Source organism: Streptomyces sp. MA5143a (assembly GCF_900290235.1).
Lineage (GTDB): Bacteria > Actinomycetota > Actinomycetes > Streptomycetales > Streptomycetaceae > Streptomyces.
The window spans coordinates 1-55,802 of sequence record NZ_OLMK01000096.1 but is presented as its reverse complement, the minus strand read 5'-3'; the positions used below and the strand labels follow the sequence as shown (position 1 = coordinate 55,802).

The 55,802-nt window shown below is 71.9% G+C and carries 53 protein-coding genes and 2 pseudogenes (1 of these 55 running past the window's edge); 40 read left to right on the top strand and 15 right to left on the bottom strand.

What is annotated here, in order from left to right; translation table 11 throughout:
• The 3 genes from SMA5143A_RS34275 to SMA5143A_RS34265 form a co-directional block, all read left to right on the top strand.
• Positions 1-223: the end of an NAD(P)-dependent oxidoreductase gene (locus tag SMA5143A_RS34275; RefSeq protein ID WP_107466788.1), read on the top strand. Its footprint begins 659 nt before the window's first position; only the last 223 of its 882 coding nucleotides appear in the window; the start codon falls outside the window, past its left edge; the stop codon is at positions 221-223.
• A 178-nt stretch (positions 224-401) separates the two neighbouring features.
• Positions 402-1,049: a Uma2 family endonuclease gene (locus tag SMA5143A_RS34270; RefSeq protein ID WP_258193888.1), complete on the top strand. Its 648-nt coding sequence runs from the start codon at positions 402-404 to the stop codon at positions 1,047-1,049.
• Between the two features lie 106 nt (positions 1,050-1,155).
• The gene (locus SMA5143A_RS34265) at positions 1,156-1,662 is read left to right on the top strand and encodes a hypothetical protein (protein ID WP_107466723.1); all 507 of its coding nucleotides are present in this window, start codon (positions 1,156-1,158) and stop codon (positions 1,660-1,662) included.
• A gap of 157 nt (positions 1,663-1,819) precedes the next feature.
• Here the strand turns inward: SMA5143A_RS34265 and SMA5143A_RS43200 are convergent, their stop codons facing one another.
• Positions 1,820-1,972, bottom strand: a complete 153-nt coding sequence (locus SMA5143A_RS43200; protein WP_181362138.1) for a hypothetical protein — start codon at positions 1,970-1,972, stop codon at positions 1,820-1,822.
• Positions 1,973-2,333: 361 nt separating this feature from the next.
• Between SMA5143A_RS43200 and SMA5143A_RS34260 the strand changes: the two genes are divergently transcribed.
• The 3 genes from SMA5143A_RS34260 to SMA5143A_RS34250 all read left to right on the top strand — a co-directional run bounded on the left by SMA5143A_RS34260 (position 2,334) and on the right by SMA5143A_RS34250 (position 4,952).
• Positions 2,334-3,485 carry a sugar ABC transporter substrate-binding protein gene (locus tag SMA5143A_RS34260; protein WP_107466722.1) on the top strand — a complete coding sequence of 384 codons (1,152 nt, stop codon included), beginning with the start codon at positions 2,334-2,336 and terminating at the stop codon, positions 3,483-3,485.
• Between the two features lie 268 nt (positions 3,486-3,753).
• Positions 3,754-4,395, top strand: coding sequence for a hypothetical protein (locus SMA5143A_RS42715; RefSeq protein ID WP_146193994.1), 642 nt, complete (start codon positions 3,754-3,756; stop codon positions 4,393-4,395).
• 71 nt (positions 4,396-4,466) lie between these two features.
• Positions 4,467-4,952 carry a hypothetical protein gene (locus SMA5143A_RS34250; protein ID WP_107466720.1) on the top strand — a complete coding sequence of 162 codons (486 nt, stop codon included), beginning with the start codon at positions 4,467-4,469 and terminating at the stop codon, positions 4,950-4,952.
• 73 nt (positions 4,953-5,025) lie between these two features.
• Here the strand turns inward: SMA5143A_RS34250 and SMA5143A_RS34245 are convergent, their stop codons facing one another.
• From SMA5143A_RS34245 to SMA5143A_RS34235, 3 genes are read right to left on the bottom strand one after another with little or no spacing between them, the layout of a single operon-like run.
• Entirely contained in the window at positions 5,026-5,892 is an 867-nt protein-coding gene (locus SMA5143A_RS34245) for a transglutaminase family protein (protein ID WP_107466787.1), read from the bottom strand.
• Positions 5,893-5,897: 5 nt separating this feature from the next.
• Entirely contained in the window at positions 5,898-6,833 is a 936-nt protein-coding gene (locus SMA5143A_RS34240; RefSeq protein WP_055538970.1) for an alpha-E domain-containing protein, read from the bottom strand.
• A complete protein-coding gene (locus tag SMA5143A_RS34235; RefSeq protein WP_107466719.1) occupies positions 6,830-8,371 on the bottom strand; it encodes a circularly permuted type 2 ATP-grasp protein in 1,542 nt (513 codons plus the stop codon). The genes SMA5143A_RS34240 and SMA5143A_RS34235 overlap by 4 nt, the downstream gene beginning before the upstream one ends.
• Before the next feature lie 414 nt (positions 8,372-8,785).
• Here SMA5143A_RS34235 and SMA5143A_RS34230 point away from each other — a divergent pair, with 414 nt between their 5' ends.
• A complete protein-coding gene (locus SMA5143A_RS34230; protein WP_107466718.1) occupies positions 8,786-9,868 on the top strand; it encodes a helix-turn-helix transcriptional regulator in 1,083 nt (360 codons plus the stop codon).
• Here SMA5143A_RS34230 and SMA5143A_RS34225 read toward each other — a convergent pair.
• The gene (locus tag SMA5143A_RS34225; protein WP_107466717.1) at positions 9,822-10,841 is read right to left on the bottom strand and encodes a helix-turn-helix transcriptional regulator; all 1,020 of its coding nucleotides are present in this window, start codon (positions 10,839-10,841) and stop codon (positions 9,822-9,824) included. The genes SMA5143A_RS34230 and SMA5143A_RS34225 overlap by 47 nt on opposite strands.
• Positions 10,842-11,150: 309 nt before the next feature.
• Here SMA5143A_RS34225 and SMA5143A_RS34215 point away from each other — a divergent pair, with 309 nt between their 5' ends.
• On the top strand, positions 11,151-11,486 hold the full coding sequence (locus SMA5143A_RS34215; RefSeq protein WP_107466716.1) for a hypothetical protein: 336 nt from the start codon (positions 11,151-11,153) through the stop codon (positions 11,484-11,486).
• 172 nt (positions 11,487-11,658) lie between these two features.
• Here SMA5143A_RS34215 and SMA5143A_RS34210 read toward each other — a convergent pair whose 3' ends face one another.
• Positions 11,659-12,072, bottom strand: a complete 414-nt coding sequence (locus SMA5143A_RS34210; RefSeq protein WP_107466715.1) for a pyridoxamine 5'-phosphate oxidase family protein — start codon at positions 12,070-12,072, stop codon at positions 11,659-11,661.
• Positions 12,073-12,189: 117 nt separating this feature from the next.
• Here SMA5143A_RS34210 and clpB point away from each other — a divergent pair, with 117 nt between their 5' ends.
• The 8 genes and pseudogenes from clpB to SMA5143A_RS34165 all read left to right on the top strand — a co-directional run bounded on the left by clpB (position 12,190) and on the right by SMA5143A_RS34165 (position 22,831).
• Positions 12,190-14,811 (top strand): ATP-dependent chaperone ClpB, encoded by a 2,622-nt coding sequence (gene clpB / locus SMA5143A_RS34205; protein WP_107466714.1) that lies wholly within the window; start codon positions 12,190-12,192, stop codon positions 14,809-14,811.
• Positions 14,812-14,928: 117 nt separating this feature from the next.
• Positions 14,929-15,459, top strand: a complete 531-nt coding sequence (locus SMA5143A_RS34200) for a YbjN domain-containing protein (protein ID WP_055515370.1) — start codon at positions 14,929-14,931, stop codon at positions 15,457-15,459.
• A gap of 578 nt (positions 15,460-16,037) precedes the next feature.
• Positions 16,038-16,460 (top strand): annotated as a pseudogene (locus SMA5143A_RS34190) (DUF5753 domain-containing protein); the annotation flags it as partial.
• Between the two features lie 34 nt (positions 16,461-16,494).
• Positions 16,495-16,704 carry a DUF397 domain-containing protein gene (locus SMA5143A_RS44250; protein ID WP_107466713.1) on the top strand — a complete coding sequence of 70 codons (210 nt, stop codon included), beginning with the start codon at positions 16,495-16,497 and terminating at the stop codon, positions 16,702-16,704.
• A gap of 297 nt (positions 16,705-17,001) precedes the next feature.
• The gene (locus SMA5143A_RS34180; RefSeq protein WP_181362137.1) at positions 17,002-17,946 is read left to right on the top strand and encodes a hypothetical protein; all 945 of its coding nucleotides are present in this window, start codon (positions 17,002-17,004) and stop codon (positions 17,944-17,946) included.
• Positions 17,947-18,013: 67 nt separating this feature from the next.
• Positions 18,014-18,670 carry a DUF433 domain-containing protein gene (locus SMA5143A_RS34175; RefSeq protein ID WP_107466712.1) on the top strand — a complete coding sequence of 219 codons (657 nt, stop codon included), beginning with the start codon at positions 18,014-18,016 and terminating at the stop codon, positions 18,668-18,670.
• Between the two features lie 31 nt (positions 18,671-18,701).
• The gene (locus SMA5143A_RS44245) at positions 18,702-19,079 is read left to right on the top strand and encodes a hypothetical protein (RefSeq protein WP_258193902.1); all 378 of its coding nucleotides are present in this window, start codon (positions 18,702-18,704) and stop codon (positions 19,077-19,079) included.
• A gap of 56 nt (positions 19,080-19,135) precedes the next feature.
• A complete protein-coding gene (locus SMA5143A_RS34165; RefSeq protein ID WP_107466711.1) occupies positions 19,136-22,831 on the top strand; it encodes a BTAD domain-containing putative transcriptional regulator in 3,696 nt (1,231 codons plus the stop codon).
• A 243-nt stretch (positions 22,832-23,074) separates the two neighbouring features.
• Here the strand turns inward: SMA5143A_RS34165 and SMA5143A_RS34160 are convergent, their stop codons facing one another.
• Both SMA5143A_RS34160 and SMA5143A_RS34155 read right to left on the bottom strand, forming a co-directional pair.
• Positions 23,075-23,650, bottom strand: a complete 576-nt coding sequence (locus SMA5143A_RS34160; RefSeq protein WP_146193993.1) for a hypothetical protein — start codon at positions 23,648-23,650, stop codon at positions 23,075-23,077.
• A gap of 218 nt (positions 23,651-23,868) precedes the next feature.
• Positions 23,869-24,174: pseudogene (locus tag SMA5143A_RS34155) on the bottom strand (aminotransferase class I/II-fold pyridoxal phosphate-dependent enzyme); the annotation flags it as partial.
• 100 nt (positions 24,175-24,274) lie between these two features.
• On the opposite strand from SMA5143A_RS34155, the gene SMA5143A_RS34150 reads away from it, so the two are divergent.
• Together SMA5143A_RS34150 and SMA5143A_RS34145 are read left to right on the top strand one after the other, a co-directional pair.
• Entirely contained in the window at positions 24,275-24,544 is a 270-nt protein-coding gene (locus SMA5143A_RS34150) for a type II toxin-antitoxin system Phd/YefM family antitoxin (protein ID WP_107466709.1), read from the top strand.
• On the top strand, positions 24,537-24,800 hold the full coding sequence (locus tag SMA5143A_RS34145; RefSeq protein ID WP_005483716.1) for a type II toxin-antitoxin system RelE family toxin: 264 nt from the start codon (positions 24,537-24,539) through the stop codon (positions 24,798-24,800). Before SMA5143A_RS34150 ends, SMA5143A_RS34145 begins: the two co-directional genes overlap by 8 nt.
• Positions 24,801-24,816: 16 nt before the next feature.
• Here the strand turns inward: SMA5143A_RS34145 and SMA5143A_RS34140 are convergent, their stop codons facing one another.
• Positions 24,817-26,040: a pyridoxal phosphate-dependent aminotransferase gene (locus SMA5143A_RS34140; RefSeq protein WP_107466708.1), complete on the bottom strand. Its 1,224-nt coding sequence runs from the start codon at positions 26,038-26,040 to the stop codon at positions 24,817-24,819.
• Positions 26,041-26,506: 466 nt separating this feature from the next.
• Between SMA5143A_RS34140 and SMA5143A_RS34130 the strand changes: the two genes are divergently transcribed.
• A complete protein-coding gene (locus tag SMA5143A_RS34130) occupies positions 26,507-26,731 on the top strand; it encodes a hypothetical protein (protein ID WP_055524027.1) in 225 nt (74 codons plus the stop codon).
• Between the two features lie 258 nt (positions 26,732-26,989).
• Here the strand turns inward: SMA5143A_RS34130 and SMA5143A_RS43195 are convergent, their stop codons facing one another.
• A complete protein-coding gene (locus SMA5143A_RS43195; protein ID WP_181362136.1) occupies positions 26,990-27,271 on the bottom strand; it encodes a hypothetical protein in 282 nt (93 codons plus the stop codon).
• A gap of 517 nt (positions 27,272-27,788) precedes the next feature.
• Between SMA5143A_RS43195 and SMA5143A_RS34120 the strand changes: the two genes are divergently transcribed.
• From SMA5143A_RS34120 to SMA5143A_RS34110, 3 genes are all read left to right on the top strand, one after another.
• Positions 27,789-28,310: a DUF2617 family protein gene (locus tag SMA5143A_RS34120; protein WP_055524030.1), complete on the top strand. Its 522-nt coding sequence runs from the start codon at positions 27,789-27,791 to the stop codon at positions 28,308-28,310.
• Between the two features lie 345 nt (positions 28,311-28,655).
• Positions 28,656-30,434: a polyamine aminopropyltransferase gene (locus SMA5143A_RS34115; RefSeq protein WP_258193886.1), complete on the top strand. Its 1,779-nt coding sequence runs from the start codon at positions 28,656-28,658 to the stop codon at positions 30,432-30,434.
• A gap of 116 nt (positions 30,435-30,550) precedes the next feature.
• A complete protein-coding gene (locus tag SMA5143A_RS34110) occupies positions 30,551-31,471 on the top strand; it encodes an SRPBCC family protein (protein ID WP_181362135.1) in 921 nt (306 codons plus the stop codon).
• Between the two features lie 10 nt (positions 31,472-31,481).
• Here SMA5143A_RS34110 and SMA5143A_RS34105 read toward each other — a convergent pair whose 3' ends face one another.
• On the bottom strand, positions 31,482-31,700 hold the full coding sequence (locus tag SMA5143A_RS34105) for a hypothetical protein (protein WP_107466705.1): 219 nt from the start codon (positions 31,698-31,700) through the stop codon (positions 31,482-31,484).
• Positions 31,701-32,038: 338 nt separating this feature from the next.
• Between SMA5143A_RS34105 and SMA5143A_RS34100 the strand changes: the two genes are divergently transcribed.
• The 16 genes from SMA5143A_RS34100 (at position 32,039) to SMA5143A_RS34025 (ending at position 50,038) form a co-directional block, all read left to right on the top strand.
• The gene (locus SMA5143A_RS34100; protein WP_107466704.1) at positions 32,039-32,833 is read left to right on the top strand and encodes an aldose epimerase family protein; all 795 of its coding nucleotides are present in this window, start codon (positions 32,039-32,041) and stop codon (positions 32,831-32,833) included.
• Positions 32,834-32,867: 34 nt separating this feature from the next.
• Positions 32,868-33,422 (top strand): orotate phosphoribosyltransferase, encoded by a 555-nt coding sequence (gene pyrE / locus SMA5143A_RS34095; RefSeq protein WP_055523665.1) that lies wholly within the window; start codon positions 32,868-32,870, stop codon positions 33,420-33,422.
• 174 nt (positions 33,423-33,596) lie between these two features.
• Positions 33,597-34,619, top strand: coding sequence for a class II fructose-bisphosphate aldolase (gene fbaA, locus SMA5143A_RS34090; protein ID WP_107466703.1), 1,023 nt, complete (start codon positions 33,597-33,599; stop codon positions 34,617-34,619).
• Between the two features lie 291 nt (positions 34,620-34,910).
• Positions 34,911-36,386 carry an MFS transporter gene (locus SMA5143A_RS34085; RefSeq protein ID WP_107466702.1) on the top strand — a complete coding sequence of 492 codons (1,476 nt, stop codon included), beginning with the start codon at positions 34,911-34,913 and terminating at the stop codon, positions 36,384-36,386.
• A gap of 222 nt (positions 36,387-36,608) precedes the next feature.
• The gene (locus tag SMA5143A_RS34080) at positions 36,609-37,022 is read left to right on the top strand and encodes a DUF3151 domain-containing protein (RefSeq protein WP_107466701.1); all 414 of its coding nucleotides are present in this window, start codon (positions 36,609-36,611) and stop codon (positions 37,020-37,022) included.
• Positions 37,023-37,192: 170 nt separating this feature from the next.
• Entirely contained in the window at positions 37,193-38,038 is an 846-nt protein-coding gene (locus SMA5143A_RS34075) for a tryptophan 2,3-dioxygenase family protein (RefSeq protein WP_107466700.1), read from the top strand.
• Positions 38,031-39,404: a kynureninase gene (locus tag SMA5143A_RS34070; RefSeq protein ID WP_107466699.1), complete on the top strand. Its 1,374-nt coding sequence runs from the start codon at positions 38,031-38,033 to the stop codon at positions 39,402-39,404. Before SMA5143A_RS34075 ends, SMA5143A_RS34070 begins: the two co-directional genes overlap by 8 nt.
• Positions 39,405-39,781: 377 nt before the next feature.
• Positions 39,782-40,687, top strand: a complete 906-nt coding sequence (locus SMA5143A_RS34065; protein WP_107466698.1) for an alpha/beta hydrolase — start codon at positions 39,782-39,784, stop codon at positions 40,685-40,687.
• Between the two features lie 579 nt (positions 40,688-41,266).
• Positions 41,267-42,064, top strand: coding sequence for an alpha/beta hydrolase (locus tag SMA5143A_RS34060; RefSeq protein WP_375136578.1), 798 nt, complete (start codon positions 41,267-41,269; stop codon positions 42,062-42,064).
• A gap of 190 nt (positions 42,065-42,254) precedes the next feature.
• Positions 42,255-43,484 (top strand): acyltransferase family protein, encoded by a 1,230-nt coding sequence (locus SMA5143A_RS34055; RefSeq protein ID WP_258193900.1) that lies wholly within the window; start codon positions 42,255-42,257, stop codon positions 43,482-43,484.
• 10 nt (positions 43,485-43,494) lie between these two features.
• On the top strand, positions 43,495-44,934 hold the full coding sequence (locus SMA5143A_RS34050; protein WP_258193885.1) for a sensor histidine kinase: 1,440 nt from the start codon (positions 43,495-43,497) through the stop codon (positions 44,932-44,934).
• A complete protein-coding gene (locus tag SMA5143A_RS34045; protein ID WP_055520906.1) occupies positions 44,931-45,605 on the top strand; it encodes a response regulator in 675 nt (224 codons plus the stop codon). Before SMA5143A_RS34050 ends, SMA5143A_RS34045 begins: the two co-directional genes overlap by 4 nt.
• A gap of 121 nt (positions 45,606-45,726) precedes the next feature.
• Complete coding sequence (locus SMA5143A_RS34040; protein WP_107466694.1) at positions 45,727-47,088, top strand: sensor histidine kinase; 1,362 nt, start codon at positions 45,727-45,729, stop codon at positions 47,086-47,088.
• Positions 47,085-47,750: a response regulator gene (locus SMA5143A_RS34035; protein WP_107466693.1), complete on the top strand. Its 666-nt coding sequence runs from the start codon at positions 47,085-47,087 to the stop codon at positions 47,748-47,750. Before SMA5143A_RS34040 ends, SMA5143A_RS34035 begins: the two co-directional genes overlap by 4 nt.
• 158 nt (positions 47,751-47,908) lie before the next feature.
• Positions 47,909-48,640 carry a dienelactone hydrolase family protein gene (locus SMA5143A_RS34030; protein ID WP_107466692.1) on the top strand — a complete coding sequence of 244 codons (732 nt, stop codon included), beginning with the start codon at positions 47,909-47,911 and terminating at the stop codon, positions 48,638-48,640.
• Positions 48,641-48,817: 177 nt separating this feature from the next.
• Positions 48,818-50,038 (top strand): cytochrome P450, encoded by a 1,221-nt coding sequence (locus SMA5143A_RS34025; protein ID WP_107466691.1) that lies wholly within the window; start codon positions 48,818-48,820, stop codon positions 50,036-50,038.
• 410 nt (positions 50,039-50,448) lie between these two features.
• On the opposite strand, the gene SMA5143A_RS34020 is transcribed toward SMA5143A_RS34025, so the two are convergent.
• Both SMA5143A_RS34020 and SMA5143A_RS34015 read right to left on the bottom strand, forming a co-directional pair.
• On the bottom strand, positions 50,449-52,122 hold the full coding sequence (locus tag SMA5143A_RS34020; RefSeq protein WP_107466690.1) for an ABC transporter permease: 1,674 nt from the start codon (positions 52,120-52,122) through the stop codon (positions 50,449-50,451).
• Positions 52,119-53,057, bottom strand: coding sequence for an ABC transporter ATP-binding protein (locus SMA5143A_RS34015; protein ID WP_107466689.1), 939 nt, complete (start codon positions 53,055-53,057; stop codon positions 52,119-52,121). Before SMA5143A_RS34015 ends, SMA5143A_RS34020 begins: the two co-directional genes overlap by 4 nt.
• Positions 53,058-53,180: 123 nt before the next feature.
• Here SMA5143A_RS34015 and SMA5143A_RS34005 point away from each other — a divergent pair, with 123 nt between their 5' ends.
• Entirely contained in the window at positions 53,181-53,789 is a 609-nt protein-coding gene (locus SMA5143A_RS34005) for a GbsR/MarR family transcriptional regulator (RefSeq protein WP_107466688.1), read from the top strand.
• A 121-nt stretch (positions 53,790-53,910) separates the two neighbouring features.
• Here SMA5143A_RS34005 and SMA5143A_RS34000 read toward each other — a convergent pair whose 3' ends face one another.
• Positions 53,911-54,417, bottom strand: a complete 507-nt coding sequence (locus tag SMA5143A_RS34000) for a DNA-binding protein (RefSeq protein WP_107466687.1) — start codon at positions 54,415-54,417, stop codon at positions 53,911-53,913.
• Positions 54,418-54,563: 146 nt separating this feature from the next.
• Between SMA5143A_RS34000 and SMA5143A_RS33995 the strand changes: the two genes are divergently transcribed.
• Positions 54,564-54,965 carry a hypothetical protein gene (locus SMA5143A_RS33995; RefSeq protein ID WP_181362153.1) on the top strand — a complete coding sequence of 134 codons (402 nt, stop codon included), beginning with the start codon at positions 54,564-54,566 and terminating at the stop codon, positions 54,963-54,965.
• Positions 54,966-55,121: 156 nt separating this feature from the next.
• Here SMA5143A_RS33995 and SMA5143A_RS33990 read toward each other — a convergent pair whose 3' ends face one another.
• Positions 55,122-55,625 (bottom strand): TIGR04222 domain-containing membrane protein, encoded by a 504-nt coding sequence (locus tag SMA5143A_RS33990; protein WP_181362134.1) that lies wholly within the window; start codon positions 55,623-55,625, stop codon positions 55,122-55,124.
• Positions 55,626-55,802: the final 177 nt, after the last annotated feature.

Sequence of the window (55,802 nt, the reverse complement as noted above, 5' to 3'; positions counted from 1 at the left end):
GCACCAGACCGCCGACCAGCTGCGCAGCGGCGACTACACCAGGAACGTCGTCTCCGACCTGGCCATGCAGGTGGCCGGCACGCCGACGTTCCTGGAGACGGCGCGACAGCAGGGCGTCAGCCCCGAACTGCTCAGCCCCTACTTCGAGCTGATGCACCGCCGCCTGACCGAGGCCGGCGGCAAGGAGGACCTGACGGGAGTGATCGACCTGCTGCTGCGCTGACCGGCGTGGAACACCGCGGGTGGTCGGGGCCGGTCACCGAATCCGCGCCTCGTGGCTGCGTCACCAGTTCGAGTGAACTGAAGGTGTATCCGCAGATGAGGCCAGGTGGCCGCCTAGCGTGTCGACGTTGCTTGTGCCTCAAGCACGTCAAGCCCACACTTGAGGAGGAGGTGCCGTCTTGACCGCTCTTGCACAGGAGAGGCCCGAGATCATGTCTGAGGCCGGGGCTGAATCCGTGAACGAACCCCACCTCGACGAGGTCTTGTGGCAGGCGTGGAAGGGCATGGATCTCCCCGAGGGCTACCGCGCTGAGATCATCGAGGGAGCCATCGAGGTGTCGCCCACCGCCCGCCGCTCGCACGGTCTGATCGCCAACCGTGTGCGCAGGGCTCTGGACAGATTCCTGGACGGCGGCGAGTACGCCTGCCACCAGGATGTGAATGTGATCCACGAGCGCAAGGTCTGGGTGCCGGACGCCTTTGTCGCTCCGGAGGACACCGAGTCGTGTCGCGACGAAGAAGACATGGGGGTCAGGGCCGACTGCGTCCAACTCATCGTCGAGGTGGTCTCGCCCGGCACGCGGAACCGGGACCGCGACCGGGTCAGGAAGCGCCGTGAGTACGCGCGTGCCGGCATCCCCGTGTACGTCGTCATCGACGACCACGACGGCGAGGGGGCGGTCACCCTCTTCACCGGGCCTCGCCCCGACAAGGCGGACTGGGAGGACATCCACCGGGTGCCCTACGGCACCGAGGTCGTCATTCCCGAGGGCCCGGCCAAGGGGTTCGCCGTGACGGAGGCCGTCACCGGTCGGCTCCGGACCTGACGCTCCACCCGGCAAGTTGCCCACTGGTCGCCTCCGACTGAACCATCAGGCTCCAGGTGGTGTCTCACCAGGCGATACGTGTAGGGCGTTGCTGGGGAGGCAACTCATGGCCATGGTCGGGCTGTTCTGGATCGCCGAGGACGGCGGGGTGTATGTGGGGGCGGAGCCCGAGGGGGCCGGGCGGGGGCTGCGGCTGACGCGGGACGGCGTCGTGGGGCTCGGCGTGGACCAGGGTGGCGAGTGGCGGTGGGCGGACCTGCGGTCGGTCGCCCTGCGGTACGTGCGGATCCGGTCCGCCGGGCGACTGGTGGTCACCGCCGCCGTCGACCTCGCGCTCAGCGCCGTGGCCGGCGGCGGTGGCAGCCCGGGGGCCTTCGAGGTGCACCTGGAGACGGCCGACGGGACCACCGTCGAACTGGAGGCGTACATGGCGTCCGCCGTCGGCGGCTACGTCGAGTCCGAGTACGACCTCTCCATCGCCCTCCTCAACCGCCTCGTCGACGGCACGGCGGACCTCGCCCCCCTGGAGGACTGGGGCCGCGCATACGCCGCCGAGGGCACCCCGCGACGCGAGGAGCGCGAAGCGCTGCTCCGAAAGTGGACCGACGGCTGAGCCCCCGAGCCCCCGACCCCGGGGGCTCGGCCCATGCCCAGGTCCCGGGGGCCTCGGCCCAGCACCTGGCCCGGCCTTGACTAAGGCCCCCTGGCCCCGGCACCTGGCCCCGGTGACCCCCACCGTGACGCATAGTGACCGTTGAGTCAGGTCGTCGTCAGAGGTGCGGTGGGCCGGCGATCTTCGGGTGCCGGGTCGGCGTCGCGGTCGGGGTGAGTGACGTCCGCCACCCGTCGATGCCCGCGCCGGTGTCCGAGGGGCGGTGTGGCGGGTGGTCGTACGTGGTGATCGTCCCGTTCTTCTCCGACATGTCCGTGTCCGCCCGGCGGCCCGCGTCCGGGCCGGCGTCGTGAGTCCGGTCACCCTCTCTGACCTGCCCACTCCTCGGACCTCTGCCCCGGCGGTCACCCTCGCGGACCCCCGTGACACGTCAACGGGCACCGGGCCGCGCGCCGTTCGGCCCGTGCCGTTTCCCGCGCCGCCCCGCGCCCCGCGGGCCGTGAAGGGCGCACGACGCAGCACGAGCCCCTTGCTTTACCCTCTTCACACCGAGACCACACAACGCTGTTGTCATCTCGTTAAGTGATTACTCCTTGACGCTGCGGTGATCAGCGCGTTGGCTTTCAGCCACCTGGGTCTCAGTGCCGACCCACGCCCGGAAGGCCCTTGATGTGAACGCCCGTAAGACCAGCACGACCGGCACCAGCCGTATACGTCGTACCGCCCTGCACCGCACCGCCACCGCCCTCGCGGCGTCCGCCGCGGCCGTCTCCCTCGCCGCCTGCGGGGTCGTGGACGTCGGCAGCAGCGCGGAGGCGAGCCCCACGAAGGGCGACGACATCACGGTGGGCGTTCTCTTCCCTGACAAGGAGACCAAGCGCTACGAGCAGTTCGACCTCCCGATCATGAAGAAGAAGATCGGCGAACTGACCGACAACAAGGCGACGGTCCAGTACGCCAACGCGGACAAGGACCCGGAGACCCAGATCGAGCAGCTCGAGCGGATGGTGACCGACAAGGTCGACATCATCGTGGTCGACGCCGTGGACTCCAAGAGCATCGCGAGCGCCGTCGAGACCGCCGACAAGGCCGGCATCCCGGTCATCGCCTACGACCGGCTCGCCCAGGGCCCGATCGACGGCTACGTCTCCTTCGACAACGAGCTGGTCGGCCAGGTGCAGGGCCGCTCCCTGGTGGAGAAGCTCGGCGACAGCGCCGCCAACAAGATCGTCATGATGAACGGGTCGACCACCGACCCCAACGCCGCCATGTTCAAGGAGGGCGCCCTCTCCGAACTCGGCGACAAGGTGACGATCTCCGAGACGTACGACACCAAGGACTGGGACCCGGTCGTCGCGAAGGCGAACATGGAGGAGGCCGTCGCCAAGCTCGGCGCCGGCAACATCGACGCCGTCTACGCCGCCAACGACGGCATCGCGGGTGCCGTCATCGGCGTCCTGAAGGCCTCCGGCGTCTCCAAGGTGCCGCCGGTCACCGGGCAGGACGCCGACCTGGACGCGGTGCAGCGGATCGTCGCGGGCGACCAGTACATGACCGTGTACAAGTCGTTCCCGCTGGAGGCGAACGCCGCCGCCGAGATGGCCGTCGCCAAGGTCCAGGGCCGCTCCATCGAGTTCGACGCCCTCGCCAAGGACAGCGTCGACTCCCCGACCACCAAGAAGATCCCCGCCCAGCTGGTTCCGCCGGTCGCGCTGACCAAGAAGAACATCGCGGACACGGTCATCGCCGACGGCATCTACACCGTCAAGCAGATCTGCACGGCGGAGTACAGGGCCGACTGCGACGCGCTCAAGCTGAACTAACACCGAGCGACGACAACGACGTCAGCGGCGACAACGACGTCACGACGTCAGCCACGACAACGACGTCAGCGGCGGCGGGCGGCCGGACGCGGCCCCCGCCGCCGTCCTGCGTAGATCCTGTGCAGTCCCCGCGCCAAGATCACGCCATGGTCTAGGGTTTCGGCCTGTCATGTCGTGATCACGGGGGACGACTGTCGGGATGCTGCACCACAACGGGGACCCGGCGGAGCGCTGCGCGCGCACCGCCGCCGGGGGACCAACACACTCAATGGGCCCCAAGGCCCGCTCCAGGCGACGCACAGCGGCAGCCCGGTCGGCGCCCCTCCCCACCGCGTCTCTCCCCACCGCGTCTCTCTCCACCGCGCCCTCCTCCCCCGCGTCCCTCGCCCCACCCCTCGCGCTGGCGCTCTCCCCCGCCCTCCTGACCGCCTGCACGGCGGTCGACGGCGGTGAACCGGACGGCGGCGGCAAGAAGCCCGCGCCCAGCGACCGCCCCACCGCCACCACCGCCACCCCCGCCCCCGCCTACGACGGCCCCCGTCTCCCGGGCTTCGCCGCGAAGCCCGCGTGGAGCCTGGCCACCGGCCGCACCGCTCCCGGTGTGCTGGACCTGACGTTCACCGGTACGACGGTGTGGCGGCTGCCCGACGGCAAGCGGCTGTGGACGCAGGAGGAGGGGGCGGACGAGACCCCGCTGGACCCGGTGCGGTTCACCCGGGACGGCTCGGTCCTCTACGGGTACGCCACCGCCGCGGACGGCACGGAGCACGGTCTGGCCGTCGACCCCCGCACCCGCGAGGTCCTCGCCGAGGACCTCCCCGTCGACCACGTCCCCGCGGTCGACGAGGCCACGGGCTACGGCCACCTCTCCACCACCGACGGCTTCCACGCCTTCGCACCGGCCGGCTGACACGGCCGCCCGGCCCCCTGACACCCCCCAGTTCAGCCCCACCTACCTGAGGAATTCCCTTGCGTACCCGAATGTCTGCCTCCGCCTGCGCCCTTCTGCTCGCCCTCACCGTCACCGCCTGCGGCGACGACGGGGTCGAGCTGCCGATGGCCGGTGACACGGAGGCGGTCGCCACCTACGTCGACAAGAACGTCGGCTGCCAGGACACCGACTACTACACGTCGTCCGATCTGGCGGAGATCCGCGCCGAGTTCAGCGACGCCATCGACGGCGGCGGCGACTGCGACGTCGACGACGACACCGACATCGACTTCCTGCACGTCACCGACATGACCGAGTTCCAGAAGGACCTGGCCGCGTCCGACGAGTCCGACGACAACGGCCTCATGATCGGGATGAACTTCGTCCTCGACGTCGACCGAGACGAACACGCCCGGGCCCTGCTCGACGCCGGTCTCCTCTACATCGACTGCGAGCCGGGCCTGGAGATCCCCGACACGTACACCCGCGTCGAGGCGGAGGCGGGCTGCGTGCTGACGAACTACGAGCGCGAGTGACGAGCGGGAGGGACGAGAGCGGGTGACGAGCGGGAGGGACGAGAGCGGGTGCCCGTCCCGCCGCCCGTCCCGCTCACGCCACCCGCGTGAACTCGATCGTCACCTCCGGCGGGCCCCCGGGCACCCCCCGGTAGATGCCCTTGTGCGGGGTGACGTCGTCGTAGTCCCGGCCGCGCCCGACGACGACATGGGACTCGTCGGCGCGGACCCGGTTCGTGGGGTCGTAGCCGGCCCAGTCGCCCGCCCAGTACTCGATCCAGGCGTGGCTCTGCCCCGCGACGGGCCGGTACAGCTCCGCCTCGCGCTCGGGGTGGAGATAGCCGGAGACATAGCGGGCGGGCATCCCGAGGCCGCGCAGCATGCCCAGGGTGAGATGGGCGATGTCCTGGCAGACACCGGCCCGCTGGTCCCACGCCTCCGCCGCGCTGGTGTGCACACCGGTGGCGCCCGGCACGTACGCCACATGGTCGGCGACCATCGCCGACACGGCGACCGCCGTCTCGTGCACGTCCAGCCCGGCGGCCGCCTCCCGCGCCCGCTCGACCAGCTCCGCCGGGAGCGTGGTGCGGCGGGTCGCGGTCAGGTACTCCAGCAGCCGGGAGTCGGCGGTCACCCGGTGGACCTCCGCCCAGGCCGGCGCGTCCGCGAGCGGCTCCGGCGGCGCCGTCTCCACCAGGCTGGACGCGGTGATCGTCAGGTCGCCGTGCGGGTCCATCAGGTCGAAACCGGTGACCTGGGTGCCCCAGTAGTCCCAGTACGACCAGGTCGGCGTCGACGGGTTGACCAGCACCCGCGCGTCCAGGGTGGTCTGGCCCGGCAGGGTCAGCGGGGTCATCCGCACCTCGTTGTGCGACGACGACGCGGGCTGGGCGTACGGGACACGGGTGGTGTGCCGGATGCGCAGGCGCCGGGTGGCGTACGTCGCGGGGGGTGGGGTCATCGCGCTCACGCGCCTTCCTGGGCCCACTCGACGGGCCCCTGGTACGGGAAGAACTTCTCGGCCACCGCCTCCGCCGAGGCCATGCAGGCCCGCTGGAGGTCCCGCAGCAGCGTCGGCAGCCCGGCCTCCAGGGACGCGGAGTCCAGGTACTCCAGATGGGTGCGCAGCGCGCCGATCGGCCGGCGGGCCGGGTCCTGGCGCGGGCGGCCGAGCGCGGCGAGGCACTCCTCGGCCGTGGTCAGCGCGTGCAGCGCCGAGCGCGGGAAGTCCCGGTCGAGGAGCAGGAACTCGGCGACCTTGGGGCTGTCGCCGAAGCCGCCGTGCAGGCGCGCGTACGCCTCGTCGGCGCCGCTCGCGCTCAGCAGGGTCGGCCAGTCGGGCGCGTGCGCCGCGTCCAGGACCCGTACCGACAGCAGCCGCACGGTCATGTCGACCCGCTCCAGGCTGCGGCCGAGGACCACGAACCGCCAGCTGTCGTCCCGGCTCATCGTGGAGTCCGCGAGCCCGAAGAACAGGGCCGCGCGCCTGCGGACCAGCTCCAGATAGGCGTACGGGCCGCCGGTGCGGCGGGCGGCCGTGCGCTGGTCGGCGAGGGCGTGCCAGGTGGAGTTGAGGCACTCCCACATCTCGGAGGAGACGGCCTCGCGGGCACTGCGGGCGTTCAGCCGGGCGGCGCCGAGCGCCCCTTCGATGCTGCCGGTGGAGTGCGCGTCGAAGGCCAGCCGGTCCAGGACCTGCCGCATGTCGCAGTGCTGGTCCGGAGCGTCGACGCCGAGGATCGCGTACAGCGAGCGGCAGGCGGCGTCCTCGTCGCGCCAGGGGTCCTCCAGGAGGCGGTGGAGGTAGGCGTCGAGGATGCGGCCGGTGGCGTCGGCGCGTTCCACGTAGCGGCCCGTCCAGGTCAGGGCCTCGGCTATCCGGGAGAGGATCACGTCGTTCACTGCTGCTGCGCCCCTTCCTGCACGACCGTGCGGGTGCCGTCGGGTCCGAGCTGACGCGGTGCCTTCTCCAGCGGGCCGCTCTCCTCCTCGTGCCGCTGCTCGGCGGGGCCCTCGGCGAGGACCCAGGTGTCCTTGGAGCCGCCGCCCTGGCTGGAGTTGACGATGAGGTTGCCCTCCTGGAGGGCGACCCGGGTCAGTCCGCCGGGCAGCACCCAGACCTCGCTGCCGTCGTTCACGGCGAAGGGGCGCAGGTCGATGTGGCGGGGCGCCATGCGTTCCCCGGCGAGGGTGGGGGACGTGGACAGGGCGACGGGCCGCTGCGCGATCCAGCCGCGCGGATCGGCGAGGACGGCGGCGCGGGTGCGCTCCAGCGTGTCCCGGTCCGCCTTGGGGCCGATGACGATGCCCTGTCCGCCGGCCCCGTCGACCGGTTTGACGACGAGCTGGTCGATCTGGTCGAGCACCGCCTCCAACTGCCCCGGCTCGTCCGGGCGGAACGACTCCACGTTGGGCAGGACCGGTTCCTCACCGAGGTAGTACCGGATCAGGTCGGGCACATACGTGTAGAGCAGCTTGTCGTCGGCGATGCCGTTGCCTACGGCGTTGGCGAGCGTCACGTTGCCCGCCATCGCGGCGCCCATGACGCCGGGGCAGCCGATCACCGAGTCGGGCCGGAAGTGGAGCGGATCGAGGAAGTCGTCGTCGAGCCGCCGGTATACGACATGGACGGGCATCTCCCCGCGCGTGGTCCGCATCCACACCCGGTTCCCCCGGCACACCAGGTCGTGTCCCTCGACCAGCTGGACGCCCATCAGCCGGGCCAGCAGCGCGTGTTCGAAGTAGGCGGCGTTGTTGGGGCCGGGCGTGAGCACGACGACGCGAGGGTCCCCGATGCCGCCGGGCGCGGCGGCCCGTAGCGCGGCGAGCAGTTTCTGCGCGTAGCCGTCGACGGGCAGGACGTGCTGTTCGGCGAAGAGGGAGGGGAAGACGCGGGTCATCGCCCGCCGGTTCTCGATGACGTACGACACCCCGGACGGCACCCGGACGTTGTCCTCCAGCACCCGGAAGGCGCCCGCCTCGTCGCGGACGAGGTCGATGCCGGCGACATGGATGCGGACCCCGCCGGGCGGCTCCACGCCGTGCGCGGACCGATGGAAGTGCGGGGAGTTGAGGAGCAGCCGCCAGGGCACGACCCCGTCCTCGAAGGCGCGGCACGGCCCGTAGGCGTCGGCGAGGTACGCCTCCAACGCCCGGACGCGCTGGGCGACTCCGCGCTGGATGAGATCCCACTCCAGGGCGTCCAGGATCCTCGGCACGAGATCGAGCGGCCAGGGTCTCTCCTCGCCCGCGAAGGCGTAGGTGACGCCCCGGTCCGTGAACGCGCGGGCCATCTGGTCCGCCCTGAACCTCAGTTCGGCCGGTTCGATGGGCTGGAGCGCGGCCAGCACCGGCTCGTAGGCGGCCCTGACCTCACCCGGCCGCTCGAACATCTCGTCCCACGCGTCGGCCAACGCGTACGCGTCAAATATGTCCGCCATGGCCCGACGGTAAGTGCGCTCCGTAACAAGCTGATCACCGTCTTGTTTCCGCCATCTTGCGGGAACGATCGCGACCAGCGGAAACGGAGGGTTTGAAGTACGTCCGCGCGGGGGAGTCGCTCCGCGCGAACCACCCGCGGCCGACCCGCGCGCCCGGCCGCGCGGCACCGGCACGGGCGGCCGCCGGGCGGACCGCACCCCCGGCCGCGCCCCGTCCCGGTCTTCACGGACCCTCCATGCGACCTCCAGGCATCGTTTCTTCAGCTTGTTGCAGGGCGTAATACCTGAGGGGTGGACAAGAGGGGACAGAGAGGGGCGCTTCGGGGCAGGGGGACGGTGTCGTCGTGTTGCGGAGGCGGTGCGGGCCGCGCATAGTTGCGCTGCGAACAGGCTGGAACCGGGGGTGAGTTGGTCATGGCCGGGTATGCGACGGACGGGCATCCCCACGGTGCCGACCGGCTCTGCGAGGCCGGGGACCGGGTGTACGCGCGAGCGGTACGGCGGGGTCGTCTCCCGCGCGAGGACGCGGAGACCGTGCCCTGTCTGGTCGAACTGGCCCTGCTGCACCCCGACCCCGACGACATGGGCTGGCTGGTGCCCACCTCTCCGCAGGAGGTCATGACCCGGCTGCTGCGCGGCGTCCACGCCGAGGTCAGCGCCAGCCAGGCCCGGGTGGGCGCGGCCGTCGAGGCCGTCGAGTGGTACGCGGGCCTCAGCGCCGTACGGCCCGGTCAGCCGGCGGAGGGCACGGCGATCCGCGTGCTTGACGGGCTGTCCCGGATCCGGGCGGCGATCGACGAGGCCACCGACCGCTGCACCACCGAGGTGATGACCGTGCAGCCCGGCGGCATCCGGCGGGAGGACGAGCTGCGCGAGGGACTGCACCGGGCGCTCGCCATGTGCCGGCGGGGCGTACGGATGCGGGACCTGTACACGCATGTGGCCCGGCACGGGCAGGGCCTGCACAACTACATGGAGATGATGGGCGAGGCGGCGGAGGCCCGCACCCTCGACGAGGTCGTGGAACGCCTCATGGTCTTCGACCGCACCGTGGCCTTCATCCCCGCCAACACCGACCGCACCATGGCCCTGGAGATCCGGCACCCCGCGCTGGTGGAGTACCTGGTCACCGTCTTCGAACGGCTCTGGCGCCTCGGCATCCCGCTGACCGCGCCGCTGCCGTCCTCCGGCGTCGCGGGCATCACCCACCGGGAGCGGTCCATCGCCGCGCTCCTCGCGGAGGGCCACCAGGACGCGGTCGTCGCCGAACGCCTCGGCATAAGCGTCCGGACCTGCCGCGCCCACATCGCCCGGCTCTCCGAGACCCTGGGTGCCGCGAGCCGCACCCAACTCGGCGTCCGCATCGCCCAGGTGGGGCTGGACGGCCCGCAACGGCCGGCCACGGAGACCGGGGACGACCTGCTGTCCCTGCCCGCCCCGTCCGCCCGGCCTAGGGCAGCGGCTGTTCCTGCTCCAGAATCCCCGACTGCGCGATGAGATACCCGAGCTGAGCCCGGCTGCCGCTGCCGAGCGCCGTGGCCAGCTTGGCGATGTGTGCCCGGCAGGTCCGCACGTTCATCCCGAGCCGCCGCGCGATGGCCTCGTCGACGTGGCCCTCGACGAGGAGTTTCGCGATGGAGTGCTGGATCTCGCTGATCCCGTCGGGGGCGGTCTCGTAGGGGGCGCCTGCGGTGAGGGGGACGGCCCGGCCCCACATGAACTCGAAGACCTTGACGAGGTAGCGCACGAGTCCCGGGTGCCTGAGCTCCAGGGCGACCTGCTGGTCGTCGCGGGTGGGGATGAAGGCGACGGTGTCGTCGCAGATGATGAGCCGCTCCACCAGTTCGTCGATGGTGCGGTACTCCACCTTGCCGTTGGACAGCTGGGCCACGTAGGCCAGTTTCTCGGGGTTGTAGCGGGCGGTGTGCTGGTACAGCGTGCGGATGCGCACACCGCGTTCGATCAACGGCCTGTCCCGCTCCAGGCCCTGGAGAAGGTTGCGCTCGGAGATGCGGTTGCTCGGCTGGACCGTGAGCACCTCGGTCCGGCACTCGGCGGTCGCCAGGTTCAGCGCCGCCTGGATGCGTTCGCCGCCCTCCAGCACGGTGATGGCGTGCGTGGGCGTCGTCGCCTGGGCGGTGAGGGTCATGAACGGTTCGAAGACGTCGGCGAGTTCGATCGACCGCCTCCGCTGCTCGGCGATCTCCCGTTCGATCGGGTTGAGCCGCTGGGCCAGGGCGACCGAAGGGGGAACCGGGCGGAGCCAGTTCGCGTCATCGGGGTCGGGGTGTAGGAGGGCGAACTCCATGAGGCAGGGGGCGGGTTCCACGTCCTCACGGGCGAGGCGTCCGGTCCGCAGCGCGTGCGCATAGAGACGAGCTCCGTCTTCGCACAGATCAGCCACCGTATGGGGATGTACCGCCTTGGCCCGATTTTTACTCAAATCTCCACCCCCCAGGGTCCTGAACATGCAGGAACATGATGCATCGATTATGTGGCCATGACGTGCCCGAATGAGCCATCGTCGTATGCGACGGGGGAAGAGGGGACCTTCAAGTGAGGACGAAGCCGACTATGCGTAAGAGAATGCTTCGCTCGGTGCTTGTCGCCGCCTTCTCCACCGTTATCGCCTTCGGAGCCCTGGGTGGCCTCTCCGAGACGAAGCGTGACACTCGCGCGGACACCAGTTGGCCGGCGGTGGCGGAGTCGACGACGCTGGCGCGAGCCTTGGACACCAGTTGGCCGGTGCCCCCGGCCGGTGGCGGTGCGAGGGCCTGACATGACGACTCCACCCGACGACCGATCCTTCCGCCGAGAAATGGCTACCGCCTACCGATCCGGTTGGCACTTCATCGACCTGGCCACCGCCATCCCCCACAGCGGTGACTCGTTGATGGTGACCGTGTTCGGTGAGCCGGTGGTGGTGACCCGGGACGAGGACGAGGACATCCGGGCGTACCGATGTCTGCGGCGACCGCGCGGCGCGCCGCAGCCCGTACGGTGCGCCGTCCGATACGGGATGATCTTCGTCAATCTCGACCAGCGCGACCATCAGCTCACCGAACCGGAGACCCCGGCCACCACGGCCGTATCAGCCACCCCCCGCAGTGCCTGAAGCGATTCCCCCGTCGTTTCAAATCGCTCAGGCGCTTCCCCCCAGCAGCGGCGTCACCGTGACCTGAACACGGTGACGCCGCTGCAGGTTTCCGGGGATATTTCGGGATCCCCACCGCTATCGCCCGTGGGCCGTCGTGGCTGAAAATGATCAGCCGTGGCCGGGTCGGTGGTCAGCCCCGCCCGAGCGCCGCCGTCAGCTCGATCTCGATGACCACCCGGTCCGGGTTCGGGCCCGGCATCCTGCCGTACCGCTCCGCGTACCGCCGCACCGCGTCCGCGATCCGCTCCGGCTCCGTGGACACCCGTGCGCGCCCCTCCAGCGTGGCCCAGCGCCCGCCGTCCACCTGGCACACCGCGACCGCGGCCCCGTCCGGGCCCGCCGCCCGGACGTGCCGCACCTTCCTGCTCGACTTGTTGGTGATCACCCGAGCCAGACCCGCCTCCGGGTCGTATGTCACCCCGACGGGCACCACATGCGGGGTGCCGTCCGGGCGGAGGGTCGTCAGGGTGCACAGGTGCCGCTCCCGCCAGAAGGCGAGGTACGTCTCGTCGGGGGCACCCGGGTCCAGGGAGTAGGAGGCCATGAAACGCAACCTATCGGTTCACCTCCCGCCCACCGCCTTGAGTGGAATAGACTCAACTTTGTGTACGTTGCTCAAGTCAGCGTGGATGAGGGCTGACACAAGGAGGAGAACGCGAACGTGGACGCCGAGCTGACCAACAGGAGCCGGGACGCGATCAACGCGGCCAGCAGCCGGGCCGTGTCCGAGGGGCACCCGGACTTCACCCCCGCCCATTTGCTGCTGGCTCTGCTCCAGGGCCAGGACAACGAGAACATCACCGACCTGCTCGCCGCCGTCGACGCCGACCAGGCGGCCGTCCGCGCCGGCGCGGAGAAGGTCCTCGCGGGCCTGCCCAGCGTGACCGGCTCCACCGTGTCGCCGCCCCAGCCCAACCGCGAGCTGCTCGCCGTGGTCGCCGACGCCCAGTCCCGGGCCAGGGACCTGGGCGACGAGTACGTCTCCACCGAGCACCTCCTGATCGGGATCGCCGCGAAGGGCGGCCAGGCCGGGGACGTACTCTCCAGGCAGGGTGCGAACGCCGAGAAGCTTCTGGAGGCGTTCCGGAAGGCCAGGGGAGGACGCCGGGTGACCACAGCCGATCCGGAGGGGCAGTACAAGGCCCTGGAGAAGTTCGGTACGGACTTCACCGCCGCCGCGCGGGAGGGCAAGCTCGACCCCGTCATCGGCCGGGACCAGGAGATCCGCCGGGTCGTCCAGGTCCTGTCCCGCCGCACCAAGAACAACCCGGTCCTCATCGGTGAACCCGGCGTCGGCAAGACCGCCGTCGTCGAGGGCCTCGCCCAGCGGATCGTCAAGGGCGACGTGCCCGAGTCCCTCAAGGACAAGCGGCTCGTCGCGCTCGATCTCGGCGCCATGGTCGCCGGCGCGAAGTACCGCGGTGAGTTCGAGGAGCGCCTGAAGACCGTCCTCGCCGAGATCAAGGACTCCGACGGGCAGATCATCACCTTCATCGACGAGCTGCACACCGTCGTCGGCGCGGGCGCCGGCGGCGACTCCGCGATGGACGCCGGCAACATGCTGAAGCCGATGCTGGCCCGCGGCGAGCTGCGCATGGTCGGCGCCACCACCCTCGACGAGTACCGCGAGCGCATCGAGAAGGACCCGGCGCTGGAGCGCCGCTTCCAGCAGGTCCTCGTCTCCGAGCCCACCGTCGAGGACACCATCGCGATCCTGCGCGGACTCAAGGGCCGCTACGAGGCCCACCACAAGGTCCAGATCGCCGACGCGGCCCTGGTCGCCGCCGCCACCCTCTCCGACCGGTACATCACCTCCCGCTTCCTGCCCGACAAGGCCATCGACCTCGTCGACGAGTCCGCCTCCCGGCTGCGCATGGAGATCGACTCCTCGCCCGTCGAGATCGACGAGCTCCAGCGCGCCGTCGACCGGCTGAAGATGGAGGAGCTGGCTCTCGACAAGGAGACCGACGCCGCCTCCCGCGAGCGCCTCGAACGGCTCCGCCGCGACCTCGCCGACAAGGAGGAGGAGCTGCGCGGCCTGAACGCCCGCTGGGAGAAGGAGAAGCAGTCCCTCAACCGCGTCGGCGAACTGAAGGAGAAGCTCGACGACCTGCGCGGCCAGGCGGAGCGGGCCCAGCGCGACGGGGACTTCGACACCGCCTCCAAGCTGCTCTACGGCGAGATCCCCACCCTGGAGAAGGCCCTGGAGGCCGCCTCCGAGGCGGAGGAGGCGTTGACATCTTCCGCCTCCGGCGGGGGTGCCAAGGACACCATGGTCAAGGACGAGGTCGGCGCCGACGACATCGCCGACGTCGTCGCCTCCTGGACCGGCATCCCCGCCGGGCGCCTGCTGGAGGGCGAGACCCAGAAGCTGCTCCGTATGGAGGACGAGCTGGGCCGCCGCCTCATCGGCCAGACCGAGGCCGTGCGCGCCGTGTCCGACGCGGTACGGCGCTCCCGCGCGGGCATCGCCGACCCGGACCGCCCGACCGGCTCGTTCCTCTTCCTCGGCCCGACCGGTGTCGGCAAGACCGAGCTGGCGAAGGCCCTCGCCGACTTCCTCTTCGACGACGAGCGGGCCATGGTCCGCATCGACATGTCGGAGTACAGCGAGAAGCACAGCGTGGCCCGCCTGGTCGGCGCCCCGCCCGGCTACATCGGCTACGAGGAGGGCGGCCAGCTCACCGAGGCCGTCCGCCGCCGCCCGTACAGCGTGGTGCTGCTGGACGAGGTGGAGAAGGCCCACCCGGAGGTCTTCGACATCCTGCTCCAGGTGCTCGACGACGGCCGCCTCACCGACGGACAGGGCCGGACGGTCGACTTCCGCAACACCATCCTGATCCTCACCTCCAACCTGGGCAGCCAGTTCCTGGTCGACCCGGTCACCACCGAGACGGAGAAGAAGGAGCAGGTCCTGGAGGTGGTCCGGGCCTCCTTCAAGCCGGAGTTCCTCAACCGCCTCGACGACCTCGTGGTCTTCTCCGCCCTCGACAAGGCCGAGCTGGAGCGGATCGCGGGCCTCCAGATCGACCGACTCGCCAAACGGCTCGCCGAGCGCCGCCTCACCCTGGAGGTCACCCCGGCGGCCCTCGCGTGGCTCGCCGACGAGGGCAACGACCCGGCGTACGGTGCCCGCCCGCTGCGCCGTCTCGTGCAGACCGCGATCGGTGACCGGCTCGCCAAGGAGATCCTGGCCGGCGAGGTCAAGGACGGCGACACGGTCCGCGTCGACGCCTTCGGCGATGGGCTGATCGTGGGTCCGGCGACCGGAAAGACCCTGTAGTTCACGACTGCCCGATGAGGCAGGTTGCCCGGTGGGGGGCAAGGGAGAGAGGGTGGGCTATGACGTCTGGTCTCAGCGACGGCCGGACGAGCCAGACGACAGTTGGAGTGTCCAAGTATGTCCATCGACCCGTCCTCGATTCCGAACTTCGGGGGCCAGCCCGAGCCGCAGCCCGGCCCCCCGCCGGGCCCCGTGGTGCCGGATCAGGACCTCGTGAAGCAGCTCCTCGACCAGATGGAGCTCAAGTACGTCGTCGACGACGAGGGTGACCTCGCGGCGCCGTGGGAGGAGTTCCGCACCTACTTCATGTTCCGGGGCGAGGGCGACCAGCAGGTCTTCTCGGTGCGCACGTTCTACGACCGTCCGCACCAGATCACCGAGAAGCAGGCCCTGCTGGAGACCATCGACGACTGGAACCGCCGCACCCTGTGGCCCAAGGTCTACAGCCACACCCACGACGACGGCACGGTCCGTCTCATCGGTGAGGCCCAGCTCCTGATCGGCACCGGCGTCAGCCTGGAGCACTTCGTCTCCTCGACCGTCAGCTGGGTCCGCGCCGCCATCGAGTTCGACAAGTGGCTCGTCGAGCAGCTCGGCCTCGCCGAGGACATCGACGAGTCCGACAAGCCCGAGAGCGACGACGAGTAGTCCTTCCCTCAGGGTCATTGCACCAGAGCGCACCCGGTTGATCACCGTCAGGTACGCCCGTAGACATAGGAGAGCCCGGCCAGGGCGGTGACCACCCCGGTGGCCTGCCAGGGCCGGGCTCTAGCCGTAAGGGCGAGGGCGAGCGCCAGGGGGAGCAGCGGCGCGAACGCCGGCAGCGCCACCGCCGAGGCCACCGCGAGCCCGTTCGGCCGGGACGGCCCCGCCGGCCCCGCGGGCGCCCGCCCCCACCCAGCGCCCGGTGAGCACCGCGTACAGCGCCCAGGCCGCGCACGCGGTGAGCAGCGGCTCCGTGTACGGCATCGACCGCACCACCGAGTGGGCAGCGGCCCCCACAGCAGGACCAGCGCGGTCCCGGCGGCGGGACCGTACAGCCGGGCCCCGACCGCGTACATCCCGCAGGCGGCCACCGGCGTCGGCAGACGGCGCATGCCCTTCGGGCTCGGCCAACGGTGCAGGTCGACAGGAAGGGCCGGTAGTCGTTCAGCGCCCTGTCCCAGCCGGCGCCCTAGAAGGGGCGCCGGCCGGGTCCCGGCCGCTTGAACCCGACCTCCGGGGCCGTGACGTCGTCGCTCGGTCGAACGCTCAGCAGCGAGGAGCAGTTGGAAGAGCGGGTCGCCCTTCGTATGGGACGGCAGGAGCGCCTTGGTACGCCTGATCGGCCCGAGCTGTGGGTGGTGCTCGACGAGGCGGTACTCAGACGTCCGGTCGGTGGCCGGGAGGTGATGGGTGAGCAGTTGACGCGGCTGCTCGGAACCATGACGGAACCTCACATCACCGTGCAGGTACTGCCGTTCGACCAAGGTGAGCACGATGCTTTGGGCGGATCGCTCACGGTGCTCACCATGCCGGACGACTCGGAGATCGCCTACACGGAAGGCGCGCACTACGGCCAACTCATCGAGGATCCGGACGAAGTCAGGAGTTTCGCGCTGACTTACGATCGGCTGCGGGCGGCAGCTCTGCCCCCGCCCATGTCGCTCGACATGATCCGATCCGTGATGGAGGACAACCACCGTGGAGCCAACGTCCCGTCCCGATCTGAACGGCGTCGCCTGGCGCAAGAGCAGCTACAGCAATCAGGAGGGAGGCGACTGCGTGGAGGTGGCCGACCCGTTCCGAGGGGCCGTCGTCCCGGTCCGTGACAGCAAGGTCCCGCACGGTCCAGCGCTGTACTTCGACGCCGTCTCCTGGGCCGCTTTCATAGGCGAGTTGAAGGGCGGGTAGTACGACCGCCCCTGGGGCAGCCGGGCCCTGGCCGCCGTCCGTCTTCCGGGCTCACCGGACCCTTGTCCACGAGGGTCCGGCGGGCCACTGACCTCCCCAAAGAACCGAGGGAAAGAACTACCCGCCCACCCACCCACCCCGGCCGGGAGGCCCACGTCACCCGTCCGAGTGACCGGTTTGCAGGTGCGGGATGCGGACGGCTACGTTCGCCGCGACAACCGCACAAAGACTTCGGCCCTCGGCCGGGACGGCAATCCCGAACGAGGGCCTGACCGATCAGGAAGAAGCACCTTCCCGATGGCTGACCCGCAGTCTAACGCGCCCCTGCGCGCCGACGCCGGAGCACCGACCTCCGGCGTGATCCACGTACGCACCCGCCTCACGGCCGACTTCACGGTGATCTCCAACGCCCTCGCCCAGCGGCGCGGCAGCGCGGTCACGGTCGGCGTGGCGGCGTACATCTCCTCCCTCCCCACCGGCACCCTCGTGAGCATCGCCGCCCTGTGCGAGCACTTCGACGAGGGCGAGATCCTCATCTCGCGAGCGCTGAGGGAGTTGGAAGCGGCCGGATACCTGGAACGCCGCCGCGAACGGACGCCCACCGGGCAGGTCCGCACCCGGACGTACTTCTACGACGTACCCGGCGGCGAACCAGACCCGGACCCGGACCCGAACGGGCCTCCCAAGCCCCCCGGGCCTCGTCGCCCCCGGAAGCAGTCCGCCACGGCCACGCCCGCGCCCGGGGCTGTGCGGGACACGGAGGAGGCACCTGTACCGGGGGAGGAGACGACGGCGGAGACAGCGGATCCGGAAGCACAGGCCGAGACCGAGTCCAAGCCCGAGGCACCGGCCCCGCTCGCCGACGCCGACCCCCGAGCCATCGCCGTACTCGCCGGCCTCCGCCGGGTCGACCCCCGTCTTGTCCTGTCCGAGCGGGAAGCCGCCCGCCTCGCCCCGGCGGTCACCCGGTGGCTCGGGGCAGGTCTGCTGCCCACCCAGATCACCGACCACCTCACCGCACGACTCCCGGCAGACCTCCTCGTCCGGCCGGTCGGCATCCTGGCCTACCGCCTCAAGGAGACACCCCTGACCGCACCGGCGACCACAACCCCCCAGACCCCGGAACGCCCAGTGGTCTTGGACATGCGGAACTGCGACGGCTGCGACCGGGGCTTCCGCTCGGCGGGACACAGCCACTGCCGGGACTGCCGGTCCCGGGGCCTACTTCCCGCGACCGGCTGAGCCGGCGGCCGGGTGTGCGGCCACCCGCAGGTGGGGTGCGGAAGCTGACGCCAAGCGGAGGTGGGGCCTGGTCGACAGGTTCACGGACGGGCTTCTGACGCCCACGGAAACAGCCTCCTGCCTTCAGATTCCCCAGTCGACCCTCACCTCGTGGCTGAAGGGCAAAGCCGCTGGAGCACCACTGGTCCACCAGGTGGAACCGGTGAGGAAAGGGCAGCCTTCGGTGCCGTTCATCGCGGTGGCCGAGGCGCACGCCCTTCGTTCCCTGCGTTCCCTGGGGCTCCGCATGAGCGAGATCAGAGAGGCCGCCGCCGCCGTACGGGACGCTCTCGACACTCCCTACGGCCTCGTCTCCAGGAGAATCGCCACATACGGGGTGGACATCTTCATCGAGCACGGCTGGGGTGATCTCCGCAGAGCCCGCGACGGCCAGGTCCTCATCCATGAGGTGGTCTCCGACTATCTCCGCTACCTCACCTGGGAACCGGGCGACGACTTCCCTTCCAGCCTGCGGCTGAGGCAGTACCAGGACTCCGTCCCCGTCGTGATCGACCCGAGGTTCGGCCACGGACTCCCTGTCGTGGCCGCGAACCGCGTCACGGTCCAGGCCATCACCGACCTGTGGGAGGCCGGGGAAACCGTCGAGGACATCGCGTACGACTACGACATGACGCCTGAGCAGGTGGACGCGCTCTGCCAGGCAGTGGTGCACCTTGTCGCCTGAGTTCTTCCTCGACCGGAATCTCGGTCGTCGGGTGGCGGAGGGGCTGAGAGCCTGTGGATGGACGGTTCACCGCATCGGGGACGTCTTCCCGCACGACGGCCAGGACATCCCGGACGAGGAGTGGATCACGCACGGTCTCGACCGCTGCTGGGTTCCACCGGGCGGTCGAGAAGGGCGGTCCGGCGGCCTACGCCGTGCGGCACGACCGCATCGAACGCACCTGGCCGTGAGGGGCCGGCGAAGGAAGGCCGACCATATGTGCGACGGGCGCGGCGCCCGGAGCCCGAGTCGGACACACGCTGGGCAAGGGCCCCTGTCACGGGGGAGCAGTCGACGCTACCGGCGGCTCGAAGCACCCGGTCCGTGCTCTGCCCTCGCCACGCCGAGAACTCACACCCTGCCTGCCTGATCGGTCCATGACATTATCGTCCGCCGCGGGGACAGGCACAGAGGAGGCAGGCAACGATGAGTCGGCATCCAGGGCCCAGCACACTGGGGGAACTGCTGCGCGGGTACCGGTTCGCGGCCGGGCTCGGCCAGCGGGCGCTGGCCGAGCGGGCGGGGATCAGCGTCCGGACCCTGCGTTACCTGGAGCAGGGCCAGATCCGCCGGCCGCACGCCGACTCGATCCAGCGCCTGGTGGCGGCGCTGAACCTGTCCGAGGCCGCGCGCACCCGGCTGCGGGAGGCCGGCGAAGCCGCAGTGTCCTCGCCGCGAACGGCGGGACTGCGCGTGTCGGTCCTCGGTCCTTTGGTGCTGCACCTCGACGGCAGCCCCGTCGAGGTCCCCTCAGTGCTCCAGCGCAGCCTGCTGGGACTGCTGGCCATGCAGCCGGGCGTGGTGGTCGGTACCGACGAGATCGTCGACGTGCTGTGGGGCGAGCAGCCGCCACGTACCTGTCGGCAGTTGGTGCAGACCTATGTCAGACACCTGCGTGATCTGATCGACCGCGACCGGCCGGGGCCCGACGCGGGGCGCGTGCTGCGGGCGACCAAAGGCGGGTACCTGGCCGATCTGTCGGCCGAGGAGTCCGATGTGGCCACCTTCGACGAGTTGCTCGGTCTGGCCCGGCGTGCCGAGGCCGGTGGAGACCGCGCTGCCACGCTGGAGGCATACGGCCGAGCGCTGCGGTGCTGGCGAGGACCGGTGCTGGCCGATGGCGGCGAGCGGATCCGGGTACATCCGACGGCGGTCGCGATCGGTGGTCGTCAGGTCACGGCGGCCGTAGCCCGGGCGGACCTGGCGCTCGCGCTCGGCAGCGCGGAGGAAGTGGTCGCCGACCTGCGAGAGCTCAGTGCGCGCGAGCCGTTGCACGAAGAGCTCGCCGGCCGGCTGATGCTGGCCCTGGCCTCGTGCGGGCAGCAGGCGGCGGCGCTCGACGTCTTCACGAGGATCAGCAGCCGGCTCGACGCCGACTTGGGTCTTCAGCCCTCCGCGGCACTGCGCGCCGCGCATCTGCGGGTACTGCGCGCGGACTTACCCCCGAAGCCACCCGCCTTACCCGCGTCACCCGACTTACCCGCGCCGGTGCCGGTATCACCCCACGCTGCCGACAGGCCGGTCCCGGCGCAGCTCCCCGGGCTGACGCTCGGCTTCACCGGCCGGGCCGATCAGTTGCGGCAGCTGGACTCCCTGCTCCCAGACCCGGCGACGGGCGACGGCCCTCACCAGACGGGAACGGTGCTCGCGGCGATCACCGGTACCGGTGGCGTGGGCAAAACCGCCCTGGCGGTGCACTGGGCGCATCGGGTACGCGATCGCTTCCCGGACGGCGAGCTGTTCGTGGACCTGCGAGGTCACTCGGCACAGGCTCCGGTGCGTCCGGTCGAGGCGCTGGCCCGGTTCCTGCTGGCGCTGGGCGTGGCAGCGGAGCGGATTCCCGGGACGCCCGAGGCCGCTGCCGACCTGTACCGCACACTGTCCGCCGGGCGGCGGATGCTTGTCGTCCTGGACAACGCAGTGGACCCGGAGCAGGTCCGGCCGTTGCTGCCCGGCGGGCTCGGCTGTGTGGTGCTGGTCACCAGCCGTGACCGGCTGGCCGGGCTGACAGCCCGTGACGGGGCCCGCCGTATCGGGGTGGACGTGCTCGCTCCCGAGGAGTCCCGGCTGCTGCTGCGCCGTATGCTCGGCGAGAGCCGGGTCGACGCGGACCCGCGGGCCGCGGCGGACCTCGCTCACGCCTGCGGCCACCTTCCGCTGGCCCTGCGGATCTCGGCCGCCAACGTCGACCACACCCCCTGGCGTACCCTGCGCGACCAGGCCGACGAACTCCGCGAGGGCGACCGGCTGACCGCCCTGTCCGTCACCGGTGACCAGACCACCGCCGTACGGACTGCCTTCAGTCTCTCCTACCAGGCCCTTGATGCCCCGGTTCGACGGATGTTCCGCCTGCTGGCCCTGCTGCCCGGCGCGGAGACCGGTCTGCGGGCCGCCGCCGTCGTCACGGGCACCACCGTCGAGGACGCCGCCCGGCTGGTGGAGCGGCTCACCGCCGCCCACCTGCTCCGCGAGCACCGGCCCGGACGCTACCGCTTCCATGACCTCGTGGCACTGTACGCCGCCGAACGGCTTCGCCTGGAGGAGACCAACGCCTCCCGCCGAGCCGCCTCCGACGCCCTCTACGACTGGCTGCTGGCCACGGTGGATCGCTGCGCGTCACTGCTCTACCCGGGGATGAAACAGCGCCTGCCCGGGGACGAAGACGCGGTCCGGAGCGCTGCGGCGCCGCCGGAGATCACCGACGCCGCGGCGGCGATGCGCTGGCTGGACGCCGAACTGCCCACCCTGGCGGCGGCCGTTCACCAGGCCGCCGCCGAGGGACGTCAGGCGGCCTGGCTGCTCGCCAACGCCCTGCGCGGCTACGCCTGGATCCGCAAGCACACGGTGGACTGGACGGCCCTCGGTCAGGCCGCTCTGGCCGCTGCCCGTGCCGCCGGAGAGCCTGTCGCCGAGGCCGCCATGCACCATCTACTCGGCCACGCGTACGTGCGGCAGAGCCACGTCGACACCGCGATCACCCACTTCGAGCAGTTGCTCGCCCTCGCCGAGGCCGCCGGCTGGCGGGAGGGCGCCGCCATCGCGCACACCAACCTCAGCATGGTCAGCCGGCTCAGCGGCCGGCTGCGGCGCAGCGCGGAGCACCTGGAGCGGGCCATGGAACTCGACCAGCAGGGCGGCCTGTCGGACGGGCACCCCGTCGTCCTCGGCAACCTCGCCCACGTGCTGCGTGACCTTGGCCGCCTGTCCGAGTCACTCGACTGCCTCGTTCGGGCGGAGCGCCTTCCGGCGGCCCTGGACAACCAGCACAACCAGATACGCAGGCAGGCAGACCTCGGCCGTACCCGGCACCTGCTCGGCGACACGGTGCAGGCGGCACGCCACCTTCAGGTGGCCCTGGCGATGGCCAGGGAGTGCGGCGACCTGGGAGGCGAGGCGTACGCGCTGCGGCTGACGGCCTCTGCCGCCAGGGACGCGGGCGACCTCGTCCGAGCCCTGGAACTGGCACGGACCGCCGCCGCCCTCAGCGACCAGGACATCGACGACTACTTCCGGGCCGCCGCCCGCCTCACCCTCGGCAGTGTGCTGCTCGCCCTTGGCCGCCACGGCGAAGCCTCCGACGCATGGCGGGAGGCGCTGAAGCTGGCCCGTGAGCGCGGCGCGCATGATCTGGAGGCGCGCTCACTGATCGGGCTGGCGTCCGGTCGGCGTCCCCTGGACCGCGAACAGGCGGCCACGGCGCTGGGCATCGCCCGCCGCACGGAGTACGTCCTGGTGCAGGGCGAGGCGCTGACCGTCCTGGCCCGCGGCGGTCTGGAACACGGCGAACCCGCCGTCGCGGCCGACTACGCCCGCCAGGCCCTGGCCATGCACCGCCGTTCCGGCCACCGCAAGGGTCAGGCGCAGGCCCTGGACCTGCTCGGCCGGGCCGTGGACGCGACGTGCGAGGAGGACCCCGCGCCGTACCGGCGAGAGGCCCTGGAGATCTTCGACGCGCTCGGTGACCGGCACGCCGCAGCGCTTCGACGGCGGCTCGTCACGTCGGACGGGGGACTCGACGGGGGAATGGACGGGAAAATGGACCGCCCGCGCTGCGACACCGCGGGCGCCTCGGCCGATCCGACAGCATCCGGACCGGGCATCCCGCCCGCACCCGTGCCATGACCCGTGAGCCCGGAGCACGCCGGGAGTCGGCGTGGTCCGGGCTGCGTCGAGCAGGTGCGGCGGGACGGCGGCGACCTGTCCTGCCGTCCGAAGCGGTGCAGGGCGGTGTCGCGCCCGGGGGCGCTGACGCCTCCGGCAAGAGCGGGAGCCCCGGCGCGGTTCCCTGAGCCGGACGGCGTACCGGACGGTCTACCGGACGACGTGCGGTGGCCGAGGCGTCCCGGTCGTGGACCTGGTGTGGGGTCAGTTAGGGCTGATCTTGGTCCAGGTCAGTTCCCTCTGGTCGCCGTGGCGCCAGCCGCGGGTGCGGACCGGGTCGGTGCGGGGCTTGTCGCGCCCGTCGAGATAGGGGGTCCTGGCGTCGACGTTCTGCCCGCTGTCCAGGAAGGACTGCAGCGCCGCGGCCCCCCAGCCCTCCTGTCCTCCCCAGGACCAGAGTTCGTCGTTCCCGTTGCCGCTGCTTCCCTCGGGCTCCATCACCACGGGGAGCTCGTTGCCACCGTGGAAGGCCATCACCTGGTCCTTGCCCAGGTTGTACAGGGTGAACTGCCAGTCGGGGCCGAACTGCTTCCACCGGCAGTAGAAGTTGCCCTTGGCGGCATCCTTGGACACCATCCAGAGCGACTGGTTGTCGGGCGAGGCGCACAGCACCGCGTCGTTGAACCTGCCGTTCTGCAGCATCACCCCCGCGGCGGCGGGGGCGGCCGAGGCCGACGTGGCCGGCACAGCGGTGATGCAGAGCGCGGCGAGGCCGGCCGCTGCGGCGAGGCGGGCCCCGAGGCGGCCTCGGCTCCGAGAAACGCGAGTTGACGAAGACATGTGAAGAAACTCCCTACCTGTCGTCCAGGGCTGAGGACCCGGACAGGCTTCCCTGCCAGGTGTGTGTCCGTCCCTCCGCTGGCTCCGGAGTGGACATGTCAAAGGTAGGGAGGGGGTGTGTGTACCGCGCCGCACGCGCGACGCAGGTGAAATCCCCTGCTGGCGGCGGTGATGCGGCAAGAACCGGCAAGACGCGGGGCGGCGGTGAGCGGGCGCGGTCAGTGCGCGAATGCCGTGCGGAGCCGTTCGGCCGCGTCGGCCAGGACCTCCGTGCGCTTGCAGAAGGCGAAGCGGACGTAGGGTGCGCCCGTCCGGAACACCTCGAACCCGGCGTCCGCGAGCCCCGCCGACAGCAGGTCCCGCTTGGCCAGCAGGTCCGCGCGGAACGCGTCGAAGTAGGAGTCCGGCAGGGCGAGGGCCTCGGCGACGGCGTACTGGAACGGTCCGGACGCCACGTACGTCAGGTACTGCTTCGCCGCGCGCACGGCCGACACCAGCGCGGGCGCCGCCGTCACCCGGCCCACTCCGCGTTCGCGCACCCATTCTTATGCGGGTCCGAGGGCTACATCCCCGATCGACAGTGAGTCGTTGCGTACACATGGGTCACTCGGTACTCTTGAGCGCATGACGCAGCCCATGCCGATAGAGTCCATCCGCGATGTCCGGGCACACCTGGCCGAGGTCGTGGAGCGGGCCGACCGGGACGACGTACCTACCGTCATCACTCGGCGCGGCAAGCAGGTCGCCGCCGTGGTGTCCATCGAGGTGCTGCGCAAGTACCAGGAGTGGGAAGAGCGCGAGATCAACCGGATCATCGACGAGCGCATGGCCAATCCGGCACCCGGCATCCCGATCGAGGACATCATGAGGGAGACGCTGGCGCGCAGTGAGTGAGTACCGCACCGTCTTCCGAGCCGAGGCTCAGGCCGAACTCCGCAAGGTCCCGCGAGACATGGCCCTCCGCATTTTGGCCAAGCTGACTGAGCTGGAGAGCGACCCGACGGGGTTCAACACCACGGCCCTCGTCTCCCAGCCCGACCGCCGCCGACTCCGGGTGGGCGACTACCGCGTGATCTACACAATCGACAACGGCGAACTGGTGGTGTGGGTCGTACACGTCGGGCATCGCTCCACCGTCTATGACACCTGAGCGCTCCTGACATCGGTCAGCAGGCGAACGCCTTGCGGAGCCGTTCCGTCGCGTCCGCCAGCATCTCGGTGCGTTTGCAGAAGGCGAACCGTACGAACGGGGCGCCGGCCTCGCGGTGGTCGTAGAAGACCGCGTTCGGGATGGCCACCACGCCCGCGCGTTCGGGCAGGGCTCGGCAGAAGGCGAAGCCGTCGGTCTCGCCGAGGGAGCGGATGTCGGTGGTGATGAAGTACGTGCCCGCCGTCCGGAACACGTCGAACCCGGCGTCCGCCAGGCCCGTGGCCAGGACGTTCCGCTTGGTGAGCATGTCCGCGCGGAAGCCCTCGAAGTAACTGTCCGGCAGCGCGAGCGCCTCGGCGACGGCGTACTGGAACGGCCCGGACGCCACATAGGTGAGGTACTGCTTCGCCGAGCGCACGGCCGAGACGAGCACGGGCGCGCCGGTAACCCAGCCCACCTTCCACCCGGTGAACGAGAACGTCTTGCCGGCCGACCCGATGGTCACCGTGCGGTCGCGCATCCCCGGGAAGGTCGCCAGCGGCAGATGCTCGGCCTCGTCGAAGACCAGGTGCTCGTACACCTCGTCCGTCACCACCAGCAGGTCCCGCTCGACGGCCAGCTCCGCGATCGCCGTCAGCTCCGTACGGGTGAGGACCGTGCCGGTCGGGTTGTGCGGGGTGTTGATCAGCAGCAGCCGGGTCCGGTCGGTGACGGCGGCCCGCAGCTCGTCGAGGTCCAGCCGGAAACGCCCCTCGTGCGGCCGCAGCGTCACGGGGACCCGCCGCCCGCCCGCCATGGCGATGCACGCCGCGTACGAGTCGTAGTACGGCTCCAGGGCGACCACCTCGTCACCCGGCTCCAGCAGCCCCAGCAGGGCCGCCGCGATCGCCTCCGTGGCGCCCGCCGTGACGAGCACCTCCGTGTCCGGGTCGAACGTCAGCCCGTACCGCCGCAGCTGGTGCGCGGTGACTGCGGCGCGCAGCTCCGGCACGCCGGGCCCCGGCGGGTACTGGTTGCCGCGTCCGTCCCGCAGCGCCCGTACGGCGGCCTCGCGGATCTCCTCGGGACCGTCCGTGTCGGGGAAACCCTGGCCCAGGTTGATCGAGCCCGTCCGCTGGGCGAGCGCGGACATCTCCGCGAAGATCGTCGTCCCGAACTCGGCGAGCCGCCGGTTCAGCGGGGGCCGGGCAGCGGTGCCGGCGGGGTCTGCGGGGCGTGCGCTGGAGGTCATGGCCGTCATCCTCCGCCCAACCTCTGGAGTTGCTCAACTCTGCTTTGGGCCGTGGGAGGCGAGGGCATCCCCAGGTCACGCACGACCCGTGGGGGGTCTGCACGGGGGAACGAAAGGCTGGTGACGGAGATGGAGACCTTCCTCGTCTTCGGGGCGATCGTGCTGTTCGGTGTCCTGACGTCGCTGGGCGGGGGCTCGCGACGGCGCCGGCGCCGCGGCAGTTGGTGGGCCGACGGGGGGTCGTCCGGGGACTCCTGCGGAGGGGGTTCCTCGTGTGGCGGCGGGGGCTGTGGGGGTGGCGGCGGAGGCGGCGACTGACCGCGTACCTCTGGACTTGCTCAACTCCGCTTTGAACGCCCGCGCGCGCGGGCATCCCAGCGTCACGCTGGACGACGGGACGCCCACGGGGGCCGTCTCGCGGAACAACCGGGAACAACGGGGAACAACGGGGGACAACGGAAAGGGGGACGGTGCCATGGATATCGGCATCGTGGTGGGGATCGCCTGCATCGGACTGATCGTGGTGTTCGCCGTCATCGTCAGCTCCAGGAAGTCGGTACGGGCCGGTGCCTACGGCCGCCGCCGGGGCAGCTGGTGGGCCGACGGCGGGAACTCCGGCGGCGGGGGCTGCGGGGGCAGCTCCTCCTGCGGCGGAGGCTCCTCGTGCGGCGGCGGTGGCGGGTGCGGCGGCGGCAGCTGAGCCGGGGGGCTCGGCGGCACCGCACGGGTACAAAGCGAGGCACCCATGGGGGGCTGCTTCGGGGGACTGAGAGAAAGAGAAGGGGGGTGGCGCCATGGACGCGATCGTGATCCTGGTCATCATCCTGGGGGTCGTCTTCGTGGTGCTCACGACGGTCGTCGTGTCCGTCAGGAGAAGCACGGCCCGCGCGCTGCGATCGGGCAGCTACCGTACGGGCGGTTACGGCGGCGGGGGCGCCCGCCGCGGCAGCAGCCACAGTCACAGCGACACGCACCACGGCAGCGACCAGAGCTGGTGGGTGCTCGGCGGGGCCGCCGCCGTCGGCGACAGCGGTTCGTCCTCGTCGAGCGACAGCGGCTCGTCCTCGTCGGGCCACGACAGGCACTCCTCCGGGGGCGGCCACTCGTCCTGCGGCAGCAGCTCGTCGTCGTGCAGCAGTTCGTCGTCGTGCGGGAGCAGCTCGTCGTGCGGGTCGTCCTGCGGAGGCGGGGGCGGATGCGGTGGAGGCAGCTGACACGGGGCAGCCGAGCTCCACGACACGAGCGCCCGCCGGGATCGAACTCCCGGCGGGCGCTCGTGTGTCCGCCGAGCGGCTGATCGTCCGCCGAGCGGCGACCGTCCGCCGAGGGGCGGCCCCGTCGTACGTCCCGCTCCGCGGACCGCGTGCCCCAGGTGCACGCCTGGGTACGCCGGGAGGGTCCGGTTGGACGGCGGGCGCTCCTCGTCCTTCGCGCGCCTGCCGGAACGGGCGCATGAGTAGCACTTCCATAGCAGGGGCGCACGCCTGGTTGAACAGGTGAGCTGTACAGCCCTCGGGGGGATGGAAAGCACGTCAAGTTGGGTAAAAACGCTGTGGTGGCACCACAGTTCATGATTCCCTATAAATCGCCAACGCAGCCCCCCGGACGTCCCTCCCGGCAGGCCTGTCCTGGCTGACCGGACCGCTGGGACGTCGTCCCCACCCCGACCTGGCTGACCGGGCCCCACCTCCGGTGCCGAAGCGGGGTGCGCCGGACCACCCCTCTTCATCTTCTTTGCGTGCTAGCGGAGCCGACCCATGCTCACGACCCTGAACACGACCTACACCGACACCCGCGCGGCCGACCTGGCGTGGGCCCTGGGCCGCGAACCGCTGCCCGCGCTCGCCACACTCGACCTGGAACTCGCGGGCGCGAAGCTTCAGTTGCGGCTTCTCGGCGCGTCCCACCAGGTGCTCCTGGAAGAGGAGAGGGGCAGTCACTGTTCGGAGACGGTCGCCTGCATCCCGGGTTCCAGCACGCCCCTCCCGCTCGGGGTGGCCAAGAGGGTGGGCGACTGGGAGTACGAGTTCGCCGCCCGCGTCGAGGTGTTGTCGCCCGGCTCCTTCGCCGGCCGCGCCCAGGAACTCCTCGCGCTGGTCTCCGACCACCCCCACGGACTCGCCGGCGTCTTCCCCGGCAGCCCCCACGCCTTCACGGCGATGCTCGCGCAGCGCTACGAGGGGCAGGTGCACTGGCGTACGTGGCACGCGTATCCGCAGGACGGCCAACTGGTCGCCACGAGAACGAGAGTGGGGGTGCGGGTGTCGGTACCGCTGTGAGGGGGCCGGGCGCCCGGTAGCTCGGGAGTGCGCGGTTCGTTGGCGGGTGCGGGTTCGTCGTGGTTTCCCGCGCAGTTCCCCGCGCCCCTGGAGGGACGGGCCTGCGGCCCGTCCTCGCCAGAAGGGTCGGGCCTGCGGTTGAAAAGCACGGGCGCAGCCCGGTCGCTTTTCAGGGGCGCGAGGAACTGCGCGAACAACCCCCACCCACCCGCAGCCGCCCACGAAACAGCGCGCCCCCGAGCTACTAGGCACCCCGGCCCGAGCCATCAGGCAGCCGGCAGTCCACCGCAGACCACCCGTGTGGGTGACCCAGCCCCGCGCACACGCGACGGTAGCGTGCCAGGAGTGATCGAGCCGCACGCCCCCGCACCCCTAGGCGCCCCACTCTCATGGCGCGACCGAGGAGCCCCCGGCAGCGGCCCCGGTGACGGTCACGACGAGCGCGAGGGCACCCCCGGCAGACAGGACAGCACCCCCGGCAGACAGGACAGCACCCCCGGCAGACAGGACAGCACCCTCGGCGGACCCGGCCTCAGCGGTGGACCCGGTCTCCCCGGCGGAGCCGCCCGGCTCCCCGTCCGCCCCGGTCTCGGTCGCTTTCTCGTGCTCGCCGGTGTCTTCGTCTGCGCGGCCTGCGGACTCGTCTACGAACTGGAACTCGTCGCCCTCGCCTCGTACCTGATCGGCGACTCCGTCACCCAGGCCTCCGTCGTCCTCTCCGTCATGGTCTTCGCCATGGGCATCGGCTCCCTCGCCGCCAAACGCCTCCGCCCCCGCGCGGCCTTCGGCTTCGCCGCCATCGAGGCCGCCCTCGCCCTCGTCGGCGGCTCCAGCGCCCTCGCGCTGTACGCCGCGTTCGCGTGGACCGGCGACTGGGGCGGCGTCTGGGCCTCCGGCTCCCGCTGTCTCCTCGTCGCCTTCTCCCTGGCCATCGGCCTGCTCATCGGCGCCGAGGTTCCCCTCCTGATGGAGCTGATCCAGCGCATCCGCCGCCAGGACGCGGGCGGCGCGGTCGCCGACCTGTTCGCCGCGGACTACGTCGGCGCGCTGGTCGGCGGCCTCGCCTTCCCCTTCCTCCTGCTGCCCTGGCTCGGCCAGCTGACCGGCGCCCTGCTCACCGGCACCGTCAACGCCCTGGTCGGCGGCACCCTCGTCCTCGGCCTGTTCCACCACGATCTGAGCCGCCGCGCCCGCTGGCTGCTGCTCGGCGCCAACGCCGCCGTCCTCGCCCTGCTCGCCTCGGCCGCCGTCCACGTCGACGACTTCGAACGCGCCGCCCGGCGCGCGGTGTACGGCAACGACGTACGCGTCGCGGTGCAGACCGGCGTCCAGGAGATCGTCCTCACCGGCGGCCGCCACGGCCGGCCCCTCTCCCTCTTCCTCGACGGCCGTCTGCGCATCAGCGGCCGCGACGAGCACCGCTACCACCGGGCCCTCGTCCACCCCGCGATCGACGCGGGTCCGCACGCCCGCGTTCTCGTCCTGGGCGGCGGCGACGGCCTCGCCGCCCGCGAGGCCCTGCGCCACGACGGCGTACGGCGGGTGGACGTCGTCGAGCTCGACCCGGGTGTGCTGCGCCTCGCCCGCACCGACCCGGCGCTCTCCGCCCTCAACGGACACGCCTACGGCGACGCCCGCGTCCACGCCGTCACGGCCGACTCCTTCACCTGGCTGCGGCACACCCGTACGGCAGCCCCGTACGACGTCGTGATCGCCGACCTCCCCGACCCCGGCATCACGGACAGCGCGAAGCTGTACTCGCAGGAGTTCTACGGCCTCGCCCGCGAGGTCCTCGCCGCGGACGGCCGGCTGGTCGTCCACGCGGGCCCCGTGACGTCCCGCCCCGACGTCTTCTGGACGGTCGAGGCCACCCTGCGCGCCGCCGGGCTGCGCACCACGCCCTACCGGGTGGCCGCCCGCGCCCCCGGTTTCGTCACCCGCCCCGACCGCACGGCCCACACCGACCGCGTCCCGCACGACTGGGGGTTCGTCATCGCCACGCGCGACGCGGCGCGGGCGGGCCGTGCGGTGGACCTCGGCGGCACGGGCACCCGCCTCGGGGACACCGCCCGCGTCGCAGGGCTGCCCGCGTCGACGCTGGTGCATCCGAGGTACGCCCACTGAACCGGGCGCGACCCGCCCCGGTACCACGGGGCCGGTACGTCCGCCGGGGGCGGAACGCCAGCAATCACGCGTTTGTGCGGGTGCGGTACGGCGACTCGTGGGTAGGCTCCCCTGCCATGGAGCATGAGGTGTTCGTTCCGGTTCATGTCGACCGCCTCCGGGAGGCGCTGTCCGACCCCGAGCGGGTGGCCCGAGCGGTCCCCGGGCTCCAGCACGACGCGGGCACCCCACCCGTCGCCGGCCGCCTCAAGGTGCGCGCCGCCGGCCACACCATCACCTACCGCGGCGCCCTGCGGGTGTCCGGCGCCGACGACGGCTCGTACGTGGTCGAGGGCGACGCCACGGAGGTCCGCGGCAGCGGCACCGTACGGCTCGCCCTGACCATCCGCCTCACCTCCACCCCCGAGGGCACGACGCTCCACTTCACCGGCACGGCCACCGCCGACGGCCGCATCACCGAACTCCCCACCGACGCGGTCACCGCCGCCACGAGCCGCCTCCTGACCCGCTTCGCGGAAAAGCTGGGCAGGACGGCGCCGGAGGAGGCGGGACGGGACGGGAAGGACCCGGCGACCGAGGAGGCGAAGACCACGCCCGACACCGGCAGCGACGACGACCGCGACGACGCCGGAACCGGCGAGGGCGGCGACGCCGCAACCGGGGCCGCCGCAACCGGGGCCGCCGACGCCGGGGCCGGTGAGGAGGACGACTCCGATCTCGGGGCCGGGGTCGGGGAGGTGCCGCCGGCCTCCGTGTTCGAGGCCGAGGTGCCGCCGCCCTCGCTGGATCCGTTCGCCGAGGACGACTTCGTGGCCGGCGGTGATCCGCCGGCCGAGGCCGCGCACGCCCGGCGCACGATGATCGGCCGCAGCGCGGAAGAGGTCGACCACGCGCCACCGCGCGGCCGCTACGCCCCTGTCCCGGCCCCGGAGAGCGGCTCCGTCGGCACGGCCGCCCTCCGCTGGGCGGCCCCGGCGGCGGCCGTCGCCGTGGCCTCCGCCGTCATCGTGGCCCGGGCCCTGCGCCGGCGCCGCTGAGGCGCTGCGCCTACGCGCCCAGGCCCAGCAGGGCTATCTCCAGCGGGAGCACCGGGCGCTCGGGCAGGGCGGGCGGCTCCTCGCCGCGACCCGTGTGCGTGGGCGGAACCGGACGCAGCCCCTTGATGCCCCCGGCGGCCCATCCCGCGTCCGTCGGCGGCATCGACAACGTCAGACGCCGCCCGTCCGCCAGTGTGGTCTCGAGCTTGGTCGTGTCGTCCGCCTGCATGGCAAACCGCCTCTCGTCGCGTACCACGAACATCGAGCCTCACCGGGTAAGACGCCCACGTGAGGCCAGGAGTTCCTGGGCCGGAGCCCCCGCGACCCGGGGCTCCCGGGGCGCCGTAGTGCTGGAGCCCGGGACCTCCGGGGCCCCGTACCTGCGGAGCCACCGTTACTCCGCGGTGTCCGTCCACCGATGCCCCTGTCGAGCCGCGGCCCCCGTTCTTCCGCGCCGCGTTTCCCGCTCCTCGGCACACCGTCAAATCCGCTTCCCTCCCCGCCCCTTGGACCGCCGCAGCCACGTCGGCGGGAGCCCCGGGCGGCACCCCCAGTAGGGTCGACGACGTGAGTAGCGAAGAGATCACGTTGGCCGCGGCCGACGCGCAGGCGGTGCTGGCCCCGGCCAACGGCGGACGGGTGGCGGGGCTACGGATCGGCGGGCACGAACTCCTGCGCCAGGGCGACCGGTTCGGCAGCTTCCCGATGGTCCCCTGGTGCGGCCGGGTCCGCGACGGCCGCTTCCTCAGCGGCGGCGCCGTCCAGCAGATGCCCCTCAACGCCCCGCCCCACGCCATCCACGGCACCACGCGCGAGAGCCCCTGGCAGGTCGCGAGCCGTACTGACACCGAGGCCGTCCTCACGTACGACCTCGTCGACCCGTGGCCGTACCCCGGCCGTGTCACCCAGGTGTTCACGCTCACCCCGGACGCCCTCACCCTCACCATGTCGGTGGAGACGTACGAGTCGTCCTTCCCGGCGCAGATCGGCTGGCACCCCTGGTTCAACCGCACCCTGGGCGACGGCGGCGAGGACGTACGGCTCGACTTCGCCCCCGCCTGGCAGGAGGAGCGCGGCGCCGACCACCTCCCCACCGGCAACCGGATCGACCCGAGGCCCGGCCCCTGGGACGACTGCTTCGCCATGCCCGACGGCGTCGACGTCACCCTCACCTGGCCCGGCCGACTGGAACTGAAGGTGACCTCGCGGGAGGAGTGGGTCGTCGTCTACGACGAGCAGGCGGAGGCCGTGTGCGTCGAACCGCAGACCGGCCCGCCCAACGGCCTCAACACCCACCCCCGGCTGGTCACGCCCATCGACCCGCTGGAGGCGACCACGACCTGGAGCTGGCGCAGGCTGTGAGGGCGGGCGGAACGGCCCCCTTAAGCTGGCTGGCATGACTGACGTGGACGTTCGCGGCTCGCTGCTGCAGCAGATCAAGGACAAGGCCGTGGTGCACGGCAAGGTGACCCTGTCGTCGGGCCTGGAGGCGGACTACTACGTCGACCTGCGCCGCGTCACCCTCGACGGCGAGGCCGCCCCGCTGGTCGGACAGGTGCTGCTCGACCTGACCGCCGACCTCGACTTCGACGCGGTCGGCGGTCTCACCATGGGCGCCGACCCGGTGGCCGCCGCGATGCTGCACGCCGCCGCCGCGCGCGGACGCCGCCTCGACGCTTTCGTGGTCCGCAAGGCCGCCAAGGCGCACGGGCTCCAGCGCCGGGTCGAGGGGCCGGACATCGCGGGCCGCCGCGTCCTCGTCGTCGAGGACACCTCCACCACCGGCGGCTCCCCGCTGACCGCCGTCGAGGCCGTCCGGGAAGCCGGGGCCGAGGTCGTCGCCGTCGCCACCATCGTGGACCGCGCGACCGGCGCCGCCGAGAAGATCGAGCAGGGCGCCGGCGTCCCCTACCGGTTCGCGTTCTCGAAGGACGAGCTGGGTCTCGACTGAGACCGGTCCGTCGGGTCCGTCGTATAAACACCAAGGTCAGGGGTTACCGCACAGTTTCCGACACCCTGGCCGGAGCATCCGGTCACGTCTGGAAAGATGGGGCCGACGATGATGTCGCAACCCTAGGTCAGGGCTCGTAAGCACAACGCCACCCGCACATACAAGGAGCGGACCATGCCCATCGCAACCCCCGAGGTCTACAACGAGATGCTCGACCGGGCGAAGGCAGGAAAGTTCGCCTACCCGGCCATCAACGTGACCTCGTCCCAGACCTTGCACGCCGCGCTGCGCGGCTTCGCGGAGGCGGAGAGCGACGGCATCATCCAGATCTCGACCGGCGGTGCCGAGTTCCTGGGCGGCCAGCACAACAAGGACATGGTCACCGGCGCCGTCGCCCTGGCCGAGTTCGCCCATATCGTCGCCAAGAAGTACGACATCACGGTCGCGCTGCACACGGACCACTGCCCGAAGGACAAGCTCGACGGCTACGTGCGTCCGCTGCTGGCGGTGTCGGAGGAGCGCGTCGCCCGCGGCGAGAACCCCCTCTTCCAGTCCCACATGTGGGACGGTTCCGCGGAGACCCTCGCCGACAACCTGGAGATCGCGCAGGAGCTCCTCGCCCGCGCCGCCGCAGCGAAGATCATCCTCGAGGTCGAGATCACCCCGACCGGCGGTGAGGAGGACGGCGTCTCCCACGAGATCAACGACTCCCTCTACACGACGGTCGACGACGCGATCCGCACCGCCGAGGCCCTCGGCCTGGGCGAGAAGGGCCGCTACCTGCTGGCCGCGTCCTTCGGCAACGTGCACGGCGTCTACAAGCCGGGCAACGTCGTGCTGCGCCCGGACCTCCTGAAGGAGCTGAACGAGGGCGTCGCCGCCCGCTTCGGCAAGGAGTCCCCGTTCGACTTCGTCTTCCACGGGGGCTCCGGCTCCACGGAGGACGAGATCCGCACGGCCCTGGAGAACGGCGTCGTCAAGATGAACATCGACACCGACACCCAGTACGCCTTCACGCGTCCGGTCGCCGCGCACATGTTCCAGAACTACGACGGCGTCCTGAAGGTCGACGGCGAGGTCGGCAACAAGAAGACCTACGACCCGCGCACCTGGGGCAAGCTCGCGGAGGCCGGCATGGCCGCCCGTATCGTCGAGGCCTGCAACAACCTCCGCTCCGCGGGCACGAAGATCAAGTAACCCGTCGTTCGACGGTCTCACCGCGACTGCCCGCAGCCCGCAATGGCTGCGGGCAGTCGCCGTTTCCGGCCGCGCGTCCCGGCCGCGCGTCCCGGCCGCGTGTCCGGGCCGTGTGTCCGGGTCGCGTGTCCGGCCGTGTGTCCGGGCCGTGTGTCCGGGCCGTGTGTCCGGCCGTGTGTCCGGCCCGCCACGGCCGCGGGGGTCGCTGCTCCCGCCCTGGCATCCGGCTCGGCGCGGCCCGCGTGCCGCGTCCCCCTGGCCCGAACGGTTCCCGCGCGGGATGATCCGTGCATGGCCGACGTACGGCTCGCCTCCGCTCAGGGCAAGTGGATCCTGCTCACCACGGTCCTCGGGTCGAGCATGGCCATGGTGGACTCGACGGTCGTCAACGTCGCCCTTCCCCGGATGGGGCGCGACCTGGACGCGGATCTCGCCGCCCTCCAGTGGACCGTCAACGCGTACATGCTCACCCTCGCCGGTCTGATCCTCCTCGGCGGTGCCCTCGGCGACCGTTTCGGCCGCCGCAGGATCTTCGTGCTGGGCGTGGTGTGGTTCGCCTCCGCGTCCCTCCTGTGCGGCATCGCCCCCGACGCGGCCGTACTGATCGCCGCCCGAGCCCTCCAGGGCGTCGGCGGTGCCCTCCTCACCCCCGGCTCCCTCGCCCTCATCCAGGCCTCCTTCCACCCCGACGACCGGGCGCGGGCGGTGGGCCTGTGGTCCGGGTTCGGCGGCATCGGCGCGGCCGTCGGCCCCTTCCTCGGCGGCTGGCTCGTGGACGGCCCCGGCTGGCGCTGGGTCTTCCTCCTGAACGTCCCCCTCGCCCTGCTCTGCGTCCCGATCGCCCTGCGCCACGTACCGGAGTCCGGCGACGGCCGCGCCCACGGCCGGGGCTTCGACGTCCTCGGCGCGGCCCTCGGCGCCCTGTCTCTGGCCTTCGTCACCTACGCGCTGATCGAGGCGACGACGGGCTCGGTCCCGGTCGCCGTCGCGGCCGTGGCCGGTGTCGCGACGGGCGTGGCCTTCATCCGGGTCGAGCGCCGCCGCGCCGACCCGATGATGCCGCCGGAGATCTTCGCGTCCCGCCAGTTCACGGCGGTCAACATCGTCACCCTGTTCGTGTACGCGGCGTTCAGCGGCTTCTTCTTCCTCGCCGCGCTCCAGCTCCAGGTGGTCTCCGGGTACTCGGCGCTCGCCGCCGGCACGGCCCTGCTGCCCATCACCGTCCTGATGCTGCTGCTGTCCTCCCGGGCGGGCGCCCTCGGCGAACGCGTCGGCCCGCGCATCCCCCTCACCGTCGGCCCCGTGCTGTGCGCCGGGGGCGTCCTGCTGATGCTGCGGGTGGGCCCCGACGCCTCGTACCCGACGGACGTGCTGCCCGCGCTCCTCGTCATGGGCCTGGGCATGGTCACCCTCGTGGCGCCGCTGACGGCCACGGTGCTCGCCTCCGTCTCCACCGAGCACGCGGGCCTGGCCAGCGGCATCAACAACGCCGCCGCCCGCGCCGCCGGCCTCATCGCCGTGGCCGCGCTCCCGTTGATCGCCGGGATGGGCCCCGAGGCGTACCGGGACCCGGCCCAGTTCGACGACGCGTTCACCACGGCCATGCCGGTCTGCGCGGCACTGCTCCTGGCCGCGGCGGCCCTGGCCTTCACCACGGTCCGCCGCCCGCCCGCCGACTGCCACCACCCCGAATGCCGCACCCACGCCTCGGTGACGGCACCCCCACTGGAGGGCGAACCGGGCGGACCGGGCCACGCCGGGGGGTGAGAGCCGCGTGCGGGCCCGGGTGCCGATTCCCTCTGCTGTCCCGTACGCCGGTTCCATGTGCCGTCCCGTACGCCGGTTCCGCGTGCCGTCCCGTACGCCGGTTCCGCGTGCCGTCCCGTACGCCGGTTCCGTACGCCGGTCCGGGAGTGTGGTCCCACGGCGGCCGGGGACCCTCGCCCCACCCGGCGCTTCCGCCTCCCCCGATGGGCCAGACTGGAACCCATGACGATTCACGAGAACCTCCTCGGGGGCCCGCCCCCGACGCACCTCCCCGACGACCCGGCGCCCCGCGAGCTCCTCGCGAACGGCACGGCCCCCGCCGACGTCGCCGCGCAGTACCCCACTTCCTCCCTCGCCTGGGCCCAGCTCGCCGACGACGCGTTCGAGCGGGGCAGCGTCGTGGAGTCGTACGCCTACGCCCGTACGGGCTACCACCGCGGCCTGGACGCCCTCCGCCGCAACGGCTGGAAGGGCCACGGCCCCGTCCCCTGGGAGCACGAGCCGAACCGCGGCTTCCTGCGCGCCCTGCACGCCCTCGCCCGCGCCGCCGGAACGATCGGCGAGCAGGAGGAGTACGAGCGCTGCACCCAGTTCCTGAAGGACTCGTCCGAGACGGCGGCCGAAACCCTGGGCTGACCCGTACGGCCGATGCCCCTGGGGCGCGTTCGCGCAGGTCCGCCTGGTGTGACCAGGCGGGCCTTGCGATGTCGGGGGCACATACCCGACTATGCGGGTGGGGACCGGGGCCCCCGTGTCGGTAACGGCAGGGGCGGACCGCTACCCGGAGCACACAACAGGAGACAGCGATGTCCCAGCCGGCTCAGCCCGTCGAGGCTTCGGAGCCCGAGACCCCGCATCTCGACTTCCACGGAACCACCCCGTACGAGGACTACGTCCAGGCGGACGTCCTCACCCACCTCCAGCACCCTCTCTCCGACGACCCCGGAGAGATGGTCTTCCTGGTGACGACCCAGGTCATGGAGCTGTGGTTCACCGTCATCGTGCACGAGTGGGAGACCGCCACCGCCGCGCTGCGGAGCGACGACGTCCCGACCGCGAAGGACGCGCTGAAGCGTTCCGTGCGCGAGTTGGAGGCCCTGAACGCCTCCTGGAAGCCCCTCGGCCAGCTCACCCCGGCCCAGTTCAACTCCTACCGCGCCGCACTCGGCGAGGGCTCCGGCTTCCAGTCGGCGATGTACCGCCGCATGGAGTTCCTGCTCGGCGAGAAGTCCGCGTCGATGCTCGTACCGCACCGCGGGGCGCCCCGCGTCCACGCCGAGCTGGAGAAGGCGCTGCACGAGCCGAGCCTCTACGACGAGGTCCTGCGGCTCCTGGCCCGCCGCGGCCACGCGATCCCCGAGTCCGTCGTACGGCGTGACGTCTCCCAGCGCTACGAGCCCTCCCCGGAGGTCGAGGAGGTGTGGACCGCGCTGTACTCCGGCGATCCGGACCACGAACTCGCCCGCCTCGGCGAGGCGCTCACCGACGTGGCCGAGCTGGTCTGGCGCTGGCGCAACGACCACCTCGTCGCCACCCGTCGCGCGATGGGCTCCAAGGCCGGCACGGGCGGCTCCGCCGGTGTGGCCTGGCTGGAGAAGCGGGCCCGGAAGAACGTCTTCCCCGAGCTGTGGACGGCGCGCTCCCATGTCTGACCTGACCGAGACACAGACCACCAGCGGTGCCGAGCACCCGTCCTCCGAACTGGCCCTGGAGGCCGCGAAGCTCGACGAGGCCGACGAGCTGGCCGGCCTCCGCGACCGGTTCGTCCTCGACGACGCCGTGTACCTCGACGGCAACTCCCTCGGCGCGCTGCCGGCCGCCGTCCCCGGCCGGGTCGACGACGTCGTACGCCGCCAGTGGGGCTCCCTGCGCATCCGCTCCTGGGACGAGAGCGGCTGGTGGACCGCGCCCGAGCGGATCGGCGACCGCATCGCCCCGCTGGTGGGCGCGGCGCCCGGCCAGATCGTGGTGGGCGACTCCACAAGTGTCAACATATTCAAGGCAGTTGTGGCGGCTGTCCGGATGGCCGACGAGGACGCCCGGGAGGGCGGGGTCGGAGAGGGTCGCGACGGCGACGGCGACGGCGACGGGGTCGGGGTCGGAGCCGGGGGGCGGCCGGTCCGGGACGAGATCCTGGTCGACGCGACGACCTTCCCCACGGACGGCTACATAGCCGAGTCGGCCGCCCGGATGACCGGACGCACCCTGCGCCCGGTGGTCCCGGCGGAGGTACCGGACGCCCTCGGTCCCCGTACGGCCGCGGTGCTCCTCAACCACGTCGACTACCGCACCGGCCGCCTGCACGACCTGCCGTCCCTGACGGCGGCAATCCACGAGGCGGGCGCGTACGCCGTCTGGGACCTGTGCCACAGCGCGGGCGCCCTGCCCGTCGGCCTCGACGAGCACGGCGTCGACCTCGCGGTCGGCTGCACGTACAAGTACCTGAACGGCGGCCCCGGTTCACCGGCGTACCTCTACGTACGCCGCGACCTCCAGCCCCGCTTCGACTCACCCCTGCCCGGCTGGAACTCCCACACGGACCCCTTCGGCATGCGCCCGTCCTTCGAACCGGCGGGCGGCGCCCTGCGCGGCCGCGTCGGCACGCCGGACATCCTGTCGATGCTGGCGCTGGAGGCGGCGCTGGACGTGTGGGACGGGGGAGGGGGCGGGTCCGGGTCCGGGTCCCGGTCCGGTACGGAGGCCGGGGTGACGGTCGAGGCCGTTCGGGCCAAGTCCCTCGCGTTGACGGACTTCTTCCTGCGCTGCGTGGCGGCGTACGTCCCCGAGGGGCGCGTCGAGTGCCTCACCCCGGTCGCCCACGCCGAGCGCGGCAGCCAGGTCGCGCTCCGCTGCGACGACGCCGGTGACGTCATGAAGCGCCTCATCGAGCAGGGCGTCGTGGGTGACTTCCGCCACCCCGACGTCCTCCGCTTCGGCTTCACCCCCCTCTATGTGGGCTTCGCCGACGTGGAACGGGCGGCACGGGTCCTGGCGGAGACGCTGAGGTCCTTCGGCTGAGGTCCGCCGACTGAGGTCGGTCGGCTGAGGCCCGTCGACTGAGGTAGGCCGACTGAGGTACGGGTCGGCTCGCCCCGGTGGCGCGCGGCGCTTTCGCCCGCGCCGCCGGGGCGCTGCTCGCGCCGGGTTACGGCATCTACGCCCCACCCCGCCCCACCCACCGGCGTGCACTCCCTCCCTGCGCGCCCTTCGGCACGCGCCCCCGTCGCCGCACCCGCAAAACCCCCAGAACCGGCAACCCTGACCCGGCGTCATATCCGTGTGTCGGCGCACGTCACCGGCCTGGTACCGTCCCCGCCAACGGCAGGCGTCCCCACCCCCCAGCCCGCCCACCCCCAAACCCATCCAAATCCGTTTCACCCTTGAGAGGTTGGAGCATGCCGGACGACGACGCCGCTGCCCGCGATGCCGCCGAAGAGGCATCCGCCTTCTCGCACCCCCCGGTCGACCCCGACGCCACCTCCGCCTACGGGGACCACCCCGACCAGGTGATCGACTTCTACGCTCCCCGTGCCGCACCCGGCGCCACGCCGGCCGCCTCGGCGGCCCCGTTGGTCGTGGTCCTGCACGGCGGTGCCTGGCGCGCCCCGTACGACCGCCGGCACATCACCCCCTTCGCGGACTTCCTGGCCCGTCGGGGCTTCGCCGTGGCCAACGTCGAGTACCGCAGGGGGAGCGCGCTGCCCGCGCAGAGCGGCCCCGGCGGTGGAGGGGGCCCGGTGGCGGGGCGCTGGCCGGAGACGTTCGACGACGTGGCCGCCGCCCTCGACGCCCTGCCCGACCTCGTGCGGGACACCGTGCCCGAGGCGGACCCCCGCCGCATGGTGCTCACCGGCCACTCGGCGGGCGGGCACCTGGCGCTGTGGGCCGCCGCCCGCCATGTCCTCCCGCCGGACGCGCCGTGGCGCACGGCCGTCCCGGTCCCGCTGCGCGGCGTCGTCGCGCTGGCGCCCATCGCCGACTTCGCCGTGGCCGAGAAGCTGGACGTCTGCGGGGGTGCGACCACGCAACTCCTGGGCGGTCAGGACAAGTTCAGCGAACGACGGCCGTACGCCGACCCGGCTCTCCTCCTCCCGACGGGCATCGCCACGACCGTCGTCCAGGGCCGCACCGACATCGTCGTACCGCAGCCCGTCGCCGACGCGTACGCGGACGCCGCGGCCAAGGCGGGTGAGGTCGTCGGCCTCACGCTCCTGGAGGACGTCGGCCATTTCCCCCTGATCGACCCGGCGGCGGACGCGTGCGCGGTGGTGGCGGAGGAGATCGCCCAGCTGGCCTGGTGAAACCGGGCACCGCCGAGCGGCTGCCCGTCCTCGGTCCCGCTGACACCCGTGGTACGAGCGGCCGGTCCGTGGCTCCCGCTGATACCTGTAGTACCTGAGAGCTACGTCGCAGGTGAGCTCTGTGGCGTGACGCCGACCACGGCCTCCGATTCATAGCTTCTTTCCCAGAACGCCCGGCAGCCGGGCGGGCGAAGGGGAGGGGCAGGGGACATGGGGGCCGTGACGTGGCCGAAGGCAGCCGCACTGCCATGGCGACCCGACCGTCGGATCCGTACGGGGGGTCCGAACGTCACGACGGGAGCGGTCGGTTCGAGTCGCGCGCGTCATTCGGGTCATTCGAGCCGTCCAAGTGGCCCACGTAACCCACGTAGCCCACGTAGCCCACGTAGCCCACGTAGCCCAAGTGGCCGCTGGCCCGACCGGCTTCGCCGCACCCTCCTCGCCCGGCTTCGCCGCACCCTCCTCGCCCTGCTCGTCGCCACCGCTGTCGTCGCCCCCGTCTCCGCCGCGGCCCGCCCCCGGATCCCGGCCCCGGCACCGGCCGCCCTCGCGCCCCTCACCCCGACGTCGCTGGAGGCGGTGTACGAGGCCAACCGCGCGAACGCGGAGGAGGCGGCCCGTATGGCCGAGGCCCATGGCAACCGCGACCGGGCCGCGAAGGACCGCTCGATGGCGGAGCCCTCGCGGCAGTTCCTGACCTTCGACGGGCGGGGCCCCGGCCAGGCCGTGGAGGTCACGGGCGACCTGCTGAAGGCCGACCACATAGCGGTCCTGATCCCCGGCTCGGACACGAGCATCGACACGTACGACCGCTTCCGCGCGGCGGCGCTCGCCCTGCACACCCGCACCGGCCCGACCTCGGCGGTCATCACCTGGCTCGGCTACGAGACACCGGACACCATCAGTCCGACGGTGCTCACCGACACCCGGGCCGACGAAGCGGCTCCGCGTCTGAGCACGTTCATGAGCGGGCTCCGGGGACTGGTCGGCGAGACGGCCGACGTCTCCCTGCTCTGCCATTCCTACGGCTCGGTCGTGTGCGGCAGAGCAGCGGCGGACCTGGACGACGTGAACGACCTGGTCCTGATCGGCAGTCCGGGCACGGGCGCGGACAGCGCGGCCGCGCTCCAGACATCGGCCCGCGTATGGGCCGCCCGGGGTGCGGAGGACTGGATCGAGATGGTCCCGCACACCCGAGTCGATGTCTTCGGCGCGACCGTCGGCTTCGGCACCGACCCGACCTCCCCCGACTTCGGCGCCCGTGTCTTCGCCGCGGGCGACGCCACCCACAGCGGCTACTTCGCCCCCGGCTCCATCGCCCTCGACAACCTCGCGCACATAACCCTCGGCACCCCTCAGGAGGTGACCCATGCGTGAAACGGCCACGCGGCCGGCTACCGAGCTCGTGCAGGCCGCCGCGCAAACGGAGGAGAAGCCGGAAGCCGGAGCCGTAGCAGAATCCGGAGCCGTAGCGGAATCCGGAGCCGTAGCGGAAGCCGGAGCAGCGGCGACGGCCGCCGGTGGTGCGCGACACGTACGACACCGTCTCCGGCGAGCCGCCCACCACCTGCACGCCGCGACCCCGCCCACGCGGGACCGCGCGGTGGACGCCCTACGAGCCCTCGCCATCCTCGGGATAATCCTCGGCCACTGGCTGGTCACAGCCCTCGTCCCGGCCGGGGACGGCACCCTCCGCACCACCAGCCCCCTCCAGCACATGCCGTGGCTGGCCCCCATCTCCTGGGTCTTCCAGACCCTCGCCGTCTTCTTCCTCGTGGGCGGCCACGTGGCGACGAGGAGCTACACCTCCGCCCGAGCCCGGGGCACGACGTACCCCCAGTGGCTGCACGCCCGACTGAGCCGACTGTTCACCCCGGTCGCGGCGGTCCTCACCCTCTGGACCGTGGTGACGCTCGGCCTCCTGGCCACCGGCACGGACCTCGGCACGATCCGCACCCTCCTCAAACTGGCCCTGTCCCCGCTGTGGTTCCTCCTGGTCTTCGCGGCCCTGACGGCGGCGACCCCGCTGGTGCTCCGCCTCAACCCGGTATGGCCCCTCGCCGTGGTCCTCCACGTGGACCTGGCCCGCTTCGGCCTGGGTGCCCCGCAACCGCTGGGCTGGATCAACCTGGCCGCCGGCTGGCTGGTCCCCTACACGGTGGGCGCGGCCTGGACGAGAGGCGAGCTGGACCGCCGCCGCGCGGGCTGGACCCTCCTGCTGTCCGGTACGGCGGCGACGGCGGCCCTGATCACCTGGGCCGGCTACCCGGCGTCGATGGTCGGTGTGCCCGGCGCCCAGGTCTCCAACCTGAACCCCCCGACTCTGGCGGCCGTCACCTTCGGTCTGGCCCAGTGCGGTCTGGCCCTGCTGCTGCGCGGCCCGCTCCGCCGGACCCTGGGGCGGCGCCCGACGGCCTGGGCGGCGGTGGCCCTGATCAACCTGTCGGCGATGACGGTGTTCCTCTGGCACCAGACCGCCCTGATGGCCACCACCGCCACGGCCCTGACGGCAGGCCACCTCCCCGGCCTCCACACGCTCCCCGACAACCCGGCCTGGACAGTGGCCCGTCTGGCCTGGCTCCCGGTGTTCGCCCTCGCCCTGCTGCTCTGCTGGGCCGCCTTCCACATCCATGAGACCAGGACCCCGCGAGCGGCCCGCCGCACCCGGAGGGACCCGGAAACAGCGTTGACCGCGCTGTCGAAGGCCGCCCCGCAGCGCACATCGCCGCCTTGCCCGAGCACTGCGCCTCCCCGCCTCCCGGGGAATCCGCGGGCCGAAGCGGTGCGGCATGCCTAGGCTGTTCCGGATGAGTGCCGTGGAGAAGCGACTGACCACAGGGCTGCGGGTGTTGCGCGCGGACCTGTTGAACGGCGATTCCCACCCGCTGCCGCCGTCCGTCTGGCTGCGCTGGTTCCCGCACGGCATCGTCGTCCTGATCGCCTTCGTCGACCTGCTCGGCAATGTCGACCAGATGGGTGACGGCTACGAACTGGGCTCGGAGTACGCCCTGTTGTGCGCCGGTGTGCAGGCCGCGGCGGTGGTGCTGGCCCTGTGGTGGCCGGTCCCGGCGTGGTGGGCGTCGACGGCGGTCACCGTCGTCGTGGCCATAGCCGTACGGGCTCAGCTGCTCACACGGCAACCGGAGTTCGGGTTCCCGTTGCTCTCTCCCGCGACGGTCACCGACGTCCCCTGGCCATGGAGTCCGCCCGGCCTCATCGCACACGCGGTGATCCTCTTCCTGCTCGCCCTGCGGCTGCCCACCCGGGTGGCCGTCGAGGTGCTGGCGTTGACCGCGCTGCTCACCTTCGTCATCGAGGGCCTCATCGGCGCCTCCCACTACTCGTCGACGAGCCCCCTCGCCCTCGTCCTGTTCCTCGGCGTCGTCCTGCTCGGCAGCACCATGCGGGGCCGCCGCGAAGCCCGTAACCAACTCGTCGAACAGGCCGGGATCACCGCCGAGGAGCGCGCCCGCCGCACCCTCCTCGAAGAGCGCAGCCGTATCGCCCGCGAGCTGCACGACGTCGTCGCCCACCACATGTCGGTGATCTCCATCCAGGCGCAGGTCGCCCCCCACCTGGTGGAGAACCCGTCCGAGGAGCTGAAGGAGAACCTCCAGGGCATCCGCCAGAACGCCCTGGAGGCCCTCACCGAACTCCGCCGCGTCCTCGGGGTCCTGCGCTCGGAGCGCCCGTCGAACCCCGACGACCCGCACGGCATGGCGGACGCCGCCGAAGGGGCCGCCCCGCACACCCCGCAGCCGACGCTGGCGCGTCTCGACGCCCTCGTGGAGAACACCCGCGCGGCCGGCCTGGCGGTCACCGTGGAGATCGAGGGCGAGGCGCGTCCCCTGCCACCGGGCGTGGAACTGTCGGCGTACCGGATAGTCCAGGAGGCGCTCAGCAACGCCCTGCGGCACGCGCCCGGCTCCACCGTCCGGGTGGAACTCACCCACTTCCCGCGCGGTCTCCAGGTCAGGGTGATCAACTCCCGACCCCAGCGGCCGGCCCCGCCGTCCCCCGGCGCCGGCCACGGCCTGCTGGGCATGCGCGAGCGGGCCGCCATGCTCGGCGGCACCCTCATGGCGGCCGAGACCTCCCACGGCGGCTTCTCGGTCGTCGCCTTCCTCCCGAGGGACGGCGGCCCCGGCAACGACACCACCGCCCCCGACGCCCACCCAGAGCCCCGACCGCCCACGCCCCGCGGCCCCTCGGCCCGCGCGGACACGACAGGAGAACGCACTCCATGACGAGCAGCACCATCCGCGTACTGATCGCCGACGACCAGCAGATGGTCCGGCAGGGCTTCTCGGTGCTGCTCAACACCCAGCCCGACATCGACGTCGTCGGCCAGGCGGTGCACGGCCTCGACGCCATCGACAAAGTCGCCGACCTCGCCCCGCAGGTCGTCCTGATGGACATCCGCATGCCCGAGCTCGGCGGTATCGAGGCCACCCGCCGCATCACCACCGAGAACCCCCACATCAAGGTCCTCGTGCTCACGACCTTCGACCTCGACGAGTACGTCTACGAGGCCCTGCGCGCGGGAGCCTCCGGGTTCCTCCTCAAGGACGCCTCCGCGGACCAGCTCGCCGAAGCGGTCCGGGTCGTGGCCGCGGGCGACGCCCTGCTCGCGCCCGGCATCACCCGCAGACTCATCGCCGAGTTCTCCCGCCTCGGCACGCCACCCCGCGCCCCGCTGAAGGACCGCGTCGGCGACCTCACGGAACGGGAGACGGAAGTGCTGTCCCTGATCGCCCAGGGCCTGTCCAACGCGGAGATCGCCCAGCGCCTCGTCGTCGCCGAACAGACCGTGAAGACCCACGTGGGCCGCATCCTGGTGAAACTGGGCCTGCGCGACCGCACCCAGGCAGCGGTCTTCGCCTACGAGTGCGGCCTGGTCCGGCCCACGGGCTACTGAGCGCGCGGACCGAACCGGTGCCGGGTCCGTACGCTCCACCCCGTAGTACCTGAGACGGACCCGGAGGGACCCTCCTCACTGGTGACGACGGCGACCCCGCCCCCCGCCTACCGTTCTCAATGTGACCGAGACGACTCACACCCAGCCCACGCCACCGCGACGCGGTGCCAAGGAACGCAGCCCGGAGTTCAGACTCGCCGTCAACGCTCTGAACGGGCTGTGGCAGGACATGTTCCACAACGCCTTCGCGTACCGACCACTGTCCCGCATGCGCCTGGACGGACCGTTCGTCCGGCAGCTGCCCCTGCGGCTCCGCGAGCGCGCCGTCTGGGCCCCGCACGCGGCGGTGGTCTTCGGTGCCCTGATAGCGATGTACGCCTCGCTGGAGGGCAACAGAGGCAGTGATCTCACCCAGCTGGTCACAGGCGTCCTCTCCCTGACGGCGGTCCTGCTGACGCTCGCCAGGCCTGTCGGCGCCTTCTGGGCCTCCTTGACCGCCACCCTGATCGGCACCGTGATCGGCACCGACTTCAACGACTGGCCGTGGATCCCCGGCGCCTTCGTGACCCACGTCATCGTCCTCACGGTCGTCGCCCTGCGCACCCGGCCCCGGATCGCCGCGTGGATGTGGGGCATCACCGCGCTCTACAGCCTCCTCGCCGAGACGTTCTTCTCCTCCCGCTACCTGAACTACGGCTACTACAGCGCCAACACCGGGCCGATGCTGACCGTCGCGGCCTTCGCCCTCCTGGCCGTCTCCGTCTGGCAGATACGGCGCACAGCCCAGCGGGAGGTCACCGCCCAGCAGACGGTGACCGAGCACGAGCGTTCCAAGCGGACCCTGCTGGAGGAGCGCACGACGATCGCCCGCGAACTGCACGACGTGGTCGCCCACCACATGTCGGTGGTCGCCATCCAGGCCGAGGCCGCGCCCTACCGCGTGGAGAACCCGCCGCCCGAGCTGGAGCAGGCGTTCGCCACGATCCGGGAGAACGCGGTGGCCGCGCTCACCGAACTGCGCCGCGTCCTCGGTGTCGTCCGCGCCGAGGACTACGAGGCCCCGGACGCCCCGCAGCCCACCCTCGCCGACCTCGACAGCCTGCTCGACAATGTGAGGGAGGCCGGCCTGACCGTCGAGAAGGCCGTCACCGGAGCGGTGCGGGAACTCCCGCAGGGCGTGGAGCTGTCGGCGTACCGAATAGTCCAGGAGGCCCTCAGCAACACCCTGCGGCACGCGCCCGGCGCGACGGCCCGCGTGGAGATCGGCTACGTCCTGGGCGGGCTGGGCCTGCGTATCGTCAACGGCCCCTCCCCGGAGGTGACCCTGGTGAAGTCCACCCATGGCGCCGGCCACGGCATCACCGGCATGCGTGAGCGCGTCACGATGCTGAACGGCGAGATGACCACGGGGGAGACGGAGGACGGAGGCTACGAGGTGACGGTGTTCCTGCCGGTGGCCAGTGCGAGCGAGGACGACGCATGACGATCCGTGTGCTGATCGCCGACGACCAGATGATGGTCCGCGAGGGCTTCTCCGTACTGCTCGGCGCGATGCCGGACATCGAGGTGGTCGGCGAGGCGGTCAACGGCCGGGACGCCGTCGCCCGTGTCCGGGAGCTGTCCCCGGACGTCGTCCTCATGGACATCCGCATGCCGGAGATGAACGGCATCGAGGCCACACGGGAGATCGTGGCGGCCGACGGCGGCGCCAAGGTGCTGGTGCTGACCACGTTCGACCTCGACGAGTACGTGTACCAGGCGCTGCGCGCGGGCGCCTCCGGGTTCCTGCTCAAGGACGCCTCGGCCCGCCAACTCGCCGAAGGCGTACGGGTGGTGGCCGCCGGGGAGGCGCTGCTCGCCCCGTCGGTCACCAAGCGTCTGATCACCGAGTTCTCCAAGCTGGCCGAGACACCCCGCCCCTCGGCGGCCGCCCAGCTGGCCTACGGGGAGCTGACCGACCGCGAGACCGAGGTGCTCGTCCTGATCGCCCAGGGGCTCTCCAACTCCGAGATAGCCGAGCGCCTGGTGGTGGCGGAGTCGACCATCAAGACCCATGTCAGCCGGGTCCTGGTGAAGTTGGGCCTCCGCGACCGCACCCAGGCGGCGGTCTTCGCCTACGAGGCCAGGCTGGTCACCCCCGGCTGAGCCGGCTTCAAGATCCCCTCGTGGTACGTTCGGCACCGCCGTGCTTCGCCGCGAACCGAGGAGGTGAGACCGATCAACGCTGTGACAGGTCGGGGCTCCCTCCCTCGCATGGCCTAGGGAGCGCCCGCAGAAGGCATCCCGAAAGGCTTGAACCGCTCATGCGTTTCAACACCGAGACGTCGTCCGACGGCGTCCGCGAACACCTCTTCACCCTCGACGAGATCCCCGGCGTGCTGTGGACGCCGGACGGTGCCGTCGGTCCGCGTCCGCTGATCGTGATGGGCCACGGCGGCGGACAGCACAAGAAGGCGCCCGGTGTCGTGGCGCGTGCCCTGCGTTTCGTCACCGAGTGCGGGTTCGCCGTCGTCGCGGTGGATGTACCGGGACACGGCGACCGGCCCAAGGACGAGAACTACGACCGGACAGTGGCGGAGAACCAGGCCCGGGCGGCCGCCGGGGAGGAGCTGGCTCCGCTGATCGCCGGGTTCCAGGCGCTCGTGGCACGCCGGACCGTCCCGGAGTGGAAGGCGGTCCTGGACGCCGTGCAGGAGCTTCCGTTCGTCGGTACCGGGCCGGTGGGCTACTGGGGGGTGTCCCTGGGGTGCGGGCTCGGTGTTCCGTTCGTCGCCGCCGAGCCCAGGGTCCGGGCGGCGGTGCTGGGCCTGGGCGGGGCCCTGGCCTCGGCGGAGGCCGCCCGGCGGATCACGGTCCCGGTGGAGTTCCTGGTGCAGTGGGACGACGAGCGGGTGCCCAGGGAGCAGGGGCTCGCCCTGTTCGACGCCCTGGGGTCGGCCGAGAAGACCCTGCACGCCAATCCGGGCGGGCACGGGGAGATCCCGCGCTTCGAGCTGGACAGCACCGTGCGGTTCTTCGCCCGCCATCTGAGCTGACCCGACCGCCGCCGTGCGGCGCGGGGGAGCCTCACCTCGGGCGAACGCACCGCACGGCCGGCTCGGGGGAGGGACGTTCTTCCTGCGGGCCGACCCGGGTCCTCCAGGACGGTTTGTCGAGGTCATGCGGTGGGTCGGCTCTGTTCAGGGAGGCGGGTCGCGGGTTAGCGTCCGTTCATGGCACCTGCTTCCCCTCTCGCTTTCGATCCGTGGGACCCCGACTTCGTGGCGGACCCGTACCCGGCGTACGCCGAGCTGCGGGCGCTGGGCCGGGTGCGGTACTTCGAGCCCACGAACCAGTGGCTCGTCGCCCACCACGCGGATGTCTCGGCGCTGTTGCGGGACCGGCGCCTGGGCCGGACCTACCAGCACAGGTTCACGCACGAGGACTTCGGCCGCAGTGTGCCCCCGCCGGAGCACGAGCCGTTCCACACGCTGAACGACCACGGGATGCTGGACCTGGAGCCGCCGGACCACACCCGGATCAGGCGGCTGGTGTCGAAGGCGTTCACACCGCGCACGGTGGAGCGGCTGAAGCCGTATGTGGAGGGGCTGGCGGGCGAGCTGGTGGCCCGGTTGGTCGAGGCCGGCGGCGGTGATCTGCTGGCGGATGTCGCGGAGCCGCTCCCGGTGGCGGTGATCGCCGAGATGCTCGGTGTCCCCGAGCAGGACCGGGCGCAGCTGCGGCCCTGGTCGGCGGACATCTGCGGGATGTACGAGCTGAGCCCGTCGGAGGCGACGGCCAAGAAGGCGGTGCGGGCGTCGGTGGAGTTCTCGGAGTACCTCCGGGAGCTGATCGCGCACCGTCGGGAGCAGCCGGGCGAGGACCTGATCTCGGGGCTGATCGCGGCGTACGACGAGGGCGACCGGCTCACCGAGCAGGAGATGATCTCGACCTGTGTGCTGCTGCTGAACGCGGGCCACGAGGCGACGGTGAACGCCACCGTGAACGGCTGGTGGGCGCTGTTCCGCAACCCCGACCAGCTGGCGGCCCTGCGCGCGGACCACTCGCTGGTGCCGACGGCCGTGGAGGAGCTGATGCGGTACGACACCCCGCTCCAGCTCTTCGAGCGCTGGGTGCTGGACGACATCGAGATCGACGGCACGACCGTCCCACGAGGCGCGGAGATCGCGATGCTGTTCGGCTCCGCGAACCACGACCCGGCCGTCTTCGACGCCCCGGAGAAGCTGGACCTCACCCGCCAGGAGAACCCGCACATCTCGTTCAGCGCCGGTATCCACTACTGCATCGGCGCTCCCCTGGCCCGGATCGAGCTGGCGGCGTCGATGACGGCCCTGCTGGAGAAGGCCCCCACCCTGACCCTCGCGACGGAGCCGAAGCGCAAGCCGAACTTCGTGATCCGGGGGCTGGAGGGACTCGAGGTGGAGGTGGCCTAGAGCGCGCCGCTCCGGGGGTCGCCGGCCCGCTCCCCGGGGCGCCGCCCCGCTCCTCCGGCGAGCCCGCCCGTCTCGGCCCCGCGAGCCCGGCCACCGGCCCCGCGAGCCCGGCCACCGGCCCCGCGAGCCCGGCCACCGGCCCCGGCGGGCCCGCCCACCTCGGTCCCCGGTGGGCCCGCCCGTCTCGGCCCCGCGAACCTGGCCACCGGCCCCGCGAGCCCGGCCACCGGCCCCGGCGGGCCCGCCCGCCTCGGTCCCCGGCGGGCCCGCCCGCCTCGGTCCCCGGCGGGCCCGCCCGCCTCGGCCCTCCCCGCCCCGTCGGCGGGCAGGTCCTCGCCGTCAGGGCTCCGAAGGCCGGGGTCCGGTGTCCGGCGCCGGGTGCCAAGTGGCCCGGCGCCCGGCGCTCGGGGTCAGCTCATGACGACGTCCCGCCGTCGCAGTCCCGCCAGACCCAACGTCACCAGGGCGACCGCGAGCCCGATCAGGGTCAGTACCGGGCTCCACTGCATGTCTCCGCCCGGCAGCTTCGGCAGGTGGCCGAAGGGGGAGAGGTCGAGGACGGCCCGGGGGGCGTCGAGCGCCGGGCCGATCCAGCCGATGAGGAGGACGGCGCCGGCGAGGCCCCACGCCGCCATGGCCGCTTTGGGAGCGAGGCCGTGCACGAGGACGGCGACGCCGCCGATGACCCACACACCGGCGACCTGGACGAGGCAGGCGCCCAGGATGTGGCCGAACTCCTTGCCATAGCCGAGGGCGAAGCCCAGTCCGGCGAGCAGCATGATCCATACGGACCCGGCGAAGGCGACGGCCAGATGGCCGGCGGCCCACCGCAGCCGCCCCACGGCGTTGGAGAGGAGGGGTTCGGCCCGGCCCGAGGTCTCCTCACCGTGCAGCCGCAGGACGGCACCGACGACGTAGAGCGCGGCGATCAGCCCGAGCATGCCGATCATCGACGCGAGGAACGCGTCCGTGAGCCCGGACCGGCCGCCCATGCGTTCGAAGATCTGGCGGGCACCCTCGTTGTCGGCGACCAGATCGGCCGCGCCCTCGGTCAGCCCGCCGTAGACGAGCCCGGCGAGGAAGAACCCGATGCTCCAGCCGAGCACGCTGCCCCGCTGCAACCGCCAGGCCAGCGCGCCCGCCGTCGCCAGACGGCCCGTCGCCGGCCCCGGCCGGGTCGGCAGGAAACTCATGCCGACGTCACGGCGCCCGGCGAGCCCGTACGCCACCACGCCCTGCGCCAGGCCGGCCCCGACGAACAACAGCAGCACCCACCACCGCTCATCCGCGAACGAACGCTCGTTTTCGAGCCATCCCAGCGGCGACAGCCACGTCAAAAAAGACGAACCTTCGTTCGCGGAAGCGTCGCCCGCCGCCCGCAGCACGAACGCCGCCCCCAGCACCCCCGCCGTCAGCCCCCGCGCCAGCCGCGCGCTCTCCGTCAGCTGAGCGATCACCGCGGCCATCGTCGCGAACACCATGCCGACACCCGCGATCCCCAGCCCGAAGGCCACCGCCCCCGCCGCGCCCTGCCCGGCGAGTCCGACCGCGACCAGCAGCGCCAGCGCGCCGTTCGCGACCGCCGCCATCAGCAGCGCCGCCGTCAACGGCGCCCGGCGCCCCACCATCCCCGACGCGACCACCTCCAGACGGCCGCTCTCCTCCTCGTCGCGGGTGTGGCGGACGACGACGAGGAGGCTCATCACGGCGGCGAGGGCACCGGCGTAGACGCCGACACGCCACGCGGTCAGGGCGCCGAGGGAGTCGTCGAACACGGGCCCGACCAGGGCGCGCAGCGACGAGTTGGTGGTCATCTGGCGCATCAGGTCGGCGCGTTCGGCGGCGGTGCCGTACAGGCTGCGCAGGCTGTTCGGCATGGAGAGGACCATCAGTCCCGTCACCGCGACCCACACCGGCACCATCACCCGGTCCCGCCGCAGGGCGAGCCGCAACAGGACGCCCGTACCGGCCAGTTGGCGTGCCCCGCCGGACCGCACGGCGAACGTGGAGGCCGACGACCTCGAAGGTGACGGTGATGGTGACGGCGAGGGCGTGGACGCGGAGGCGTTGTCGACGGCGGTCATCGCACGGCCGTCCTCTCCGGTGAGCGGAAGGCGGCGTCGTCCTGGTCGTCCTGGTAGTGCCGCAGGAACAGTTCCTCCAGCGTGGGCGGCGTCGAGGTCAGGGACCGTACGCCCGACTCTGTCAACGAGCGCAGGACGGCGTCGAGTTTGTCGGTGTCGACCTGGAGACGGACCCGGTTGCCCTGGACGTCGAGGTCGTGGACGCCGGGGAGACGGGAGAGGTCGCCCGGCGGGGAGGCGAGTTCGGCGGCGACGGCCGTACGGGTCAGATGGCGCAGGTCGGCCAGGGAGCCGCTCTCGACGGTGACGCCCTTGCGGATGATGCTCACCCGGTCGCACAACTCCTCGACCTCGCCGAGGATGTGGGACGACAGCAGGACGGTGCGGCCCCGGTCGCGTTCCTCACGGACGCAGCGCTGGAAGACCTCCTCCATCAGCGGGTCGAGGCCGGAGGTCGGTTCGTCGAGGATGAGCAGGTCGACGTCGGAGGCGAACGCGGCGACGAGGGCGACCTTCTGGCGGTTGCCCTTCGAGTAGGTGCGGCCCTTCTTCGTCGGGTCCAGCTCGAAGCGTTCGATCAGCTCGGCGCGGCGGCCGGAGTGGAGGCCGCCGCGCAGCCGGCCGTAGAGGTCGATGACCTCGCCGCCGGAAAGGTTTCGCCAGAGGGTGACGTCGCCGGGTACGTACGCGATGCGGCGGTGCACCTCCACCGCGTCCTTCCAGGGGTCGCGGCCGAGGATGCGGGTGGCCCCGGCGTCGGCGCGGAGCAGGCCGAGGAGGACGCGGATGGCGGTGGACTTGCCGGCGCCGTTGGGGCCGAGGAAACCGTGGACCTCGCCGGACTCGACGGTCAGGTCGAGACCGGCGAGCGCGTGGGTCCGTCCGAAGGACTTGTGGAGTCCGGAGACCTCGATGGCTGGGTTGGCCTTCGTCATGCTTCAGAACGTACGCTTACTTCAGAAATTTGTGAAGTTAAGGAAGCGTATGAATCGACAGTAGACTGATCGCGGGGGACTGCGGTGTGACTGGGGTGCCTGACCAGGGGAGATGATCCAGCGATGGCGGAAGCGGAATCGAAGTCCGGCTCCGAGACCGAGGCCGAGACCGAGACCGAGACCGAGACCGAGACCGAGGCCGAGACCGAGGCCGAGGGCAGGGTCCGGGCCGGGGCTGAGTCGGTGGAGGGCGCGGGGCGGGACCCCGAGGCGGTCTCGCGTTTCGTCGAGCACTTCGCGGCGCAGCTCGTCGAGGCCGGGGTGCCGCGGATGCCGGCCCGGGTCTTCGCCGCGCTCCTCGCCTCCGACACCGGCGTGCTGACCTCCGCCCAGCTCGGCGAACAGCTGCGGATCAGCCCCGCCGCCGTGTCCGGCGCCGTTCGCTATCTGGCCCAGGTGCGCCTGGTGTCACGCGAGCGTGAGCCCGGTTCGCGCCGTGAGCGCTACCGCGTACACAGCGACCAGTGGTACGAGGCACTCACCAACCGCGAGGCGATCATCAAGCGGTGGGAGGAGGCGTTGCGCGAGGGCGTCGCGAGCCTCGGCGCCGACAGCCCGGCGGGGCGCCGCCTCAGTGAGACGCTCGCGTTCTTCGAGTTCGTCGAAGTGGAGGTCGAGGCGATGATGGCCCGCTGGCGTATCCACCGCGACCAACTGTTCGGCGCGGACTGACTCCGGAGGAGTCCGCAGCCTGATGCCCGGTGCCTGGTGCCCGGCGCCCGGTGCCCGGTGCCCGGTGCCCGGTTGCAGTGTCCGACGCCCGGCGCCCGGCGCCCGGTGCTCTCCGCTTCGCCTACTCGGCGGAGTCGGCGGTCCGTTCCGTACGGCTCGCCAGGCGTTCGTAGCGTTGGCGGGCGGCCTGCGGGGTCTGGAGGCCCAGCCCGAACGCGATCTCCGGCCAGGTCATGCCCCGACCCCGGGCCATCTCCAGGAGCCCGACCTCCAACTCGTCCATCTCCGCGCGGGCCAGTGGAACGAGGCTCAGCGCGGCGGTGATGTCCGCCCGGTCGACCTCCGGTTCCCCGTCGTCCAGGAGCGCGGCGCCGCTGAGCAGGAACGACACCAGTCGCACGGCCTCGTGCGGGCCCAGTATGTGGGGGTGCACCTGCCGACGGCGCTGCCCGTCCGTAGCCGCGTGCCGCTCGGCGATACGGAACAGCGAGGTGTACGTCCGCTGCGCCCGCGCCTCGTCGGCGCTCGGGGGCGTGAACGGGTCGGAGGGGTCGGAGGGGGCTGAGGGGTTGGAGGTGCTGGAGGGGTCCGGGGGCGGCGTCGACGCATCCGAGGGCTTCGAAGTCATGTGTTCAGCGTCGAATGCAAACAACTCGTTGTCAACGTTTTATTGCTTCCCCTTGTCGGGGCTGCCGGGGTGAGCGAGGTCGCTGGTGGCGGCCGTGCCCGTTGCTACTCTCCGCGTCTACGACGGTGGTGATGGCGGGGGTGATCATGGGATCGAACACGGAAGCGGGGGCGACGAGTCCGTCGACTCCCTCCAGTTCCTGGTCGAGAGGGGTCAGGCCGGGCGTCCTCTTCGGAGGGCTGGCCGCGGTGGTGTCGGTCGTCGCCATCGGGAGGGCATGGGCCGCATGCGACGTCGGCGGCGGCGGGAACGGCATCACGCTGCTCCTTCTCACCCCGGTCATTTGGGTCGCCGCGGCGGTCCCCTGGCTCGTTCTGCACGGCACGCTCGGACGCCGTCACCGTGGGGCGGCGCCGGCCGTGGGGCTGGTGTTCACGGTGTGGTTCACGTGGTTTCTCGTGACCTGGCTGGGCATCCCGGACTCGTACCCCGCGCCCCTCTGCCCGGGCAACGTCCCCCCGTGGTGGCCGAGCTTCCTCCCCACCTGACACTGCACGCAGCCTGGCCGAAACGCCCAGGACGGCATCGACGGGCTCTACTGGATCCTGACCCCGGCCAAGCTGATTTGAGCCATTCCCTGGGCAATGCTGCTGGAGCCGGTGCCTGGTCAGCTCTGCTTCAGCGAGAACCGCCCGGACAGCGTTTCAGTCGCCCCCGCCCCCGCCACCCCCACCGCCGCAACCGAACCCGCCCCCCGAGCCGGCGTCCGACCCCGAAGCCCAGTCGGAGCCGGAGTCGGCACCGGTCCCGTGGTCGTAGTCGTTGTCCAGGGCCTTGCCCATGCGGATCAACGCCCTGCCCAGGCCGGACGGGATCGGCTGGACCCCGGCCATGCCGCGCCGGACCGGCCCTCGGGGGAGTACGGTGGGCCCCTCGAACACGTATGCGGGGAGGGAGCCGTTCTCCTGGGCCGCCCGAAGTCTCCGCCGGCCGGCCCGTGTGGGACGGCGCCGGGAGCCCGTCACCAGGCCCTCCGCCGCGAGCCGCCGCCCGATCTCCTCGACCTGCGGCGAGCGTTGCAGGGCGCTGTGCACGGCGACCACGCGGCGGCCGCGCGGGCAGGAAGCGAGCAGGGCGTCCTCGACGGGGTGCGCGGGCCGCTGCTCGGCGTCGGCCGCGCGGACGCGTGTGCCTCGTACCGTGAGCATGCCGCGCTCGGCCAGCGTGATCACGGCGCTGTCGGCGACCCGGTGCGCCCCGCCCGCCTTCTCCGCAGTCCGATCCGCATGCCGACCGTTCCTAAATACTGAGCGGGAGTGAGTCCTGTTGCCAGGGCTCATGCTCAGCCGGACGCCCCGAACGGTGTTGGGTGTCCTGGTCGCCCA

Bases quoted from the DNA above. Each gene is read 5' to 3' on its own strand.
- SMA5143A_RS34265 (WP_107466723.1), top strand. From the start codon at position 1,156: ATGGCCATGGTCGGGCTGTTCTGGATCGCCGAGGACGGCGGGGTGTAT.
- SMA5143A_RS43200 (WP_181362138.1), bottom strand. From the start codon at position 1,972: ATGTCGGAGAAGAACGGGACGATCACCACGTACGACCACCCGCCACAC.
- SMA5143A_RS42715 (WP_146193994.1), top strand. From the start codon at position 3,754: ATGGGCCCCAAGGCCCGCTCCAGGCGACGCACAGCGGCAGCCCGGTCG.
- SMA5143A_RS34250 (WP_107466720.1), top strand. From the start codon at position 4,467: ATGTCTGCCTCCGCCTGCGCCCTTCTGCTCGCCCTCACCGTCACCGCC.
- SMA5143A_RS34245 (WP_107466787.1), bottom strand. From the start codon at position 5,892: ATGACCCCACCCCCCGCGACGTACGCCACCCGGCGCCTGCGCATCCGG.
- SMA5143A_RS34235 (WP_107466719.1), bottom strand. From the start codon at position 8,371: ATGGCGGACATATTTGACGCGTACGCGTTGGCCGACGCGTGGGACGAG.
- SMA5143A_RS34230 (WP_107466718.1), top strand. From the start codon at position 8,786: ATGGCCGGGTATGCGACGGACGGGCATCCCCACGGTGCCGACCGGCTC.
- SMA5143A_RS34225 (WP_107466717.1), bottom strand. From the start codon at position 10,841: ATGTTCAGGACCCTGGGGGGTGGAGATTTGAGTAAAAATCGGGCCAAG.
- SMA5143A_RS34215 (WP_107466716.1), top strand. From the start codon at position 11,151: ATGACGACTCCACCCGACGACCGATCCTTCCGCCGAGAAATGGCTACC.
- SMA5143A_RS34210 (WP_107466715.1), bottom strand. From the start codon at position 12,072: ATGGCCTCCTACTCCCTGGACCCGGGTGCCCCCGACGAGACGTACCTC.
- SMA5143A_RS34200 (WP_055515370.1), top strand. From the start codon at position 14,929: ATGTCCATCGACCCGTCCTCGATTCCGAACTTCGGGGGCCAGCCCGAG.
- SMA5143A_RS34180 (WP_181362137.1), top strand. From the start codon at position 17,002: ATGGCTGACCCGCAGTCTAACGCGCCCCTGCGCGCCGACGCCGGAGCA.
- SMA5143A_RS34165 (WP_107466711.1), top strand. From the start codon at position 19,136: ATGAGTCGGCATCCAGGGCCCAGCACACTGGGGGAACTGCTGCGCGGG.
- SMA5143A_RS34160 (WP_146193993.1), bottom strand. From the start codon at position 23,650: ATGTCTTCGTCAACTCGCGTTTCTCGGAGCCGAGGCCGCCTCGGGGCC.
- SMA5143A_RS34150 (WP_107466709.1), top strand. From the start codon at position 24,275: ATGACGCAGCCCATGCCGATAGAGTCCATCCGCGATGTCCGGGCACAC.
- SMA5143A_RS34140 (WP_107466708.1), bottom strand. From the start codon at position 26,040: ATGACGGCCATGACCTCCAGCGCACGCCCCGCAGACCCCGCCGGCACC.
- SMA5143A_RS34130 (WP_055524027.1), top strand. From the start codon at position 26,507: ATGGATATCGGCATCGTGGTGGGGATCGCCTGCATCGGACTGATCGTG.
- SMA5143A_RS34120 (WP_055524030.1), top strand. From the start codon at position 27,789: ATGCTCACGACCCTGAACACGACCTACACCGACACCCGCGCGGCCGAC.
- SMA5143A_RS34110 (WP_181362135.1), top strand. From the start codon at position 30,551: ATGGAGCATGAGGTGTTCGTTCCGGTTCATGTCGACCGCCTCCGGGAG.
- SMA5143A_RS34105 (WP_107466705.1), bottom strand. From the start codon at position 31,700: ATGCAGGCGGACGACACGACCAAGCTCGAGACCACACTGGCGGACGGG.
- pyrE (WP_055523665.1), top strand. From the start codon at position 32,868: ATGACTGACGTGGACGTTCGCGGCTCGCTGCTGCAGCAGATCAAGGAC.
- fbaA (WP_107466703.1), top strand. From the start codon at position 33,597: ATGCCCATCGCAACCCCCGAGGTCTACAACGAGATGCTCGACCGGGCG.
- SMA5143A_RS34085 (WP_107466702.1), top strand. From the start codon at position 34,911: ATGGCCGACGTACGGCTCGCCTCCGCTCAGGGCAAGTGGATCCTGCTC.
- SMA5143A_RS34080 (WP_107466701.1), top strand. From the start codon at position 36,609: ATGACGATTCACGAGAACCTCCTCGGGGGCCCGCCCCCGACGCACCTC.
- SMA5143A_RS34075 (WP_107466700.1), top strand. From the start codon at position 37,193: ATGTCCCAGCCGGCTCAGCCCGTCGAGGCTTCGGAGCCCGAGACCCCG.
- SMA5143A_RS34070 (WP_107466699.1), top strand. From the start codon at position 38,031: ATGTCTGACCTGACCGAGACACAGACCACCAGCGGTGCCGAGCACCCG.
- SMA5143A_RS34065 (WP_107466698.1), top strand. From the start codon at position 39,782: ATGCCGGACGACGACGCCGCTGCCCGCGATGCCGCCGAAGAGGCATCC.
- SMA5143A_RS34050 (WP_258193885.1), top strand. From the start codon at position 43,495: ATGAGTGCCGTGGAGAAGCGACTGACCACAGGGCTGCGGGTGTTGCGC.
- SMA5143A_RS34045 (WP_055520906.1), top strand. From the start codon at position 44,931: ATGACGAGCAGCACCATCCGCGTACTGATCGCCGACGACCAGCAGATG.
- SMA5143A_RS34035 (WP_107466693.1), top strand. From the start codon at position 47,085: ATGACGATCCGTGTGCTGATCGCCGACGACCAGATGATGGTCCGCGAG.
- SMA5143A_RS34030 (WP_107466692.1), top strand. From the start codon at position 47,909: ATGCGTTTCAACACCGAGACGTCGTCCGACGGCGTCCGCGAACACCTC.
- SMA5143A_RS34025 (WP_107466691.1), top strand. From the start codon at position 48,818: ATGGCACCTGCTTCCCCTCTCGCTTTCGATCCGTGGGACCCCGACTTC.
- SMA5143A_RS34020 (WP_107466690.1), bottom strand. From the start codon at position 52,122: ATGACCGCCGTCGACAACGCCTCCGCGTCCACGCCCTCGCCGTCACCA.
- SMA5143A_RS34015 (WP_107466689.1), bottom strand. From the start codon at position 53,057: ATGACGAAGGCCAACCCAGCCATCGAGGTCTCCGGACTCCACAAGTCC.
- SMA5143A_RS34005 (WP_107466688.1), top strand. From the start codon at position 53,181: ATGGCGGAAGCGGAATCGAAGTCCGGCTCCGAGACCGAGGCCGAGACC.
- SMA5143A_RS34000 (WP_107466687.1), bottom strand. From the start codon at position 54,417: ATGACTTCGAAGCCCTCGGATGCGTCGACGCCGCCCCCGGACCCCTCC.
- SMA5143A_RS33995 (WP_181362153.1), top strand. From the start codon at position 54,564: ATGGGATCGAACACGGAAGCGGGGGCGACGAGTCCGTCGACTCCCTCC.
- SMA5143A_RS33990 (WP_181362134.1), bottom strand. From the start codon at position 55,625: ATGCTCACGGTACGAGGCACACGCGTCCGCGCGGCCGACGCCGAGCAG.